Here is a 57,671-nt window from a genome sequence, read left to right as displayed (position 1 = left end):
TTTGCTTCACGATCGTATTCCACAAATCTGTAGTGTGCTGACTGTTGAAATATTTTTCTTTCTCAGTAAAAAATTCTTGTATCTTATCATTTATATAATTCAAAGCTTCTTGTTTATTCAAAAACTTTGCCAAGTCTTCTTTATCAAGCGTTATTCCATACCTTGTATGGAATTCTTTGGCTATATCTTCAACATAATCTTCGTAATAGCCACTTTGGATTATACCTTCTACTACGCTCTCATTTACTTCGCTATACACTTCAAATATATCATTAATTTCGTTGCCTAAGATATTGTTTCTCTGCTTAAAAATAACTTTACGTTGGTTATTGATTACGTCATCAAACTTAAGTAGAGATTTCCGCACGTCATAGTTTCTAGCTTCAACTTTCTTTTGCGCTTTCTCGAGTGCCTTATTGATCCATGGATGATGAATAGCTTCGTTATTCTTTAACCCTACTTTTTGTAAAAAGCTTCTCATTCTATCAGAGCCAAATATTCTCATTAGGTCATCTTCGAGCGATAAAAAGAACTTAGAAAGTCCAGGATCCCCCTGACGACCAGAACGGCCGCGTAATTGATCATCTATTCTCCTGCTTTCATGTCTTTCGGTTCCAACCACACATAAACCACCAGCTTTTATAGCAATTTCCTTATCTTTTTTTACTCTTTCAACTATTTCTTGGTATTTTTTTTCTCTTTCATCAGCATTTTTTATCTTCTTTAGCTCCACCTTTGCAATCATTTCAGCATTTCCACCAAGCTGAATATCAGTTCCACGTCCTGCCATGTTAGTTGCTATAGTGATACTACCTGGCACTCCAGCTTGCGCTATTATGTACGCCTCTTGTTCATGATAACGAGCATTTAATACTGAATGCTTAAGAGAATGGCTTTGCAAAAGCGCAGAAAGCTTCTCAGAGTTTTCGATGCTCACCGTGCCAACAAGGACCGGTTGAAGGCGTTTGTAGCATTCTTCTATAAACTTCAACACAGCATTAAATTTTTCCTTTTCTGTACCGTAAATTTCATCATCAATATCAACTCTTTTTACAGGTACATTGGTTGGAATTTTTACTACATTTAATCTGTATATATCACGAAACTCTTCTGCCTCTGTTGCTGCTGTTCCCGTCATTCCGGAAAGTTTATTGTACATACGAAAGTAATTCTGAAATGTGACCGATGCTAAAGTTTGGTTTTCATGCTGAATTTCAAGATTCTCCTTCGCTTCAAGTGCCTGATGAAGACCATCGGAATATCTTCTGCCCTCCATCATACGCCCAGTAAATTCATCAATAATCACTACCTTGCCATCCTTTACTATATAATCTTTATCAGCAGTAAACAGCTTATATGCACGTAATGCTTGGTCTATATAATGAGTCATTATCATGCTGTCAGTATCATAGAGCGAGGAATTTTCAGGAATGAGATTGTATGACCTTAGTAGTTCCTCCACTCGTGAAATACCATCTTCAGTCAAGAATACCGTTCTACCTTTTTCATCTACTTCATAATCGGAGTCAACTAATTTGGTTACTATTTTATTGATATGCTTATATATCTGATTGTTTTCCTCAACCGGGCCAGAAATAATAAGCGGAGTGCGAGCTTCATCAATGAGTATTGAGTCCACTTCATCAACTATTCCGTAGTGAAAGCCTCTCTGAACCATGTCTTCTTGAGAAAATTTCATATTGTCTCGCAGGTAATCAAAGGCAAGCTCGTTATTTGTGGAATACACGATATCTGCACTGTAAGCCTCTTTCCTCTCTTCGTCTGTCAAGTTATTCGTAATAAACGCAACAGAAACCCCAAGAGAATTATATAATTTGCTCATCCACTCTGTGTCTCGTTTTGCAAGATAGTCGTTAACAGTTACGACATGTACGCCTTTCCCTTCTAAGGAATTTAGATATGCTGCTAAAGTTGCAACGAGTGTCTTTCCCTCTCCTGTTTTCATTTCTGATATCATGCCATTGTGGAGCACCATTCCACCAATCAGTTGAACATCAAAGTGCCTCATGTTAAGAAATCTTCGAGAGGCTTCACGCACAACTGCAAATGCAGGTACGAGAAGATCATTTAACGTTTTCCCATTTTTCAATTCTCGATTGAATTCTTCAGTTTTACCAGCAAGCTCCTCATCAGATAAGCTCTGCATTTCTGTTTCTAATGCATTTATTTGCTGAACAATTTTCCTAAAGGATTTTATTATCTTCTTGTTTGTTGATCCAAATATCTTTCTTATAAAAAAGAATGACAACGTAAAAATGAAAAATATAAGAATGGCTGTCAAAATTAGCGGAGAATCTAGCATAAACTTAAGTAAAGTCTTATTTAATATGAGATTATATTACTAAATGCAGCCTACAGCAATTACATATTAGATTTGGGGAGTCTTTGGAAAGTCTTTTTTAAATCAAGAATTAAGAGTTTGCCAGGCAATTCCTACCCTCGAAGGCCTTTCTATCAACACATAAAGACTCTATTGCATTATTTTAGGTGTTTGGTAATCTTTAATTCTAGATCAAACAAATTTATAGCAGCCTGTATGAGGTAACTAGTTATGCACGGTAATATCTACCAGCTAAAGGTATTGATGCTATTTTTGCATCGAGGAGTGCTCTATCAGCACTCTTTTCGCTTAGGTACAGAAATAGAAGAGGCCAGAAAATTCGATGATTTAGTATTTGAATGTACCCAAGGTAGTAAGAAAGTATACCGTTTTTTGCAGGCTAAACACACACAAGATGAAGATAACAAGAAAATTGGAGTAGGGAACTTACTTACAAAAGATAAAAGTGGTGAGTTTGGATTAGCAAAGTATTTTGTTTCTTACCTAAAGATCAAAAATAATCAAGATTTTGCAGATGGTAACCTGAAAGATTTTATTATCTGTACTAATATCGATTTTGATCTGGATCAAAGCACAGCACGAAACACAGTGAAGAAGTTGAGGGTAGAAACTTTAGGACCAAACGAGGAAATAGAAATTTTAGTTGAAGTAATCGACACTAGTGATGTCTTTTTTAAAGATGGTGGCACTAGATATAAGTTCTCTTATATTCACAATAACATGATTTCAGTAGTGCAACCAGCATTTGAAAGTGCTGTAGAAGAAGCGATGGAAGAATTAGAAGAGGAGATAAAAAAACTCCAAAACAAGCCAGATCAGAACTCAAAAAGGAAATTGGAAAGAAATCAGACGTGGCAACGTGAATTTGGACGAATGATGAATGAAGGTAGGTTGGAAGACAATATAAAAGAATTTTTTGATAAGTTAGTATTTGCAGTAAATCAGCCCAATGAAATAAAACTAGCGGATATTATCAAAAGTGAGCTAGGCGAGCAATTTAATGATATTGATAGACAGAATGTTTACGCTCGCTTCCAAGAAAAAATGCTAGATTGGTTGAAAGAAAAAGGGAGACGTTTTCTTACACATGAAGACGGAAGAGAATTCTTTCGCAAGATGAAAGAAGAAATCTTAGAGGTTGTCGGGAAACTAGTAAATTCAAGCATATTCCCTCTTTAACATAACCCTACTCATAGCTAGGTATATGAAATTCTCAGTGGATGTTGTGAGTAAATCATACTCCTTCGATAGCCTTCTATTCCTATTAACCCAAGCAAAAGTCCTTTCTACAACCCATCTTCTTGGCTGTACTTTAAACCCTTGTTCTCTTGTTGGTAGTAGCTCAGGTGGCGTATCTTTGTGCACCCAAAATCTACATGGAGGCCTTTTAACAATTTCAATATCTATGTCATATTCTTCCTTTATGTGATTCTTTAAATTTCTTCCTTGGTATCCCATGTCAGCCCACATTTTTTTAACTTTAGTATATTTTGTTCTCATATTGTTTAATGCTATTTTAATACCATCTCTATCATTTTCGTTAGCAGCGCCTACGTAACAACCTAGTATAAAACCCTGAGTGTCTGTAATTATATGCCTTTTTCTACCCTTTACTTTTTTACTTCCATCATAGCCTTTGATCCCCCCTTTTCTGTAGCCTTTACAGATTGACTATCTACTATACAGGCACTCGGCTGCTCATTCCTTCCTATTTTTCTTCTACTATATTTTGTAATTTCATAATTCATTTTCTCAAAAATTCCCTGCTTCTTCCATTGCCTGAACTGCTCATACACAGTCTTCCATAGCGGAAAATCATTTGGTAAATACCGCCATTGACACCCTGTACGCAATACATAGAAAATTGCTTCTAATATTTCTTTTTTGCTATACTTTTGCGGCCTTCCTCCTTTCTTGTATGATACTCTGAAGTGTTTTTCTATTCTTGCCCATTCCCTTTCGCTTAGATCTGTTGGATACTTTTTTCTCATCTTTACCCCGTACTAAAATTTCAGATATTATAGCCTTTTACTTGTTTCCGGACAACCTCTAAACTATCGAGGTTATTTATTATGATTACATCTTATCAAAATTTCATTGGCATTGATATCGGAAAATTTAAAAATGTTGCTGCAGCTTATAACCAAAGGAGCGCTATCAAGTTTGACAATGATGCTACTGGTTGGCAACAGTTGTTTCAAAAATTTTCAGATATCCTACCTAATTCTCTAGTAACTTTAGAAAACACTGGAAAATATGAGCTTGGCTTAGCACATTTTCTTGTTGATAAGAATGTTGCTGTACATCGAGCTAATACTCGTAAAGTAAAAAGTTTTATCATATCACATGGAACTTTAGCAAAGACAGATCAATCAGATGCAAGAGCCCTTGCTCAATATGGTTTTGAACGCTATAGTGCTCTATCTCTATTTGTGCCTATGTCAAAAGAACAAACCGCCTTAGTTGCACTCTGTCAACGTCGTGATGACATTACGCAAATGAGAACTCAAGAGAAATGTAGGCTTGCAGCACCTGAAAACGACTATATAAAGGAAAGTTGCCAAAAAACAATAGACTTTTTTACCAGTCAGATAAATGAGTTCAACGATGCCATACAAAGAATTATTGATAAAAATCCAGAGTTACAAAAGCGTCAAAAAATCTTGAGAACAGTGCCAGGAATAGGTCTCAAGTTATCACAAGTTTTTGTGTGTCTAATGCCAGAACTTGGCCACCTAAACAAAAAAGAAGTTGCAAGTCTTGCTGGAGTTGCTCCACATCCAAAAGAAAGCGGTAAAACTATTGGTTACCGAAGGATAACAGGTGGTAGAAGCAATGTTCGTGCAAAGCTTTTCACAGCTGCTATGGCTGCTGCAAGATCTAAATCTGCACTTGGTGCTTTTTATTCTGATCTTATTGGTAGAGGTAAAAAGAAGATGGTAGCTATAACAGCTCTAATGCGAAAAATCATAGTAATTGCCAATGCAAGACTTAAAGAAGCAATTAATATGAAATAAAAAAAAATCTGCATAGAAAATAGGTTAACGGATATGTGCGTCTACACACATTTAAAGCACATATTCGTTAACCATAAAATCTAAGCAGTGGTTGCTGTTTGATATAAATTTCTTTCTGTATAAACTAGGATCTTTGTTACCAAAATACATTTTTCAATTGAATAAAAATACAAAATTATCAACAAATGAGACTAAATTCAAAAAATTTTAAAAAACATAGTTGATGGCAAGAAGGAGCAGCGCTTCGGAATGATATGAGGTCAGGATTTACGTTCTGCGGAATCACATTTGAGGAATATAGAGGGCAAGCAACTGATCCTGAAGGAAACGTAAGAAGATTTATTGAGAAAGATACAGGGCACTGTTTTCCAGTAGGAACAGCAAGCACATTTACGACATACTTTGCACCAGCAGACTTTAATGAAACAGTAAATACTCTTGGACAGCCACTATATGCAAAACAAGAGCCAAGAAGATTTGATAGAGGGACTGATTTACATACTCAGTCAAATCCTCTGCCAATGTGCCATCGTCCAGGAATATTAGTAAAAGTCGCTATAGCATAACATACTGGTAGAGTAACCACAAGTTGGTGAGGTACAAGAGGAATCTACTAGTATATACCTTATTAGCATACTTATGAAAGAATGCAAGAGAATATTAAGCGACTATTGGAAGATTGTTTTGAGCATTTAGGAGTGGAAGCCACATATTGTAATAAAAATAAGGAGGCTATTCGAAAAATAAAAGCGCTAATTAAACGTCCTGACACTACGTACTCTTTAGGTGCAGATGGAGCATTAACTCAGCAAATTGCCTCAATAGAGATACGCAGTGAGGACGTTACTTCCTTTAGCATAGGTGATTATATCAAGATTGAAAAAAGGTTCTACAAGATTTTTGAACCACCATTGAAAGATTCTTCAGGTAAAATATGGAAAATTGAGGCAATAGAAAGTGTTTAATATTAAAACTGGTAACAATATTAATGAAATAATCTCCAATATTGACGGAAAAGAGCAGAAAGTAAAACTGGCAGCTATAAAAGCGCTGAACAAAACAGCACTATGGTTAAAAGCAAAAGCAGCTAAGGAAATTAGTGAGGAAAAGAAGATAAAATTAACGGTAATGAGAAAAAGGTTGCGAATCTTTAATTCAAACTTGTGAGGTTTATCCAACGATAAGAAGGGAAATAGTAGCGCCAGCGGTGTTTGTAGAGCTTGTGAGTTTAGAGCCAGGAAAAGATCCGGGTACTGAGGAATTAGCGCTAAGAGGAAGATTTGAAGCGAGAATTGTAGTTGATGGAACAGTCGAGGATTCCTCGTTAGTTGTAAGGTCATTAGCAGCAGAAGTAGCAAGAGTAGTAAATAAAAATACTTGGAACGTAAAAAATATTTCTTCTGCTGAATTTCTCTCTGCAGAGCCTGATGGATTTAGACCCGAATTAGATGCATATTTGGTGTGGATGGTTGATTGGAGTCATCAGCTTCATTTAGGTAAATCAGTATGGGAAGAGGGGAAAATTAAACCACATACAATAAACGTAGGAAATATAAATGTTGGATCATAGTTTTGCGATTTCAGAGCTAAATAGAAAAGTAGCGAATATCATTCGTATAGGAGTTGTAAAAGAAGTAGATTATGAAAAAGCAAAAGTAAGAGTAAAAATAGGTGAACTTTTAACAGATTTTCTTCCATGGATAACTTCTAGAGCAGGAGAGGAAAGAAGCTGGCTACCACCAAGCATAAATGAACAGGTAGTAATATTGTCACCATTGGGAGAGTTATCATTAGGAGTAGTACTAGCTGGAATATATCAACAGAAGTATGCTGCATCAGAGAATAAAAAGGAAATAAATAGTGTAAAATTTCAGGATGGGACAAAGTTTACATATGATAAAGGGAAGCATCATTTAGAGATTGAAGTAGTGGACAAAATAACACTGAAGGCTGGGGAATCGAGTATAGAAATGACAAAAGATAGTATTAAATTAAAAGCAAGAAGAGTAGATTTAAATTGATATATATGAGTAAAGCAGTTGTTTGCATAGGAGATCATTGTACAGGTATGCCGATTCATGTCTGTGTGAGCGGGAGTGAAGATGTATTTGTTAATGGTAGACCTGCTTGTCGTAAGGGTGATATCTTGAGTATTGGGGAAACACTAACGCAAGGATCAAACAACGTATTTGTAAATGGTATTGGTGTAGCGAGAACAGGTGATGTGGCATCCTGTAGTTTTCAAATAGTAAGTAAAAATCAAAGTGTGTTTTCAAAATAAAAAAATTAAAGTAGTCGAAAAATGAGAGGAATGGATGCTAAAACAGGAAAGGAATTAGAAGGCTTAGAGCACTTAAAGCAATCAATTATTGATATATTAACTACTCCTATTAATAGCAGAATAATGCGGAGAAATTATGGGTCGAGGTTGTTCGAATTAGTTGACAAGCCAATCAATCGCGATTTTACGCTAGAAATTTACGCAGCAACAGCAGAAGCTTTGGAAAAATGGGAAAAGAGATTTAAGTTAGAAAAAGTAAAAATAACAGAAGTGAAAGAAGGAAAAGTAACGCTTGACCTAGAAGGATTGTACTTACCAATGGGGGAAAAGATTCGCTTTGACGTGGTTGTGGTATAAAGGTGGAGCAGCCAAATATTATCGAACCACTGAACTTCGAAGAAATCTTTTCACGAATGAAAGAAGAGCTAGTGAGTCGAGACGCAGGTTTTACAGCATTAGTAGAAAGTGACCCAGCGATGAAGATTCTGGAGGTAGCAGCATGGCGAGAACTTTTGCTGAGAGAAAGAATAAATGAAGCAGTAAAAAGTAATTTAGTGAAGTTTGCAATGGGAGAAGATCTTGATAATTTAGCTGAATTTTACGGAGTTGAAAGAGAAAAAGAAGAAAAAGATGAAAATTTTAGGAAAAGGATTAAAGCAAAGATAGTTGGCTGGTCAACAGGAGGAAATTATCGGTATTATGCATTATCAGCAGATACAAGAGTAAAAGATGCATTAGTAGAATCACCTGTACCAGGAAAAGTACAAGTTTCAATCTTATCAACACAATTATCCACAACTGGCATACCCGAAGAAGAATTACTAGAAATTGTCAGAAATCAGCTAAAAAGGGAGGATGTGAGGATTTTAACAGATACAATAGAAGTGGTAAGTTGCAATATTATTGAAATAGATATCCACAGTAAAATTAGCATTAAAAGACCAGATATTATTGAAACAGTGAAGAAGAAATTTATCGAAAAGTTTGAAGCAAGCAAAAGACTGGGATGGAGTGTTACAAGATCATGGATAATAGCAAATTTATTTGTAGATGGTGTAGAAAACGTAGAATTAATAGAACCAAAAGAGGATGTTGTGGTACTGGGGAATGAATGTGCAAATTTGAGAAATTTAAAATGTTACTGCCACCAAATGCAACAAAACAGGAAAAAGGGCTAGTAGAAGCAATCGATTATAAAGTTGATCCAAGCAGGATAAGAGGATTTAAGCTTAATCCTAAAGATGAAATACTATCGTGGATAATAGAAGAATATGGGTTAGGAGAGATACTGCATTGGGCAAAAGACAAAAGAAAAGCCGTAGAGGAAGGAATAAAATTTCAGCGTTTAAGAGGAACATCAGCGTCACTGAAAATAGCATTAAAATGGGCAAATATAGAAGATATTACAATTATTGAAGAGCCACCCGGTAAACACTTTTTTGAGTTGCAAGTAGGGATAAAAGAGGTACCAAATGATTTCTTTGTTGATGCAGTAGTAGAACTAGCAAAGCTATCATTACCTGCAAGATCGAGACTAATGAGGATTTTTAACGATCACTACAATATTAGCAGGTTCATTTTAGATGAAAGCTTTTTTGGCAGTTTGTTATCGGATTATTCAGGGTTAAAAATAGAAAAAGATGGACCAGTGTTATCATTTGGAAGAGTAAATTTTTTCAGGTCTAGTGGTCCAGTTATTAGGATAATAGAAAACTATCTACGCGATCATTATGAGCAAGCATTTAGTAATGACATATATCGATTAGATGTAGCAATACTTGGAGAAACCGAGCCTCACACAAAGAATTATAACGGTCTTTATGAAAGAAGTCATCAGTGGAATAATTTAAAAACGTTATATCCGCTACCACAGAGCTTATTACCTGAGATTAAGTTTGCTAAAGCGCAGATAGTATTATCAGATAGCTGGAACTTAGGGGAAATATAGCTCTTTTTACAATAATCCGAACAGACCGTAATATGCTACTGGCCTGCTATAGCCATAAACACATATCTTATCGCATTCGGACTATTATAAGAAAGGCTATAAACGCATGTTTTCCGGTTACGAGCGTAGAAGAGGAAGGGGATAAATTTTTACTAGGAAGTAGCAAACTATCTGAACAACTGTGGAATTTAAAGTACAAGCCAATTTTAGAAAGGTTTAGCGTTACTCACCATTACAAGGTAGAAGACTTTACCAACCAAAAAGTTATAAGATTTGGTGTGGCAGAACACTATGTTCATTTTGAAAACAATTTAGATTTAAAGCAAAAGGACGCAATACACGAGTTAGAAAGTTAAATTTTGGTATTTTACCCAGGAGTATAGCTCTTTCCACAGAAGTCCGGATATGATAAGATTAAGGATAGATGGCGATAAGGAGGTTGGATGCCGGCAGCATATAGTTATGATTTAAGAAAAAAAGCAATGGAAGCACTAGACGAAGGGGAAAGCAGAGAAGCAGTGGCAGCAAGATTTAAAATTGGACGAACTACTTTGTGGGAGTGGCAGCAAAGAAAAAAAGAAACAGGCGACTTTCAGTCAAAAAAACTCGGTAATGGAGGTTACAATCAGAAAATTATCGACTGGAATAAGTTTATCGAATTTGCTAAAAAACACGGTAGAAAAACTCTGTCGGAAATGGCTAAACTTTGGGGCAACGTTAGTATCCAAACGATCCACCGAGCTCTCAGAAAAATTGGATTTACGCGCAAAAAAAGACATATGGATACAAGGAAAGGAACGAAGAAAAACGTGCTGAATTCTTAAAAATTATAGCAACAAAAGAACCAGAAAACTTAGTGTATATAGATGAGTCTGGGATTGATAACACGGAGGACTATCCATATGGGTATTGCCAGAAAGGACAGCGATTTTATGCCCTAAAATCTGGAAAAAAAACTCAACGAATCAGCATGGTTGCAGCCTTAAGTAGAAGAAAGATAGTTGCTCCATTAACATTTGAAGGCCACTGTAATATGGATATTTTTAATGGATGGTTTGAGCAATTTTTGGCACCGATCTTAGAACCTGGACAAACTGTCATTCTTGATAATGCTACTTTTCATAAGTCTGATAAGCTTATCAAGCTCGCTAAAGGAGTCGGTGCAGAAATTTTGTATCTGCCGCCTTATTCTCCAGATTTTAACAAAATTGAGCATCATTGGTTTGCTATAAAAAACAGAGCCAGGAAAAACATTCCTCTATTCGAATCCTTTCGTCGTGCTGTTGATTCTGCCTTCCTATGACCTATTCGGACTATTATGAGAAATGCTATACTAACGTGGCACGAACATCGTCATTTGAACAGAAGTTGGAAAAATAGCCAAGTAATATCTATAATAAGTTAAGCACTTATATTTAGATCCTCATATATTATGTTAATAATAGGTTAGAGTGTATGAAATAAAAAGAAAAAGACTTGCTTTCTTATGCTAAAACGGACATGACTTGAATAGCGGCAGGTAAATATAAGAAATTTGTCTGGCACTAGAAAAGCTAATTTTGTGAGGTATGCAATGGGGTTCAACGAAGAAAAGAGAGAATCTTTTAGTAAGTTTTTTAAAGAAGTATCAAGTAACGGATTTAAAAATATTAATAAAAGAAATGAAGAAGGAGAGACGATATTACACCAAGCAGTGGAAATCTCTGATTACAAAACAGTAAGGTTATTAATAAAAAAAGGAGCAGAGGTAAATGCAAGAGATAAAAAGGGTTATACACCACTGCACTGCGCAGTATTTGCGAGAAGTTTAGAAAATGTAAAAGTACTGCTAAGGGAAGGAGCAGAAGTAAATGCTACTCAATATGTCAGTGGATGTACGCCATTGCACTCTGCATGCAAAATAGGAGGAGCAGGAGTTGAAATAATAAAAGAGCTAGTAAAGGCAGGAGCTGAAGTTAATCAACTGAATAAGTACGGTGCAACACCAATGTACTACATATGGGAAAGTGAAAAGTATCGTCTATGTGATAGCAAAGAGAGTGAAAAGGCGAGTAAATTTCTGGGAAAGCAAGGTGGAATAACAAAAAGTAGAAAGCTGACGTGCTATGGAATAGAGAGTTTAGTGGAAGAAATAGCATGTATGTTAGATAGAAGCTATTTACCGGAGTTAAAAATAATAGAAATAGAAGAAATAAGAAAGAGAGATAAGGAGCTAATAAAGGAAGAGTGTAAAAATTTAGCAAGCAAGATAATGAGCCAAGTGAACGAAATGATAGATGAGGTGGTGAGAAAGAAGGCTTAAAAGAGGGGTTTAAATTTAAAGAAAAGGTGAGGTAGATTATGGTAAAGCTTGATAAGAAAGAGAAGTCAGCAAAAGAATTATTAGAGAACTCATATAAAAATATTTATGAAAGAGACGAAAAAGGAAGAACAGCTCTGCATTATGCAGTAGACGCAAAAACAGTGAGGTTATTAGTCGAAAAAGGAGCGAATGTGAATGCAGCAGATGTAGAAGGATACACAGCACTGCACCTAGCGATAACGGAGAAACGTCTAGAAACCGTTAGAGAATTGATAAAATCAGGAGGGAATGTAAATGCGGAAGAATATAGAAATAAATGCACTCCATTGCACCTTGCATGTATGGTGGGGAAAGTGGAAATAGTGGAGGAGCTAGTAAAAGCAGGGGCTGAAATAGAACAAGCAGATAAATTTGGGATGACAGCGATGGATTATGCGAAAAACAGCAAAGAGATCACTGAAATATTGAAGAAAGAAACAGACAGAATTGAAAAGTTATTTATGAAAGGCTAAAAATATGGAGGAAGAAACAGAAAAGAAAGTAATGAATTTAGAGAGAAAACCTTTGGATGAGCTGAGAAAAATATGGAAGAAGGTATATGGGGAAGAAGCACCACAACATTCGAGGAAATATCTGATACCAAGATTAGCTTATAGAATGCAGGAGGAAGAATATGGAGAGATGTCAAGAAAAGGAGCAAAAAGACTGGAGTATCTAGCAGATCGGCTAGAGAAGGGAAAAAGAATAAGTAGCGATAAATTACCAGTAGAAGGGACAGAGCTAATATTAGAGAGAGGTGAAGAGACGCATGCAGTGATGGTAACAGATAAGGGTTTAATCTACAGAGAAGAGTTTTATACGTCATTGTCGGCAGTAGCAGGGAAAATAATGGGAATGAGTTATAATGGACCATTTTTGTTCGGTATGAGAGAAAAGAGAGAAAATTAAAAAGGAAGAAGATGCTAAAAGAAGTAAGATGTGCGATATATACAAGAAAATCAAATGAAGACGGGTTAGAGCAGAAGTTTAACAGTTTAGATGCACAACGAGTAGCATGTGAAAAATATATAAAAAGCAGAGAAGGTTGGGTAGCATTGGCAAAAAAGTATGATGATGGTGGCTTTTCAGGAAAAAATTTAGAAAGACCAGCAATAAAGGAATTATTTGAAGATGTAAAAGTAGGAGAAGTAGATTGTGTAGTAGTATATACACTGGACAGGTTATCAAGGGAAACAAAAGACAGCATCGAAGTAACATCATTTTTTAGAAGGCACCGAGTAAATTTTGTAGCAGTAACACAGATATTTGACAATAATACGCCAATGGGAAAGTTCGTGCAAACGGTATTGTCAGGAGCAGCACAACTAGAAAGAGAAATGATAGTAGAGAGAGTAAAAAATAAAATAGCAACATCAAAAGAACAAGGATTATGGATGGGTGGAACTTTACCGCTAGGGTATGATGTAAAAGATAAAGAATTAATAATAAATGAGAAAGAAGCAAAAACAGTAAAGCATATATTTGAAAGATATTTGGAGCTGAAGTCAATGGCAGAACTGGCAAGGGAGCTAAATAGAGAAGGTTACAGAACAAAATCAGATATCTTTAAAAAGGCCACGGTGAGAAGAATAATAACAAATCCAATATATATGGGAAAAATACGGCATTATGAGAAAGAGTATGAGGGAAAGCATGAAGCAATAATAAAAGAGGAAAAATGGCAAAAAGCACAAGAATTGATAAGGAATCAACCATATAGGAAAGCAAAATATGAGGAAGCGCTGCTTAGGGGAATAATTAAGTGCAAGAGCTGTGATGTAAATATGACTCTGACATACTCAAAAAAGGAGAATAAAAGATATCGATACTACATATGTAATAACCACTTAAGGGGGAAGAATTGTGAAGCAGTAAATCGAACAGTAGTAGCAGGAGAAGTGGAAAAAGAAGTGATGAGGAAAGCGGAGCAGATATATGAAAAATGGGAAGAAAAAGCGGAAGAATGGAAAAATTTAAGTTTTGGAAAGCAGAAAGAAGTAGTGAAAAAGTTAATAAAAGGAGTAATGGTAAAAGAAGATGAAATAGAAGTGAGTTCGGAGGATAATATAGAATTTGTGCCAATGAACTTAAAAAAGAAAGGAAACAAATGTGTGGTAATAGAGCCAGAAGGTAAAACAAATAATGCGCTACTGAAAGCATTAGTGAGAGCTCACCTATGGAAACGTCAGCTAGAGGAAGGAAAATATGCAAGTGTGAAGGAACTGAGTGCCAAAATTAATATAGGTACAAGACGTATACAACAAATTTTAAGGTTAAATTATTTAGCACCAAAGATCAAAGAAGACATAGTAAATGGGAGGCAGCCAAAGGGTTTGAAGTTAGTTGAATTGAGGGAAATACCAATGCTGTGGAGTGAGCAGATGAAGAAATTTTGCAAATTAGCGATTTAAAAATCACACGATTAATACTTTACTAATACAAATTAGCTACATAAGAGATACAAAGAAAAAAATAATATGAGAAAACTAATTACCGGAAAAACTAATGAAGCAGATATAACCTATGAGTTGCCATTTGATCAAGATCAGTTAACAAGCAAAGATAAAAAGGAGCTTTTTAAGCTATTAAAAAGGATACAAGAGGGTAAAAGTATCAGTGAAAAAATTAGTAAATCCTTTCATGATACACGAAAGATTTCGTGGATACTAATAGTTGATATATATGAACGTAGAAGAGACGTATTCACACTATTACATTATGCTAGATTTTGCAAGAATAAGCAAGCTGAGAATGATCTTTTAGAAGAAGCTAAAAAACATGGGCTTTTTAAGGAGTTTAATCGTACGAAAATAGTCTCGGACTACTTAGGAAGTCATGGAGAATTAATACGTACATATAGTACTGTTAAAGATGGTGTAGTAAGGGTAGAAGGTTTTGAGCCTTGGGATGATAAGGAAGTGATGAATCCAAATATGACAAGTGACAAAGAAGAAAAAAACTCGTTAATAGAAACTATTATGGAAGGATCAGTGGCTTATAATATTTCAGAAGATATTGAAGAAGTTTCGGATAAGAATAAAGAAAATTTTTATGGAGAACAACAAGAAGAAACCGCAGAAACTGGCACTCAGCCGTGCAAGAAGATTAATAATGGTGAAGATTATGAAAGGAATGAAGAAAATCAAGGGAATTTCGCTAACTCAGGAAGAACGGTGGTAAAAGAGCTGAATGCTTTAAGAATCTTTTCTTCTAACCCTTGTGTTAACGATAAATCTTTCAAAATTGCAGATGAAGAATCATCAACAAAAGCAATGCAACGGAGAGCGATTCTGACTGGTGCCGTTGGGGTGGTGCTACTGGTAAGTGGTATTGTATCACATATTATGAAAATGCCTACTATAGGAACAGTTGGAGTGATTGCTGGATTGGCATGCATAAGCTTTGCGTTGTACAGTACCCTAGAACCGAGTACAAAGCTAGAGAAGGTAGAAGAGCTCTTCCGATCCAACGCAAGAGAACATTCCTAAAAAACACAGATATTAAAATAATTTCCTAAGAAATACTTCTAATTTACTAACCAAGTACTAAACCTGCTGCTATTTTCCTCAAGGCAATCCATCAACTTAATAGGTATATTGTTTACACTACTCATCTTCGTAGTCAGGATATTGTGGAGGAGCCTCTCCTTGCTTTTTAGTAACTTTTGGATATCTTGTTCCAGCTTCTGCTTCAATAATGCCACAACATTCTACTAAAAATTCCCAATTATCGCCATAATCAAAAAGAAAAATCATTTTTTTATCTGGCTCAAAAACCTTGTAGATATAAGAATTTTTGACGCTTTTTTCATTAGGCATAAACTATAATCAGTATTATAAAATAAAGTGTATACTTCATTACTTTCATAAATATCGTTTATGTTACTATAAAAACCAAATGAATGATCTAACTCAAAACTAAAGGCCTTTATGATAGTTTCTGCAAATTTATAAAGACTGCTTTCAATTCCATCTCACGGTAGATTTTTTTGTCTAGAGAAACTTTAAATGAGTATACTTTCTTTTTCTTATCCACTTAATTTACCTTTAACTTACATTAAGTTAACCAATCGCAAAAAAATAACGTAAGTCAAATATAACCTTACCCACATATCTTACCCTATTCGGACTATTAGGAGAAATGCTATACTTTAGAAAAAGCTTAACTGAACTTTCATTCGTTCTTACAGCACATACTTACTTTTCAATGACCAATTATATGGCTATTGCCACAAATAGGCGTTCTTAGGCCTTGAAGATGACTGTTTACTTTCAGCGAATCGTCTAAATCATGCTCTATTTTTTGTGTTGCCATCTCAAATTTAAATCCCAATTTTTCACAGAATTTTTGAAAATATTCTCTAATAATAGAGAGCAAGTTTCTATCTCCCTCTTTATAATTTTTTAATTCCTTGGGAACAGTGAGTGATAATTTACCGTCTTTATAGGTTACACCATCTTTTCCATCTTGAGACTCAAGTGTAAATTCCAGTGAGGTGGATAGACCACATATTTTTTCCCCTGGATTATCAAATTTGGTCACAGGTATTTCCATATCAGACTTTACTCTTATGTTATTATGGCCAGTGTAATCAATATTCATTACTTTGTCAGGGTCTTGCGTTGTTAATCGATAATTGCTAAGTGCAGAGTGATATTCAATAAATATACCTGCCAAGTATCCTGCTTGATTACAATTAGTAACTAGTTCTTCTAAGATAGGGTCACTCGGAACTTCTGCTTCAGCATATTTAAACATTTCCTTAAAAACTTCTTTTACAAATGGTCGGTAGTTCTTATTCTCATCTCCTACTTTGAGTAATAGATGCATATGCTCTCTTCCAGCATTGTAAAATCTCTCAAAATCTCTACCGTACGAATTGGTTTTCTGATAATCAGGAATTTCAGGATTTTCACAATGACTTTCCCACAATTCACTTAACGCGTTATGTGCAAGTTCCTTTTCAAGATCCTTTAGGAGTGAATCAACAAAAGCCCTACCATGATCTGTATCTATTTCTCTTTGTTTTTTTCTTGCGGTTTCAGTACTATATATATCATAACCATTAAAAAGGTTGCTTTTGCAATATTTAGCTCCTTCCATTAACGCAGAGGTTAAAACTGTATCTATAATCTTTCCATTAATAACAAAGTTCATTCTTGGAAGATCAAAATACATTGTTTCACCAGAGTTTGCTGATTTATTGCTCTCGCCAGCCTTTAATTTACTAAAGCCAAATTCTTTAATTTTAACCTTCAATGTAACTATTGGATTTGCTTCTGTCATAGTCCGTACTTATTAAAGCCCCTAAGCTTGATTATAACATAAGAACCATTAATAGATTATTAACAACACCTAAACGCAACAAAGGCCTTACACCATCTGTACAACAAATACGCAAAGACAATAGAACTTTATTATATTCTATCTATAATGATTCAAAATAGCAAGCCTCAAACTAGAAGCCTGCTACCACTTACTGGTTACTTTACATCAATCTTCTTGATGTGTTTCTCTGACTTAGGTATGGTTACATGTAATACTCCATCTGAAAAACTAGCAGATACTTTATCTCGCTCCACATTTACTGGAAGCTGAATAGACCTATAGAAAGAGCCATAGTACCTTTCTCGATGATAAAACTGCTTATCTTTTGACTCGTTATCACATGTCTTTTCACCCTTCACTATTAAGCTATCGCCAGATATACTAATATCTATGCTTTCTTTGGAAATACCTGGTAACTCTAATGAGAGGCAATAGCTTTCCTTTGTTTCATAAAGGTCACAAGCTGGTAATAGACTGTTGCTTCTTCTGGAAAGCTCTGGATTCCATCCTGTAAAGAAGCTATCAAATATGTCATCAACGGCTCTTTGTAACCCTCTTACACTAAAGTTATCACGGTTATTGTTTTTATTTGAATGAACTATATTGTTCATGTTGTACCTCCTTTCACTAATATGTGCATTATGTAATCATTCCACTTGTTAGTTTCAATACCTTATACCAAATATCATAAATAAGTAGGCAAATAACTCACAGAACAAATAGTTTTGATCGAACTTTCCGTAATATTACGAATGAATGCACATATAGTATCCTCCAATAAACTAATACCAATTCCTAAAAATAAATAGACAAATAAAGAAAAATTTCTAAAATAGAACAATTTAAGAATTAGTGAGGAGTTATGGCAGGAAAAAGTAAAGCAATAGGAGAAGAATGATATAATAAGTGTAACCTGGAATTAAAGAAGCACGGAATAAGAGGAGAGATAGGAAGAAGATTACAGGCAATAATATCTGGAAAAGAATATGGAATAACAAAAGTTGCTCAAATATACCGAATTACTAGAACTACATTGATGAAGTGGATTACAAGATTTAAGGAAGGAGGAGTCGATGCGTTTAAAATACAACCAGGACGTGGAGTAAAGCCGAAGTTGAGCTACAAGCAGCAAGAAGAAATTAAAAATGTCATAGCAGAAGAAGGAGCCAACCTAACGGCTAAGAAATTAAAAATCATAATTGAGAAAATGTTTTCTATTGAGGTAAGTAAGTCTACAGCACATGGACTGATGCAAAAGTTAGGTTTTTCGTATATTACTCCAAGGCCTGTGCACAATAAACAGGACAAAAATAAACAAGAAAAGTTTAAAAAAAAATCTTAATGAAACTATTGTCACGTATCCCGAAAAAGAGCTATTTTTCTTCGATGAATCGCGGTTTGGCACACATTCAAAGATTGGACACGGGTGGTTTAAAAAAGGCATTAGGACACAGGTTAAGGTGAAATTAGGTAGGCAAAACTTTTATCTCTATAGTGCAGTTAATCCTAGAAATGGAGAGACTTCTAGTTTATTCGCACCAAACGTCAATACTGATTGTATGAATATATTCCTTGAGCAGATGTCACAATATTTAGGAACAAGGGAGGCATTTCTTATTGTGGATTGTGCAGGATGGCATAGATCCAAAGGTTTAAAAATACCACAAAATATTACCTTAATCTACTTACCTCCATATTCACCAGAGTTAAATCCAGTAGAGCGTTTATGGCAATATTTGAAAGACAATCTCATTAAAAATAGAATATATGACTCTGTTAGTTTATTGGAGGATACTATATGTGCATTCATTCGTAATATTACGGAAAGTTCGATCAAAACTATTTGTTCTGTGAGTTATTTGCCTACTTATTTATGATATTTGGTATTATACCTAAATTTTGGATGAGTGATAAAAAAGCTAGAGGAAGAATGGACTATGGATTTGTCGAATTGGACTTTGAATACTTGATATCTTCTTTCCAGATAGATTGAAAACGAAGTTGTATAAAAAATGCTGCTTTGAATGGTTATTTTTGAAATATTTGAGCCTGATTTTTAAATTCCCCTTTCATTTACTAACTGATTGCAATAAGCTTCTTTCATAAAGCTAGATGGAACATATGATTTTTCTATTGTACAATCTGACTGTTTCATAGTTTTAGCTAACTCTTCAGAAACGTCACTGTTTATTTCAAAATAACCATCTTCTATGCCTATAGAAACATTTTTTCCTCCTAAAAGACAGCTCCCCCCTAAACTTGATTTATCCTCCAACTTACTAAAACGTGCTATGCTTTCTTCGTTGGCGAGCTTTACTTCTATTTTATTATTATCTCTATCACTAGGAGATAAATAAACACTGACCTTCCCAAAGTAAGTAGTAAAAGACATTTCAATTCTACCCTCCGAAATGTCGGTGTAATTCCTAACTCCTTCTTCATTTTCAACTCTAACTATACTTTCTCCAACTTGAAGCATACCAATTTCCAGACCTAAATTTTTAGCTTTTTTATTGTTGAATATTCTTGCAACTTCGACAACACTATCTTTTGGATATTTTATACAAAAGTGTCCATTGTCCATCTCTAACTCAAAATCATGATCATCAGTTTTTACACTTACGTCTACGATACTTTTGTACACCAAGTCCTTAAGTTCTAAAAGTATTTTTTCTCGTTGATCTAGAGCGTATCTATCTGAGCAAATTATGTTCACGAAATCGCCATGTTCTTCATCGCTAAATCTATTTAAAGACGCACCTCTTGATACTATTTGCAATATCTTTTTCTCATCTAAAAATCCATAAATTCGGGTAGTATCGTAAGAAAAATATAGCTTTTGCAATGTATCAATTATGCGATCCACTAAAGATATATTAGCTTTATACGGAAGAGTGAACATTACTCTTTGTTTCAGCGCCTCGCTTACAATTTTATCAAGTCTTTTATTGCACTCTTCATAATCCTCTTCATTACCATAGTTACCCAAAGCATCCAATTCATCATGAATATTATCTATTTTTTGCCAAATACTTTCATATTTTTCTCTTTCTCTTTCTCTTAATTTTACTTTTGCTAAGGAAAAAGAATCTTTTTTACGTATTATGTTTGCATTGTAGACTAGTTGACCGTAGGTCCTACCAACAATTTCATCATAATCAAAGCAATAGCTAACATTATAGTCACTTTCACTAGTTGATTCCTGATCATTGCTACTTTCATCGTCATCTTTATTCCATACTTCAATATCGTAATCAGTGTTTTCAAGGTTTTTGTCTTCACTTGTTCGATAATCTTGATTGTTTTCTACTTTTTCGTACAGCCAGGTTGATTTTTGATCATCGCTACTTTCATCGTCATCTTCATTCCATACTCCAATGTCGTAGTTAGTATTTTTAGGTTTTTTATCTTCACCTGTTTGATAATCTTCTGCTTCTCTATATAGCCATATTGATTCCTGGTCATCATTATCATTGATACGCCTCATTTCCACTTTTGTTGTAGACTGAGGTCTTACTATTTCTTTTCTTACGTTTTCTTTGTTTAATTCATCTTCAAGAGACACTTCATTACTAATATAGAAGTTTTTCTGTTTTAAACTCTCATTTTCATTCTGCAATGAACTAAATTCTGCAAACAGTTCTTCACGCTCTGATAAATAAACATAGAGCTGGCCTATTACATCATTAAGTTCCTTATCTTTTTCTAATATCTGGTTTTCATAATTACTCTTCAAATCCTCTATACTGTCTACCAGCACTACACTTTCTTTTCTTAGTCTACTTGAGTTAGATTCAACCAAATTTAACCTTTGCTGTAACTCTTCATTTTTTTTGTCTATCATCTGTATTTCACTCTTCATATCTTCTAATTTGCTGTCCAAGTTCCCTATTATGTCATTTTTATTCTTCACGTCCAATAATACTTTTTCTATTTCTTGTTTTAGCTGTTCAATTTCTTGGCCATTTTTAGTTAATTCTCTTGTTTTTCTTTGTAATTGAGCTTCAAGATCTTTAATTTTCTTTTCTAGGATCTGATTTTTCTTGCTGAGCTCACTCACTTCTTGATCATACTCTTCCGCTATACCTTTATAGCATTCCAAGAGCTTTTCATTTTTCTTGAGATCAAAGTTTTCTTGTTGCAGCCTTTCTATTTCACCATCTGAATTATCTATTACTTGGTTACCCTCACTACCAATCTCAAATATCTCTTCAGAAGTAATCGTAAAATCTTTAAATACGCAAGGCAAAGTAGTGTCTTCAAGGTTATTACTATCAAATGAGTTATATTGTACTACCTGCCTTGAACTAGGCATACTTATACCTTTCTATTAACAAAGGCACACAATGCATTATATTTACTATATACGCAACTGATTTAAACATAATTTATTTACTAATTCATATTGTGAATTTTTATAAAATAGGTTTATATGCAAAATATTATAATAACGTTAAAGCACGTAGCTAATACCATTATTAGTACAGTATAAAGGGCCTTTTTGCCTATAATTGAAGAGTTTAAGCAAATTCATAATATACCTCATTTATCTTCTAATAACGAAAATTTGTATCGAAACAGATAAGACCATAAGTATGAAATTCAAAGAGGAATGAATCAGTTAAATCAAGAATAGATGTTGTGTTATAGTAGTGATTATGCTAATTATTGGGTCGTTTGGTTAAAAGGTAATTGTGAAAAGGGGTAAGAATTTGACTGAAGATAAAAAATTAGCATCTGATATTCTAAAAGAGGTTGCAGGTACTGGTACTGCTGATAGTGATAAAGTGACATTGTTTGACATTAAAACAGCTTTACAAGAACGTGGTTTTGGTATTTTAATGATCATCTTCTCCTTGCCGCTATCGGTGCCTATACCGGTTCCACCTGGTTATACAACTATTCTTTCTATACCTTTAATCTTGTTTTCATTACAACTTCTGCTTGGGTTTCATTCTCCCTGGATGCCACGTTGGTTGGAAAGGAAATCCTTTAAACGTTCAACATTAGCCCTTGTGGTTAAAAAAACTTTACCTGCATTAAAAAAAATAGAAAAGTTCATGAAACCGAGAATGTCTTTTATCTTCTGTGGGCCAGGTGAAAAGATTTTGGCATTTATAATGCTGGTTTGCGTATTGGTGATAGCCAATCCGCTTCCGTTGACTCACTTCATTCCAGCAATCGGTACGACTCTTATTTCACTTGGTATTATGAATAAAGACGGGCTTGTCTCGATACTTGGAGTGTTGGTATCCTTGTGTGGAATATTATTTGCTCTTATTGTAATAGTAAAAGGTCCACAGCTTATAATTAGTGCGTTTTCTTTTCTCAAGAGTTTTGCATACGGTTAATCTTGAGCTATTAGCAAATTAGATATTCTATAGAAATACCATGGCAACCAGTGTGGAAGCAAATTCTTTTGTTTACTGTTTGTGTCTCAAAAGCATAAAAAAGTACGTACTGTTGTGAGAACAATTTAAACAAAAGCGGCGTTTTAAAAGTAAAAGCTTGGAATTTTTACAACAAAGTTAGGCAAAACAGTTCATATGTAGATTTAGCGAAAGTAAGCCAATATAGGTGATTTCAGCGTATAATAAAATCACCATATAAAAAAGTTCGTATGTATCGTTTGGAAGTCCAATCCATCCCAAAACAAACTCTTCTCACGACCCTTGGTTTTGAATGCTGGAAATGGTTGTGTTATTTGAGTTAGTGGTAATTAATGTTAAAGAGTGAAAATTAGTTTATTTGGAAATAAAAGGAAAATTCATTGCAATTCTATATTTAAAATAGAATAAAGCTCTTTTTGCATCATGTATTAATAAAAAAATATATTTTTTTGCGTATCCTTTCGTTTTAATTAATATGAAGTGATATGACACCTAATGTAGAGTTTAAAGATAATCACGGCACATCAATATCAAATTTGGAAAATGTTAAAATTATAACCTTGAGTGATGAGAAAGGGTGCGCCGTGGTACGCATTAAGAAATACTTAGCGGAGCTAAGCGGGGTTCAGAATAAATGGCCTCGAGGTGAACAACTAACTTTAACCCGAAAGGGAAGGAGGACAAGAGCATGTATGTAAAGCGAGAGTTATCTGAAGATGTGTAAGGTAACGGCTTGCAACACCTGATCAATATGGTTAAAGCTAAACTGCTTGAATTCTAATCTTCAGGGGTGGGATTTCACATCCATGGGTATCACATTCAAAACCCCATGTCTACAGTAAGCACAAATTAAACTTTCGTTTGTGTGACATTCTGGCTGTAGAACGATAAGTAGTGAACTTATTTAAGAGGATGAATAGAAAACCTAAGTTGATCTAGAACAGTTCTTAGTGACGGAACATGGGATGACCTAAGGAACGCGAGTTCTATGGTTACGGAGTCATCGTAGTAGTCGTGAAAGTAACGAATCACCGGGGAGTGTGGGAAAGCCACATACAGGGCAAAGGGTGACAGATAATTGAATGTTGAAATTGGGAGGTACGCAAGATGCGGAAAGCTGAAACAATACTTAACATTATACGTGAACGTGGAAAAAGAAATTTGCCGGTTAAAAACGTATATCGCCTACTCTATCAGCGTGATCTTTACCTTCGGGCGTATGGCAAACTTTGTCGTAATAAAGGTGCTATGACAGAAGGTGTGACAGTTGAAACAGTTGATGGTATGTCTTTGGAAAAGATCGATAAAATCATAGAGGGTTTACGCTATGAGCGATATCGGTGGACACCAGTAAAACGTATCTATGTTTTAAAGAAGAGTGGTAAACGCAGGCCGTTAGGGTTGCCAACATGGTCAAATAAGTTACTTCAAGAAGTAATTCGATTAATATTGGAAGCCTACTATGAGCCTAAATTTAGTGAATGTTCACATGGATTTCGACCAAAGCGTGGATGCCACACTGCATTAAGAGCAGTAATGCAAAAAGGCAGAGGTACAAAATGGTTTAATTACCCCGCCAACAATGTTGCAAAAAACGTAAAATTAGAGAAAAGCATTTCTCGAAAACTTCTATGTCCAAAAACAAGAGTGCCATTTATTTATAGTGCCAACAATCAATTAACCATCAGTTTCAATGAATGATATGAACATATTATTTCAAGGAAAGTTCATGGGAAATAAGAGATTAGCTATACGGATTAGCTATAGCTATGAAACTAACCGGTTGGCAGAAAAGTATTTGTTAGATGCTTATGAAAAAGCCATGTCAAAGCAAGTAAGCCAAAAAAATTTAAAACATAAAAATGGGATTCAAGGAGGATCGAATGGTAATAGTGAGTTTATATGCAAGAGTTTCTTCGGGGAAACAAGCACAAGAAAATACAATAGCAAGTCAAGTTGCAGCTTTAGAGAAGCAAATTAGTACGGATGGATACAAATTATTAAGTGAGTATAAATTTATTGATAATGGCTACAGTGGATCTAATTTAGTCCGTCCTGATCTAGAAAAGTTACGTGATAAAGTAACAGAAGGTAAAATTGATAGAATTTACATTCATTCACCTGATCGCTTATCTAGAAAATATGCATATCAAATGGTATTACTTGAAGAATTTGAGAAAGCAGGAGCAGAAGCGGTTTTCTTAAATTATGAGATTAACGATAATCCAGAATCTCAATTGCTGTTACAAATGCAAGGTATGATAGCAGAATATGAACGAGCGAAAATTATGGAACGAAGTCGTCGCGGAAAGATTTATGCAGCTAATAAAGGTTGTGTAAGCGTAATGGGAGGAGCTCCTTATGGTTATCGTTATATAGATAAATATATGGGAGGAGGACAAGCTTTATTTGAAATAAACGAAGAAGAAGCTAATGTTGTTCGGAAAGTATTTTTGTGGGTAGGAAGAGAAAGGACAAGTATTGGGGAAGTGTGTCGTCGGCTAAGAGGTTGTCGGGAAACTAGTAAATTCAAGCATATTCCCTCTTTAACATAACCCTACTCATAGCTAGGTATATGAAATTCTCAGTGGATGTTGTGAGTAAATCATACTCCTTCGATAGCCTTCTATTCCTATTAACCCAAGCAAAAGTCCTTTCTACAACCCATCTTCTTGGCTGTACTTTAAACCCTTGTTCTCTTGTTGGTAGTAGCTCAGGTGGCGTATCTTTGTGCACCCAAAATCTACATGGAGGCCTTTTAACAATTTCAATATCTATGTCATATTCTTCCTTTATGTGATTCTTTAAATTTCTTCCTTGGTATCCCATGTCAGCCCACATTTTTTTAACTTTAGTATATTTTGTTCTCATATTGTTTAATGCTATTTTAATACCATCTCTATCATTTTCGTTAGCAGCGCCTACGTAACAACCTAGTATAAAACCCTGAGTGTCTGTAATTATATGCCTTTTTCTACCCTTTACTTTTTTACTTCCATCATAGCCTTTGATCCCCCCTTTTCTGTAGCCTTTACAGATTGACTATCTACTATACAGGCACTCGGCTGCTCATTCCTTCCTATTTTTCTTCTACTATATTTTGTAATTTCATAATTCATTTTCTCAAAAATTCCCTGCTTCTTCCATTGCCTGAACTGCTCATACACAGTCTTCCATAGCGGAAAATCATTTGGTAAATACCGCCATTGACACCCTGTACGCAATACATAGAAAATTGCTTCTAATATTTCTTTTTTGCTATACTTTTGCGGCCTTCCTCCTTTCTTGTATGATACTCTGAAGTGTTTTTCTATTCTTGCCCATTCCCTTTCGCTTAGATCTGTTGGATACTTTTTTCTCATCTTTACCCCGTACTAAAATTTCAGATATTATAGCCTTTTACTTGTTTCCGGACAACCTCTAATTGCCAATGCAAGACTTAAAGAAGCAATTAATATGAAATAAAAAAAAATCTGCATAGAAAATAGGTTAACGGATATGTGCGTCTACACACATTTAAAGCACATATTCGTTAACCATAAAATCTAAGCAGTGGTTGCTGTTTGATATAAATTTCTTTCTGTATAAACTAGGATCTTTGTTACCAAAATACATTTTTCAATTGAATAAAAATACAAAATTATCAACAAATGAGACTAAATTCAAAAAATTTTAAAAAACATAGTTGATGGCAAGAAGGAGCAGCACTTCGAAATGATATGAGGTCAGGGTTTACATTTTGTGGCATAACGTTTGAGGAATATAGAGGGCAAGCAACTGACCCTGAAGGAACGGTTAGAAGATTTATTGACAAAGATACAGGGCACTGTTTTCCACTAGGAACAGCGAGCACATTTACAACATATTTTGCACCAGCAGACTTTAATGAGACAGTAAATACTCTTGGACAGCCACTCTATGCAAAACAAGAACCAAGGAGGTTTGATAGAGGAACTGATTTACATACGCAGTCAAATCCTCTGCCAATGTGCCATAGACCTGGCGTATTAGTAAAAGTCGCTATAGCATAACATACTGGTAGAGTAATTACAAGTTGGTGAGGCACAGAACGACTCTACCGGTATGCGCTTTCTTAGCATGTAAAGGTTAGTATATCAAAAAGAAATATGCAAGAGAATATTAAGCGATTATTGGAGGATTGTTTTAAGCATCTAGGAGTGGAAGCCATATATTGTAATCGAAATAAGGAGGGTATTCGTAGAATAAAAGTGCTAATAAAACGTCCTGAGACTACGTACTCTCTAGGTGCAGATGGAGCATTAACTCAGCAAATTGCTTCTATAGAAATACGTGATCAGGACGTTACTTCCTTTAGCATAGGTGATTATATCAAGATTGAAAAAAGGTTCTACAAGATTTTTGAACCACCGTTAAAAGATTCTTCGAGTGAAATATGGAAAATTGAGGCAATAGAAAGTGTTTGATATTAAAATTAGTAACAATATTAATGAAATAGTCTACAATATTGACGAAAAAGAGCAGAAAGTAAAACTGGCAGCTATAAAAGCACTAAATAGAACAGCACTATGGTTAAAAGCGCAAGCAGCTAAGGAAATCAGTGAGGAAAAGAAGATAAAATTAAGTTTGATAAGAAAGAGATTAAGAATTTTTAAGGCGAAAACTAGCAGATTAGAAGTGTTAATTAGAGCAAATCTCTATGACATTAGAGCATCGACAATTGGCAAAATACAAAAAACAAGAAGAGGATCGAAAGTAGGAAAGCATGAGTTTATAGGAGGATTTGCAGCAGTTATGCCAAAAGGAAATAGCGGTATGTTTAAACGTGAAGGAAGAGCAGCATTGCCAATAAAGGAAGTTAAATTGCCATTGGAACCAGAAGCATCAAAAGTAATGAGAGATCTTGTTAATTATGAGGTTGAGAAAGTGTTTACAAAATTTTTTGAACGTGAATTGAGCTATAAAGGATGAATTTGAAAGATTTACATGATAAAATTTGTACCACGCTGAAGAAAGAAATTTCTGCGATACAAACATGCGAAGTATATCCAGCAATAAGGAAAGAATTAGTAGCACCGGCAGTATTTATAGAATTATCAAGTCTAGAGCAAGGAAAAGATCCAGGAACAGAAGAATTAGCTCTGAAAGCAAGATTTGAAGCTAGAATAGTATAGCATTTCTCATAATAGTCCGAATAGGTCATAGGAAGGCAGAATCAACAGCACGACGAAAGGATTCGAATAGAGGAATGTTTTTCCTGGCTCTGTTTTTTATAGCAAACCAATGATGCTCAATTTTGTTAAAATCTGGAGAATAAGGCGGCAGATACAAAATTTCTGCACCGACTCCTTTAGCGAGCTTGATAAGCTTATCAGACTTATGAAAAGTAGCATTATCAAGAATGACAGTTTGTCCAGGTTCTAAGATCGGTGCCAAAAATTGCTCAAACCATCCATTAAAAATATCCATATTACAGTGGCCTTCAAATGTTAATGGAGCAACTATCTTTCTTCTACTTAAGGCTGCAACCATGCTGATTCGTTGAGTTTTTTTTCCAGATTTTAGGGCATAAAATCGCTGTCCTTTCTGGCAATACCCATATGGATAGTCCTCCGTGTTATCAATCCCAGACTCATCTATATACACTAAGTTTTCTGGTTCTTTTGTTGCTATAATTTTTAAGAATTCAGCACGTTTTTCTTCGTTCCTTTCCTTGTATCCATATGTCTTTTTTTGCGCGTAAATCCAATTTTTCTGAGAGCTCGGTGGATCGTTTGGATACTAACGTTGCCCCAAAGTTTAGCCATTTCCGACAGAGTTTTTCTACCGTGTTTTTTAGCAAATTCGATAAACTTATTCCAGTCGATAATTTTCTGATTGTAACCTCCATTACCGAGTTTTTTTGACTGAAAGTCGCCTGTTTCTTTTTTTCTTTGCTGCCACTCCCACAAAGTAGTTCGTCCAATTTTAAATCTTGCTGCCACTGCTTCTCTGCTTTCCCCTTCGTCTAGTGCTTCCATTGCTTTTTTTCTTAAATCATAACTATATGCTGCCGGCATCCAACCTCCTTATCGCCATCTATCCTTAATCTTATCATATCCGGACTTCTGTGGAAAGAGCTATACCTTCTTGAGCAGCCCAGTGTAAAGAATTACAACCATGAATATCTTTGTCTTTAACATTAACGGATCCTCTATTAAAAAGAAGCTTAACCACATCTAATCTACCTTCTTGAATAGCTACATATAAAGGTGTTAATTCGTGCTTATTTTCGGTATCAATATTTCCAATTCTTCTGATTAAGTCTTCAGCTTCACTGATGTTATTTTGTACTATAGCATTAAACATCTGATTTTTTAATACAACCACTTTTTCTTTATTAAGGTCCCCTATAATATCTTCTGAGTTACAAGTAGAAATTATACATTTCGAGTTAGAGAGTATTGTATCATTAAAAGCAAATATCATCTCTCTTGCTGGCTGGTAGGTATTCCAATTCTCTACTTTTATTAGAGTATTATTTTTATGTAATAGAACTAAGCTATCATTAATAACTTCTGCATCAAAACCTAATATAGATTTATCTCTGAAATCGACTAAACCAATATCATTATTATTAATTGGCTGATTATGGTAAATCTGTAATCCTTGTTCATCTGGTTTGTAATATCTGAAAAAATTAGGATTTGTTTCTATATGTTTAAGTTCTAGATTTGCACTATCGATTTTGTAAAATTTATTGTTTATCCGCAATATAATGTATTGATGCTCTGGACTTTTTAAGTAATCAATTAAACCAATAGTGCACATTAAACAGGCAGCCAAAACCTATGGTGTTATGCAAGCGTGATAGTACAAAATTACGTGAAATAACTCATCTTCTAGAGTTGGTGGCGCCTGAACGGTTATGGTTAAAAACACTACTAGCTTCAGGAACTTCCAAGGCAGAACGCGGGTTACCAAAATTACTAGAACCACTAACATTAAGCAAAATAGGTGCTTCTTGTCCTGAAGCAGGAATACGCTCTACACGAGATATAGTAACTTCTTCTCCTTCTTCTCCAAAAAGTTCAGGATCGCACACCCTAAAGCATTCTACCATACATGTAGACAATTCTGCCCTTCTCGCACTCTTGTGTTTTAAAGATTTGATGAGTAAGTTATAAATCTGTTCTCGACTTTGATCAGGTATCTCGATTTGAATAGGTAGATATACTGAATTATTTTCTCTCTCTAATGCCAGCGAGATACTTTCCCTCTTAATTTTCTTATCCATATGAGACCTTAAACAACCATTTACATTTCTATTTTCTAGCAAAGCTGTATTAATAGCTTGAGCATTTTCTAATGCCCAGATGGCACTATCATAATAGTCTCCTTCCTGCACAGTGGAAACATCTTCGATTCTAACATTTTCTCCTAAGACATCCTCAACTGAACGACTTACACCGGCTTCAACGCCCATGTTATAGCAGTCAGCATAGTACGCAAAGTAATTCTCACTTCGGTAAATAATCACTAATGTAACCCAATGATTATTACCTAGATTAACAATTAAAGTTACCTGACGACTTGTATCTGATGTTACATTTTGCTTAAATTCAGTTAATACATTGTTCACACACTTGTAACCTGTTCTATCTCCTTCATGGATTACCTCCATGGAGGTTACTGCAAAACTTTGATTGCTACAATTATGAAGACCATATTGCTTTGCAGCGAGGAGTATGTCCCGATATTGAAGGCAGTAATCATAACACTCATTTAATGTTGCAAATTCTAGTGTAAGGAGATCATCCACATCTCGTATTTGGTTGCCATATCCAAGAATATTGTTTATGTTCTGTAATATGCGCTGCAATGCCTTATCTTGAATTTCAATAGAGCTTACAAAATATCTATAGCTCTTTCCACAGAAGTCCGGATATGATAAGATTAAGGATAGATGGCGATAAGGAGGTTGGATGCCGGCAGCATATAGTTATGATTTAAGAAAAAAAGCAATGGAAGCACTAGACGAAGGGGAAAGCAGAGAAGCAGTGGCAGCAAGATTTAAAATTGGACGAACTACTTTGTGGGAGTGGCAGCAAAGAAAAAAAGAAACAGGCGACTTTCAGTCAAAAAAACTCGGTAATGGAGGTTACAATCAGAAAATTATCGACTGGAATAAGTTTATCGAATTTGCTAAAAAACACGGTAGAAAAACTCTGTCGGAAATGGCTAAACTTTGGGGCAACGTTAGTATCCAAACGATCCACCGAGCTCTCAGAAAAATTGGATTTACGCGCAAAAAAAGACATATGGATACAAGGAAAGGAACGAAGAAAAACGTGCTGAATTCTTAAAAATTATAGCAACAAAAGAACCAGAAAACTTAGTGTATATAGATGAGTCTGGGATTGATAACACGGAGGACTATCCATATGGGTATTGCCAGAAAGGACAGCGATTTTATGCCCTAAAATCTGGAAAAAAAACTCAACGAATCAGCATGGTTGCAGCCTTAAGTAGAAGAAAGATAGTTGCTCCATTAACATTTGAAGGCCACTGTAATATGGATATTTTTAATGGATGGTTTGAGCAATTTTTGGCACCGATCTTAGAACCTGGACAAACTGTCATTCTTGATAATGCTACTTTTCATAAGTCTGATAAGCTTATCAAGCTCGCTAAAGGAGTCGGTGCAGAAATTTTGTATCTGCCGCCTTATTCTCCAGATTTTAACAAAATTGAGCATCATTGGTTTGCTATAAAAAACAGAGCCAGGAAAAACATTCCTCTATTCGAATCCTTTCGTCGTGCTGTTGATTCTGCCTTCCTATGACCTATTCGGACTATTATGAGAAATGCTATACTTTCTAAAAAAGGGAACGACGTAGTTAGAAATTTTGCTATTTCAAATCTATTATTTTCATAGGCAAAGCTTAATAGAAATGCTAAAAGCTCTTTATCTACATTATGGTGTATTCTAAATATAGATTCTAATGATTCCAATCGACACAACATGATAGCCCAAGAAAACAAATCCCTATTCTGATGACTGTCAATAATAAGCGTGGGGTCCTTTCTGCTAAGAAAGCTTACCATTTTTAGATCGTTATTGAAGATAGCGAATTTGATAGGAATAAGACCAAGTTTATTAGGGAATCTGATCAAACCAGGTTGAATGTTTAATAGAAATTCTACTACTTCTAGCCTGGAAAATGAAATAGAATAATGAATTAGAGCCATTCCATACATATCATGTGCCCTTAATAAATCAGGGCGCTTTTTAAGCAAAAGTTTTATAAGATTAAGCTCACTACAAACACCAACTAGATCCAAAAAAGTTCTACCTTGTTCACAACACAAAGTTGGCAAGTGAGGGTAATGCTGCGCTAGAAACTCAAGACATTCATACCCAGAATGTAGGGTACTTAGAAACGCTACAATCCTCGTCTTATTAAGAAAAGCAGCAAAATCAATAGGGAAAATGCCATCTCTATCGGGTGATGTAGCTAAATGCGGATCCTGTCTGGCTAGAAATTTTACTAACTCTAATCTGCCAAGCAAGATAGCATAGTAGATAGGTGTGACCCCTTCACTATCAGGCATACTAATTAGATTAGTATCTTGCTTAAGAGGTTGTCGGGAAACTAGTAAATTCAAGCATATTCCCTCTTTAACATAACCCTACTCATAGCTAGGTATATGAAATTCTCAGTGGATGTTGTGAGTAAATCATACTCCTTCGATAGCCTTCTATTCCTATTAACCCAAGCAAAAGTCCTTTCTACAACCCATCTTCTTGGCTGTACTTTAAACCCTTGTTCTCTTGTTGGTAGTAGCTCAGGTGGCGTATCTTTGTGCACCCAAAATCTACATGGAGGCCTTTTAACAATTTCAATATCTATGTCATATTCTTCCTTTATGTGATTCTTTAAATTTCTTCCTTGGTATCCCATGTCAGCCCACATTTTTTTAACTTTAGTATATTTTGTTCTCATATTGTTTAATGCTATTTTAATACCATCTCTATCATTTTCGTTAGCAGCGCCTACGTAACAACCTAGTATAAAACCCTGAGTGTCTGTAATTATATGCCTTTTTCTACCCTTTACTTTTTTACTTCCATCATAGCCTTTGATCCCCCCTTTTCTGTAGTCTTTACAGATTGACTATCTACTATACAGGCACTCGGCTGCTCATTCCTTCCTATTTTTCTTCTACTATATTTTGTAATTTCATAATTCATTTTCTCAAAAATTCCCTGCTTCTTCCATTGCCTGAACTGCTCATACACAGTCTTCCATAGCGGAAAATCATTTGGTAAATACCGCCATTGACACCCTGTACGCAATACATAGAAAATTGCTTCTAATATTTCTTTTTTGCTATACTTTTGCGGCCTTCCTCCTTTCTTGTATGATACTCTGAAGTGTTTTTCTATTCTTGCCCATTCCCTTTCGCTTAGATCTGTTGGATACTTTTTTCTCATCTTTACCCCGTACTAAAATTTCAGATATTATAGCCTTTTACTTGTTTCCGGACAACCTCTAACCAGAAATTCTATTAATTTTAATTCACCAGATGAAAGGATAGCCATAATAAGAAAAGTCACGCCATCTTTATTAACCCTCTTCATGTGCTGAAGAGAGCTTTTCAAGAGAATTTCTGCTAGCGCAAAATGACCATGCTGAACAATAACACCCAAGGTATTTATACTTAATAGACCATCTCTACTAGAGTGAACTAGCTGCTTAAAAAGAAATTCTCCTATAGATTGCATATCCATTAACATACTATAGCCAAAGGGACTAATACCGTACTTGTCAGTTACATCAATCAACTCAGGATAGTTTTCTGCTAAAAAACTTACTATATCTGATTTACCACTTAAAACGGCATGATGAAGAACATTCGCTCCACCAGAATCATTTGCACTTATATCAGCTCCCTCCTTGATCAGAAATTTTAATACCTCCAATTGACCATGTAGAACAGCAAAAATAGTGGGACTTACACAAGTATCGTCTTTTTTATCCAACAAACTACGATCTTTTTTGATCAGGAAATCTACTACTTCCCTTTTACCACTTGCAATGGCAAAATGAATCAGATTATTATCATGAGAAGTTTCCTTCATACAACGACTAAATTTTTCAAAGAGGAATTCCAGAGTTTTTACTTGACCACCGAGGGCAGCAAGATGAAGAGGAGGAACTTTATATCCCAAATTAAAACCATAACCTTGTGCGAATAGAAACTTCACTATTTCGAGCCGACCATTGAAGGCAGAATAGCAGAGGGCATCATTACCCAAATTATCAGTCAAATTTGGATTAGCTTGACATTTGTGCAGAAGCTCTACCATTTGTAAATTGCCTACTGTACAGGCATAATGAAAAGGGGTTGTACCATCACGATCGGCTAAATTTATCATAGTATTATCCCGTATATGCAGTGATGATACCTTCAAATAACTAAAATTGCAGACAGCTTCATGAACAAAAGTCTGGCCCAAATAACTGTTTACGTAAATCAAATCAAGATTTTTACCGTATACACGTTGTGTATTAGTACTACTCAATCTATGCACGACTTTGACTGAAGACTTTACTTTATCTAGCTTGCCATCATCGACAAAATGCTGAGATTTTTTTTCCTCTCCTTCAATACATCTTTTCTTTTTATTAGCCTCTGTAGGCAAATCACTTCTTCGCTTTCTACTTAAGGAATGTCTAGACACTTTATTATCAGATGAACTCAAGGAGATGTCCATATCTTCTGATATATCAACAACAACATCACCATAACCTCCAGATCCACCACCGTAACCTCCAGATCCACCACCGTAACCTCCAGATCCACCACCGTAACCTCCAGATCCACCACCGTAACCTCCAGATCCACCACCGTGACCTCCAGATCCACCACCGTGACCTCCAGATCCTCCTCTACCATCATCAGGACCTTGCGATTGGCCAATCCCTCTCCTTTGCTTGAACTCAGCTAGTAATTCTGTGAATAAGACTTTAATCTCATTAGTATCATACTTTGTTGCTAATTTCATCCCCGAGATGCTTTCCTTTATTAATTCAACTTCACGTTCAAAATCGATCTGCTGCGAAGCACAGGGATGTAGACTTTGTGATGGAAAGAGATCTATCTTTTTAACATAATAGCTTACACCTTGAGGAAATCCTTCAAAAGCATCTTTTTCAAAGACTAAGGGGCTTCTTAAGCCGTATTCAGGAATACAAGATTGAGAATATGAGAACACTAACGAAGAAGAAACTAAGACGGCTGTTTTTTCGTAAACTTGATTAGCACATATGGTTTGTGAACTGTGTGTAAAAGCTAACGAATGAGAATAGCGCATATCATTAAGTTTACCTAAAAGAACAGCTTTTATCATTTCATCACATGAAAGCTCTGACGGGCCAGTCCTAATAAGGTATTCCTTTGCCCTCCAAGCTGCAGCACACGATAATTTTCCCAGAACTGACTCATTTATCTCATTACCAGTGAATCGAAGAATTTGAAATTGAAAAGCTTGGAAAAGCTCGATTCCACACCGAATTACAAGATCCTCTAATACATCATTACTAACCTTATCAACTAAGTTAACAAATTTAATATTTTTAAGCTTGTCATCACAAATGAAACTTGCAACTAGAGAAGAAATGTACCTAGCAATAGACGCTGATGAAGGTACAGCACCCATAACAGAAGCAGAAGCCCCAAGACCAAAAGCACAAGAGGCAACCCCTACACCTACACCAGCTCCGGATATGAACGACAATACTTCACTCACTAAGGCTTTGGAATCTTTAGATTCAGCTCTTATGGACGTTCGAGAACCTTCTATCGAAGAAAAAAACTCTCGGAAGAAACCTGCAACAAACAAATATCTTTTTCTTTCTAACACTCATCAACCCAACTACATTAAGCTCTAATGATAGCAGAAAAATTTAGAGAGTCAAACAATTTACCCATTTTATTAGGGTGATTCTCAATATAACTTTTTATCATTTTGTCTGTTGCATTTCCACTAGTCCTGACAAAGTAGCCTGCTGCCAATAATCCAGTATCTTTTTCTTAACTCTGGAAAGCTTTGGTGGATTTTTCTGGAACTTTTTTCTCTTATTAACTGCACTAACTTGCTAATACTTAACTCTTCCGCAACTTCTTTAGTTTTCTGCCCTATATCTACAACCAATACTGGATATCAATATTTTGTTATCCACACTATGTGATATGTACATTCATATGCAGAGTGACTGCTTTTTCTATAATATTCCACATTCTTGCAAATTTTTCATCTTAAAATTATATTCTTGAAAGGATGGACTTCAACTCCAGGGTTTTCCTCCCACATTTGGGACAGTAAACTTGCTATTTAATTGTAAACGGCCTTGACTTTTTCCTACATCCTTAAGTAAGCTTATACTAAAATGTTAAAAGAACAAATATCCTAACTATGCCGAGCAACAAATGTTAGCTTTTATGAGAAGAGTTTGTTTTGGACTGTGTTGGACTACCAAATGTTCCGTGCGAACTTTTCTTTATAATAATTCTACTATACCGCAAAACGAGCTATATTGGCTCACTTTCGCTAAATTTACATACGAATTTACTTGCCTAACTTTGTTGCAGGAATTTTAAGTTTTTATTTTCACAATGCCGCTTTTGTTTCAATTATTCTCGCAAAGATGGGATCTTTTTTACAATTTTGACAAGGTAAACAATTTTATCTTTTCTAACGCTGCAGGTCTGAGTATTTTCCACTAATTTTGATTTAAAGTATTAACGGAGTTAATCATTATTATAATTCTAACAATTATGTTGTCTTCTAGAAGAATATTGCTACAATTGGCCGAAGCTTTGGTTTTGTCTTTAATTAGATTGATTTTGTTTGTTGGTTACTAGCTTTTGTGTTAAGTTTTTTCCGAAAGGTTAATTTGTATAGTGTTGAGGTAAAGTTGTTATGTCATTAGAAAATAGCAGTAATAAAATATTTAGAGGAAGTATCTACACTGTTTTAGGATTTAAAAATAGAAAATGTTTTGAAGATACAGTAAGCAAGCCTTTGAGGAAGGAAGTCTGGAACAAATTCGTTGATTGTTTTAAAAGCGAAATGGCTAATCCGGCAAACCTGTTGATTGTAACAAACATTGTTTCTTCGATTGCGCAGAAAGACCCCAATAGTAATTTTTGTAAAGTTAGCGATATAATATCTTATAAACCACAAAATGCTAGCAAGAGAGAAAAAGCAATTCGCGAATCTACTGATATCTTGCAAAGTATGAACCTAGAAATAGTCTTTAACGAACTTGCAGAGATAAAAAAAGAAGCTGAAAGTATTTTAAATAGCCCTCTCAATTTACCGGGTGGAGGTGGTTTGCCTAATAAAGAGCTTTTCGAGCAAACCCGTCAATATATAGATGGACTAGAGAAATTGTTTAAAGCACGGAAAGAAGAGGTAGTTAGAAGTATTGTGTCAGGTCGTGCTGATTTACTCGGTAAAAAATATTGTGAATCACCAGCCAAAAGAGAAGATGCTATGTTGATACTATTGGATGATGAATTGAGGAAATTTTATGATATAACAGTAAAAGAAAAAGGTCTAGACTCAATGGTATCTTACAAAGAATGTAAACGATTATATGAAGAAACGAAACATGAAAGAAGTCAATCTAACGTTACAATTGCAGCACTCGAACCAGTAGAAATAAGCGTGAACAAAGTAGTAGTACAACCCCTTGCGAATGAAAGTAGCAAAGAGTGTGAGAAGAATAGAACTCGAAGAACAGAAACTGGTGCTGGTCATAGACAAGAGCAAGGTTCTCATATACGGGAAATCTTAGGTGAAAAAATAGCAAAACTTGAAGGCAGAAAAACTGTTGCGAAAGAAGAAAAAAGTGGTATGTTAGATAGAACTGTGAGTTTAGTACAGAACTTTATAAGCCATGATTTAATGGATGGTAAAATGGATACAGATGTAAAACAGCAAACCGAAAGCTTGCATGAAAAAACTCATCAGTCGCCTCAAAGCACGGAAGGTCGGTTAGACGTTGTACAAGCTCAATTAGAGCAAGAGAAACCAGAACTGCAAGGTAAACTCAACGAGCGCAAAGAAGAGCTGGATAAGATGGTTGTAGGGGTAGAGGAGCTTAACAAAACAAACACCGGACTAGAAGAGAAGATTAATAATCTCACTGATCAGGTAGATAACTTGAATAGAGAAAAAAGTTCACTTGACAGTCAACTTGAAGAGAAAAAGAAAGAGCTGGATAACGTAAATGAAAAGTTAGCACAAGAACAATTGAAGGCCTCTCAATTGGGTGATCAAGTAACTAAGCTTACTAGAGAAGTTGATGAAACAAAATCTCGACTCAAAAACGATGAGATAGAATTAAAACAAGCAAAACAGGATGCTAGTATGCTAGAAGATAAAGTATCTCAATCAGATAGACAAAATAGTCAATTGCAAGGAAAGCTGGATAATACACAGCAAAGCTTGGACGAAAAAATTGGTGAGTTATCTCGAATTAACGAAGAAAACATCAAACTACAGAGTGAGCTCAAGCTTAAAAAACATGAAAATAATGACTTAAAGACAAAGCTGCAAGAATCCACAACCAAAAGTAAAGGACAAGAGGGGCGAGTTGAAGATCTACAGAAACAACTTCAAAGTAAAAATGAAGAACTGAACGGTAAAAACAAAGAGCTCTCATCAATAAGCGCTCAGAGCAGAAAGCACATAGCCTATGCTTCTGTCTCTTTTGTATTGTCTGGAGCATTTGCTGTTAGTGCAAGTTTAACAATGTCTTATTTAGCAATATGTATTTCACTCGCTGTAGCTGCATTGGTTTCTCTTGTAGCAGGGTGTTACTGTTCTTGTAAGGCGAGTACGGCACTGAGTAATGTTGAAGAAATCGAAAATTGTATTAGTCATACAGCTTCACGAACTCAGGTAACCTAGGTTGGGAAGGGTTAAGTCTTGTGTTAGTAGAGAGGTTCTTCTAGAGAATTGATATCTGTGTTTTTTAGGAATGCTCTCTTACGTTCGACCGGAAAGGCTGTTCTACCCTTTCTAGCTTCGTGCTCGATTCTAGGGTACTATACAACGCAAAACTTGTGTATGCCAATCCAATAATCATTATAACTGCTCCCATAGTATGCATTTTCATAATATGTGATACAACACCACTTAGCAGTAGCACCATCCCAATGACACTAGTCAAAATCTCTCTCTGTTGCATTGTTTCTATTCCCTTTTTAATCTAGAATTAGCGTTACAATTAATCTAGTTTATAGCATTACCTATGGTAATCCAAGTAAGATTTTTTCTCATAATCAAGTCATAGTAAATTGGAACAACTTTTTACATCTCACAAAAGCTCTGACTTTAGATTTAGGATTGAAATTAGTAAGTAGAATGATTACGTAATGCATGTATTAGTGAAAGGAGGTACAACATGAACAATATAGTTCATTCAAATAAAAACAATAACCGTGATAACTTTAGTGTAAGAGGGTTACAAAGAGCCGTTGATGACATATTTGATAGCTTCTTTACAGGATGGAATCCAGAGCTTTCCAGAAGAAGCAACAGTCTATTACCAGCTTGTGACTTTTATGAAACAAAGGAAAGCTATTGCCTCTCATTAGAGTTACCAGGTATTTCCAAAGAAAGCATAGATATTAGTATATCTGGCGATAGCTTAATAGTGAAGGGTGAAAAGACATGTGATAACGAGTCAAAAGATAAGCAGTTTTATCATCGAGAAAGGTACTATGGCTCTTTCTATAGGTCTATTCAGCTTCCAGTAAATGTGGAGCGAGATAAAGTATCTGCTAGTTTTTCAGATGGGGTATTACATGTAACCATACCTAAGTCAGAGAAACACATCAAGAAGATTGATGTAAAGTAACCAGTAAGTGGTAGCAGGCTTCTAGTTTGAGGCTTGCTATTTTGAATCATTATAGATAGAATATAATAAAGTTCTATTGTCTTTGCGTATTTGTTGTACAGATGGTGTAAGGCCTTTGTTGCGTTTAGGTGTTGTTAATAATCTATTAATGGTTCTTATGTTATAATCAAGCTTAGGGGCTTTAATAAGTACGGACTATGACAGAAGCAAATCCAATAGTTACATTGAAGGTTAAAATTAAAGAATTTGGCTTTAGTAAATTAAAGGCTGGCGAGAGCAATAAATCAGCAAACTCTGGTGAAACAATGTATTTTGATCTTCCAAGAATGAACTTTGTTATTAATGGAAAGATTATAGATACAGTTTTAACCTCTGCGTTAATGGAAGGAGCTAAATATTGCAAAAGCAACCTTTTTAATGGTTATGATATATATAGTACTGAAACCGCAAGAAAAAAACAAAGAGAAATAGATACAGATCATGGTAGGGCTTTTGTTGATTCACTCCTAAAGGATCTTGAAAAGGAACTTGCACATAACGCGTTAAGTGAATTGTGGGAAAGTCATTGTGAAAATCCTGAAATTCCTGATTATCAGAAAACCAATTCGTACGGTAGAGATTTTGAGAGATTTTACAATGCTGGAAGAGAGCATATGCATCTATTACTCAAAGTAGGAGATGAGAATAAGAACTACCGACCATTTGTAAAAGAAGTTTTTAAGGAAATGTTTAAATATGCTGAAGCAGAAGTTCCGAGTGACCCTATCTTAGAAGAACTAGTTACTAATTGTAATCAAGCAGGATACTTGGCAGGTATATTTATTGAATATCACTCTGCACTTAGCAATTATCGATTAACAACGCAAGACCCTGACAAAGTAATGAATATTGATTACACTGGCCATAATAACATAAGAGTAAAGTCTGATATGGAAATACCTGTGACCAAATTTGATAATCCAGGGGAAAAAATATGTGGTCTATCCACCTCACTGGAATTTACACTTGAGTCTCAAGATGGAAAAGATGGTGTAACCTATAAAGACGGTAAATTATCACTCACTGTTCCCAAGGAATTAAAAAATTATAAAGAGGGAGATAGAAACTTGCTCTCTATTATTAGAGAATATTTTCAAAAATTCTGTGAAAAATTGGGATTTAAATTTGAGATGGCAACACAAAAAATAGAGCATGATTTAGACGATTCGCTGAAAGTAAACAGTCATCTTCAAGGCCTAAGAACGCCTATTTGTGGCAATAGCCATATAATTGGTCATTGAAAAGTAAGTATGTGCTGTAAGAACGAATGAAAGTTCAGTTAAGCTTTTTCTAAAGTATAGCATTTCTCCTAATAGTCCGAATAGGGTAAGATATGTGGGTAAGGTTATATTTGACTTACGTTATTTTTTTGCGATTGGTTAACTTAATGTAAGTTAAAGGTAAATTAAGTGGATAAGAAAAAGAAAGTATACTCATTTAAAGTTTCTCTAGACAAAAAAATCTACCGTGAGATGGAATTGAAAGCAGTCTTTATAAATTTGCAGAAACTATCATAAAGGCCTTTAGTTTTGAGTTAGATCATTCATTTGGTTTTTATAGCAATATAAATGATATTCGTAAAAGTAATGAAGTATACACTTTATTTTATGATATTGATTCTAGTATGACTGTTATGCCTAATGAAAAAAGCGTTGAAAATTCTTATATCTACAAGGTTTTTGAGCCAGATAAAAAAATGGTTTTTCTTTTTGATTATGGTGATAATTGGAAGTTCTTAGTAGAATGTTGTGGTGTCATTGAAGCAGAAGTTGGAAAAAGATATCCAAAAGTTACTAAAAAGCAAGGAGAAGCTCCTCCACAATATCCTGACTATGACGATGAGGAGTAACCACAGCAGGTAAAAGTTAAGCAACCTCTTTATATTTTGATGACAGTGATGTTAAAATAGGCACAATATCGTTAATCTAGCAGGTGTAGCCAATTAAAAGCAGAAGCGTAGCAGCATCAATAGACTCCTTTCAAAATTGAGAGAAGGAGTGTAAGATCAAATATCTGAAGGTGAAATATAAGGAAATAAAAGAGTTGATGTATGGTCCCAGAGAGTGATGGTATACTATCATCATCATTTAAGGAGTCATTATGGGACAGATATTACATGGGTGCGCCAAAACAACACAGACGATTCGTAGAGCAATACAAAATAGAAAAGAGAGCATAGCAAAACTCTCCAAGCATTATAACCTTAATCCAAAAACTATTATTAAGTGGAGAAAACGTTCATTTACGAAAGATGCTGATATGGGTCCAAAGCATCCAAGATCAACTGTTTTAACGCTAGAAGAGGAAGCTATAATAGTTACATTTCGCAAGTATACACTACTGCCACTAGATGATTGCCTTTACGCTCTGCAGTCTACAATTCCGCATTTGACTCGCTCTAGCTTGCATCGTTGTTTACAAAGACACAACATTAGCAGATTACCAACTGTTGATGGAGAAGTTAAGTCAAAAAAGAAATTCAAACAATATCCTATCGGTTACTTTCATATTGATATTGCTGAAGTTAGAACTGAGGAGGGCAAATTACATTTGTTTGTTGCTATTGATAGGACATCCAAATTTACCTATGTTGAGTTGTGTAACAGTGCTACAAAACCCATAGCTGCTGAGTTCTTACGTAATTTGATTAGAATTTTACCGTATAAAATCCATACTATTTTGACAGATAACGGTATACAATTTACAAACCAGAAGCGTCATAAGTATGCTTTCCAACATATATTTGATAGAGTTTGCGAAGAGAATGTTATTGAACATCGTTTGACAAAAGTTAGCCATCCTTGGACGAATGGGCAAGTCGAGCGTATGAATAAAACTTTAAAGGATGCTACAGTTAAGAAGTATTACTATCAATCGCACCAGCAACTTAAAGAACACCTTTATAACTTTGTTATGGCTTATAATTATGCAAAGAGACTCAAAACTCTTAAGGGTCTTACTCCTTATGAATTTATAGCCTTTCTTATAATAGTCCGAATGCGATAAGATATGTGTTTATGGCTATAGCAGGCCAGTAGCATATTACGGTCTGTTCGGATTATTGTAAAAAGAGCTATTATATGTTATCAGTGGACACAGTCTCCAGAATTATTTATACTAAATCCACACCATCACACTCTGGGACCATACATCTTAGTATAAAAATTGCAAAATAAGAAAAATGTTATGTTATGTTAAATTAACTTGACTTGACTTGACTCATATGATACATTATATATAATAAATTATCTGTTCAAGCTAGGAGGTAGCACGATGGTTGAAAAGTCAAAAAAACCTGTTGTAGTGTCTGTCAGTCAACAAACAAGTGAGCAAGTTTCAGGAGGGGGATTAAGTAGTGGGCTAAAGTGTATAGAAACAGATGAGTTACCAATAGTAGGTAATCAAGATGATTACTATAACTCCATTAAACAGGATTTACTTTGGAGAATTTCAGACTTATTTGGTCCTTCCTGTCTTGATATAATGGAAGAATGGTTTGTTAAATTAGGTGGTTTACAATTAACAAATAGTCAAAAAGAATTAATTAGCGAGTTATACCCTATTATTAGGTATTCTAATTCTCTTGACACTTCAAAACTTAAACAATTTTTAGCAAAAAATGAGAATAACGCAGATCTAAAAGCTGTTCTTAATCTTAAAGTAGGAGCGAAAGAGTTCACACTACTACATATGCTTATAGAAGTGCTAGAAGAAAACATGTACAATGGTCGTACATTGATGGAGGATTTCTTAAAGGCAGGAGCTGATCCTAACATAAGAGACTATCAAGGAAATACACCTCTACATTACGCTGCTGCTCATCTTGGTCTTATAGACCACAGAACTGTAGGTTTACTCATTAAAAATGGAGCTGATCCTAACATTCAGAATCATCAAGGAGAAACATTTCTACATGTAGCTGTACCTCTTGCTAGAGATTATGAAATGGATGATTTTATGAAATATGTGGATAATTTTAAAATAGAGAATAAGAATGGAAAAACTCCTATGCAAATTGCGATTGACAATTGCAATTACTATCTCATAGAGCACTTATTCACTGAAAAGCAAAAGAAATTGAATGAAGAACTAAATAAACTGGTCCTGGGTACATACACTTCTGACGATAAGTACAACTCATATAGATTTGACACTCAAGGTATTGAAAATTTGAAGAAGTTTTTGGATAAACATAAAAACACTGAAGATTTAAAGATTGTTTTGATTAGTAAGAACTATGAATATAATCTCCCAGAGCTTCAAGGTGATATGTGCACTGAATTGAGTAAGTTACTTTCAGTAGCGGCAACTCAATCGCAAGCAGGAGCAGATGAACAAGAGGCTGAGACAACTTCACACCAAACAGTAAATTTACCAAGTAAATGTTTATTTAACGTTTGTTTACCAGATAAATTAAACCAGCTAGATGAGTACTTGACAGAAGTATCAAAAGCTAAAAATATGGCTGAATTACAAAAAGTTGTGAATGAAGCTATCATATCTGGAGTAAGACTGAATTTTGCTAAAGATCAAAAGAATTATTTCACAGATCATGTAATAGAAAGAATTAACCAGCTAAAAGAAAGTCCAGAAGTCGCTAGCAATATAGTCTGTATATTAGTATCGAAGGGAGCAAGGTTAAGAAAAAGTGACAGTGTTGATAAATTGGAGGTTATAGGATCAGGGTTTGAAGCTCATAAAGCTAATATGATCAAAGCTTATCAAGAGTATCTCAATTTTACTCAGAGATTTCTGAAAATTGCAAAAAATGCAACCAATTCCGAGTTGAATAGCACAAAAATTGATAACTCTACTTTTTACTTAGAATATTCAGAAGATAGCACAATAGATGTTGCGAAGATTACAGATGGAGCAAGGAGTTTAGGACTCACTCAAGGAGAAATAGAATACGGAAGAAATATAATCAAGATCGGTAAAAATGAGGTAGAAATTATAACTCAAGGAGGAATAAGGAATTATACAGATCTTGTAGAAGATAGTAATATAGTGTTAATTTTCTGTACTAGTTTGGGAGAATTAGAAGTTAGGTTATACCCTCATAAGCAAAATAAAGACCAAATAAAGGTGGAAGTAAAAAACCAAGGTCTGCTGGAAAGTTTAAAGCACTGTAAAGAAGAACTAGGAAGGAATTGCTTGCTAGGAGGGCTATCAGTCAATAATGCAATAGAACAAGGATATTTTTTCAGATCTGGAAAACTTTGTCAACCTTCTGAAACACTTAGCGTTAACTCTTCATTAGGTGATATATCATTGTCTTCTCCTATACAAGAGAGTATACAACAGGTAAGATAGTCAGTTACATAATATTACAATGGAAAACCATGGTAATATTAAGTTAACATTTTAGGTATTTTTCCGAGTAAGTTATCTTATTTAAAGGTTTACCTGATGCTTATTTGTTTTTAAGCATGACATTTTTATGTTGTATTCAAATGAGAATGAACAATGATAGGCTGTGCTGGATCTTGCAATTTTTCGAGTTTCGTATCCGGTTTCAGAGTACTGTATAACGCAAAATTTATGCAAGCCAATCCAACAATCCCGCCAACTACCGCTATTATATGCATTTTTAGGATATACGATACAATGCTGCCTACCAATAAAACTATTCCAGCACTACCAGCCAGGATTGCTCGTTTTTGCTGTATTGCTTTTGTTGATGGATTGTCTTCTTTGCCTCCAGCATCACTATTAAAACATTTTCGAAAAGGAAAGCTATCAGAAATATTGCGTTCTTGCACAGCATTTTCTATTGAGAAGTTTTGAGCTTTTTTGCTGTTTTCAAATGTCAGGTGAAAATTTTCGTTATCTTCATTGTCTAATAATACTGGATCTAATGGCATTAGTCTTTGTGTTGACATCGCTTTTCTTCAGCATGTTCTATCATTGTTGGATTGAAATTATCTATATCTTCGCCATTTAATAATGACCAGTCTACTGATATTAGTCTTCTTGTTGACACCATTTTTTCTTTAGAAAAAAGAACCTCGGTTTCAGCTTTTTCCTTCTTTTCAAATGTCAGGTGAAAATTTTCGTTGTAAATTATTTTTGCTGTCAGAAGTTTCTGTGTATTATAATTACGCTTCTTCAATTTTTCACTAATACTTTTACCCTCTTCTATCTTTTTTAATAGCTTAAAAAGTTTTTCTGTATCTTGCTTTGTTAACTGGCTATCATCATTTGCCAATTCATAGGTTATATTTTTCCTGTTTTCGATATTTTTGAACTGTGGCATTATATTTCTTCCTCTACAATGGTTACTTGTATATACTTTTTTCATTAATAACTTATTAATTTCTCAATCAAGCACTACCCATAAAATTTCTCCAACTGCTCACTCCACAGCATCGGTATTTCCCTCAAGTCAGCTAACTTCAATCCTCTTGGTTGCCTTCCATTTACTACGTCTTCCTTAATCTTTGGTGCTAAATAATTCAGCCTTAAAATTTGTTGTATTCGTCTTGTACCTATATTAATTTTGGCACTTAACTCCTTCACACTTCCATATTTTCCCTCTTCTAGTTGCCGTTTCCACAGATGAGCTCTTACCACTGCTTTCAGTAACGCATTGTTTGTTTTTGCTTCTGGCTCTATTACTGTGCATTTCTTTCCTTTCTTTTTTATTGGTATAAATTCCACCTTATCCTCTGAACTCACCTCTATTCCATCCTCTCTCACCATTACTCCTTTTATTAACTTTTTCACTACTTCTTTCTGCTTTCCAAAACTTAAATCTTTCCGCTCTTCTCCCCATTTTTCATATAGCTGCTCCGCTTTCTCTATTACTTCTTTTTCCACTTCTCCAGCTACTATTGTTCGATTCACTGATTCACAATTTTTTCCCCTTAATGATTATTGCATACGTAGTATCGATACCTTTTATTTTCCTTTTTTGCATACGTCAGCGTCATATTTACATCACAGCTCTTGCACTTAATTATTCCCCTAAGCAAAGCTTCCTCATATTTTGCTTTTTTATATGGTTGATTCCTTATCAATTCCTGCGCTTTTTGCCATTTTTCTTCTTCTATTATCGCCTCATGCTTTCCCTCATACTCTTTCTCATAATGCCGTATTTTTCCCATATATATTGGATTTGTTATTATTCTTCTCACTGTCGCTTTTTTAAAGATATCTGATTTTGTTCTGTAACCTTGACTATTTAGCTCCCTTGCCAATTCTGCCATTGATTTTAGCTCCAAATATTTTCTAAGAAACTCCTAAGAACCTTCTTCATCTATCGGCTCCTCTTTCATTAGTATATAACCAAATTCCTTTGCTTTTTTAGTCAAATTTTTGACTACTCTCTCTTTGTAGAGTGTTTCATAATAGTTCATTCCTTTTTCTACATATTCTTGTCCATATTTTAGCATATTATAAAAAATACATGCTAATTTCCTTGCTGTAGCAGTGATCGCTTTTGGTATCCCTAGTCGCTTCTTTAACCTCCTGCAGTATGCACCAAGTGCAGTGTTGCTTCTTGATACACAATGAGCAGCAAGTCGCAAGGCAGTTGCAGCACGATTAACAACTTTACGAGTTCTTGTTCCAATAATTTTCCCTCCTGTAATTTTATTAGCAGGACTTAATCCGAGCCAGGAAGAAAAATGCTTTTCTGTCCTCCATTTATTGTGATTTATACCTGTTTCTGAAATGACAGCCTGTATACTTAATACATCAAGTCCTGGAACTCTAGTAAAATCCATCCCCGTTATTCGATATAAATCTTCATCTACGGCAAAATCTGGACTATTCTTCTGTTTTCTCTTTCGTGTCTTATTCAATGCCCTGTTCTCATTCGACTTTGTTTCAAATGTTTTATAGTAATTTTCTATACTTTTATCACATCCCGTTATTTGCTCTTGAAAAAAAGTATATGCTGCATATTCTTGTTTTAGCACAAACAAGTGTTCCTCTCTATAATCACCAGCTAACGCTTTTGCTATAGTAGACTGATCATTTTTTATTCGTGCATCCCTGAATTTAGCCAATTTCTCAGGATCTCTTTCGCCTTCAATTATAGCTTCAATGATTTTCATACCAGTTATCCCAGTAATATGACTAATAACCTTGTGTAATTGAATATTCATTTGAATTAGCGCTTTTTGCATACGTTGAGTATGTTTAGCTGCATTTTCAATTAGATTAGCACGTTGTCTAACGTAACTACGCAGTACACACATTTGATTATCCGGTCTAAATGATCCTTGAAGCAGTCCATAGCTGTGCAATTGTTGCAGCCATTGACAATCTTGAACATCAGACTTTCTACCAGGCACATTTTTGACATGTCGCGCATTTACTAATTTTACTTCAAATTTATGTGATTCTAATATTTGAAATAAGGGAATCCAATATACTCCAGTTGACTCCATGGCTACAGTTCTAACCTGACACTTTTTTAACCACTTTGCTAAGTTGTGTAGATCTACTGTAAAGCACCCAAATTTTTGGATACGTTGTTCATCTCTTCCTTCAGGTACACATACATAATGTACAGTCGAGCCAATATCAATCCCTGCTGCATCAAGGTTTATTGTTTTTAATTTACTTTTTGCTTCTGCCATATAAAATCCCTCCTATATTATTATGATAAGAAGCACTTCAGCTTGGGACGGTTAGGTTATACAATCTTCTAAACGAGGTAGCCCAAAAAGAACTCCATCAATGGTTTTACCATTTCCCCCAAAACCATGCTTTCAAACGGGCATTTATAGCACCATTGATTGTTTCGGTTATAGCTGCAGAAGCGCTTCTTCATAACACTATACCCAAAGAACATAAAGTAAAGAGGGAGTTTCTTTTTGGTTTTACAGATTTTATCTGTTCTGGGCTTTCAACGATGTTGCTTAAAACCCGAATTAAAAACGAGATGGAACGGGGAAAACTGCTTGAGGCAAAAGCAAAAGCTGAAATTGGTGAACTTATCTCAGTAGAAGAAGTAAAGACTGAAGCATTTAACGTTGCAAGAGTGGTAAGAAATAATCTTTTAAATATCCCAGACAGAGTATCAGCATTACTGGCATCGATGAACGACACAGAAAAGATCCATAGAACGTTAACAGAAGAGATTACCAATGCACTTGAAGAATTATCGAAAAATACATTTTAATGACTACTGTTAATTTATATTCAAACAATTTAAAATTATTAAAGAAAATTAGTAGACGCCTTATAATAATAGGCTCAATAGCTATAAGCATCTCTATTTCTACAGCATATGCTGGAATAATTGCAGTCATTATTCTAAGTTGTTTTGCTAACAGATGTCCACTGTAAACAACCAAGTTCTACTTTTACCGATATGGAAGTAGAAAATGTAGCAAAATTTTGGCAGGTAATGGTGTGATCTATAGCAGTAGCTTCTATGCAGGACTGAGGCCAGATCTACCACTTAAAGTATCAGAGTGGGCAGATAAGAATCGTCAGCTTTCAACGATAGCATCATCAGAACCAGGAAAATGGAGGACAGAGAGAACACCCTACCTTAGAGAAGTAATGGATTCACTATCTTCGTCTTCGCCGGCTGAAAAAGTGGTATTCATGAAAGGAGCGCAGATAGGAGGAACAGAGGCAGGAAACAACTGGATAGGCTACATTATCGACCAAACACCAGGTCCAATGTTGGTAGTGCAGCCAACTGTAGAGATGGGAAAACGTTGGTCAAAGGGAAGATTTGCACCATTAATTGAAGATACGCCATGTTTAAGGAGTAAAATAAAAGACCCAAGGTCGAGAGATTCAGGCAACACTGTACAAAGTAAGGAATTTCCGGGAGGAACGGTAGTAGTAACAGGTGCCAATAGTCCAGTGGGTCTGCGCTCTATGCCGGTAAAATATCTTTTTTTAGATGAAGTAGATGCATATCCAGGAGATTCAGGAGGAGAAGGAGATCCAGTTTTACTCAGCATAGCCCGAACTAATACATTTACGCGGCGAAAAATCTTTTTAGTTTCAACACCGACGATTCATGGAATAAGCAGAATAGAGAAGGAATTTGAGAGTTCAGACAAACGATACTTTTTTGTACCTTGTCCACATTGTGATCACTATCAGGTGCTGAAATGGCCACAGATAAAGTGGAAAGATAAAGAACCCTCAACAGCCCACTACGTTTGCATAGAGTGTAGGGGAGAAATAAAAAATCATCAGAAAACAGAGATGCTAGCTAGAGGTGAATGGAGAGCAACTAGGGAGGAAGGAAAAAAAGAGGCAAAAAAAGGGTTTCATTTATCGAGCTTGTATAGCCCAGTTGGTTGGTATAGCTGGAAACAAGCAGTAGAAGATTACCTGCATGCAAAGGAAAATGAACAATTACTGAAAGTTTGGATAAATACAACACTCGGAGAAACCTGGGTAGACAAAGGAGAAGTACCAGACTGGAAGCAACTATTTGAGCGTCGAGAAAATTTTCCGATAGGCATGGTGCCAAAAGGTGGAAAAATAGTGTTAACGGCAGGGGTTGATGTACAAAAAGACCGCTTAGAAGCAGAAGTAGTAGCATGGGGTATGGGTCGCGAGAGTTGGTCAATAGACTACCAGGTATTAGAAGGTGATACTGGAAGTGGAGAAGTATGGGAAAAACTTTCAGAGCTCTTGAATCATCATTTTATCGGTGAAAATGGTCTTGAATATATGATAAGCATGATGGCGGTTGATGCTGGGTATGCAACGCAGGAGGTATACAATTGGGTAAGAAGTCATCAAGGCTCTGGAAGAGTAATGGCAGTAAAAGGGGCAAACAAAGCGCTAGTGCCGCTTAACAGCCCAAGTAGAGTTGATGTAACAGTTGGAGGACAAAAGCTAAAGAGAGGAATGAAGCTGTGGCCAGTTGGGGTATCGATATTGAAGTCCGAGCTTTTCCAATTACTTAATGTTTTAACAGAAGGGGCGCCGGGGTATTGTCATTTTCCAGAGTATCCACCTGAATATTTTAAGCAGCTAACCGCAGAGCAACTAATTACCAAAGTAGTAAAAGGATATACCAAACAAGAGTGGCAAAAGATAAGAGACCGAAATGAAGTACTAGATTGCAGAGTTTACGCAAGAGCTGCATCTATTGCCCTGGGGATTGATCGTTGGCCAGAGAGTAAATGGGAGAGTTTAGTAGGTGAAAAAACTAAAAAGTCAAAAAGAGTGAGAAGAAGTCAATGGTTGAATGAGAAAAGTTGATGTATAGCCAAGAATATTTAGATCAAGTAGAAGAAGCGATAAAGAAGCTACAGAGCGGGGAAAGAGTAGTATCGATTGCATATGGTGACCATGTGGTTAGGTATGGAGAAGTTCAGATAAAAGATCTATTGGACTTAAGACAACGAATCAAAGCTGAGCTGAAAGTTGCAGGTATAAAGCCGAAGCGCAGGATTGTGATTTCAACAGATAAAGGGGTTAAATAAAATGGCTGAAAATCAACTAAATGTTAACGTGAGCTTTGAAGGTGAATTAGCGAAATATCTCAAAGATATAGCAGAACAAGACTGCAGAAGAAGTTTTAGTAAGTCTAGTAAGGGAAGCATTAGAGGAAGATATAGAACTGTCAAAAATTGCTAATGAACGTGATATTGATGGCGCAGAGTTGATTAGGGCTGAAGATGTGGACTGGGATAAAATATTATCTGCAGGAACCTTTTGCACAAAATGTCAACAGCCTATTGACCAAAATTCTCCAACAACTCATTGAAATTTCAAATAGTGCAGCAACCTGTTGCACAAATAACAAAATAAGAGCCCCAAATGATAAAAAATGTAATTGTAGATCTCTCCCACTGGAACCAAAGTGTAAATTTTAAGTTAGCGAAAGAAGATGAAATATTAGGAATCATTCATAAAGCAACGCAAGGGCTAGAGTATGTGGATCCTAAATATGCAGAAAGAAGGAAAGCTGCCGAAGAAAAAGGACTGCTTTGGGGTGCATATCATTTTGGCATAGGAGCAAACGGAAAGGACCAAGCTGAGCATTTTCTGGAAGTAGTCGGAGAGAGTTCTAAAGTGTTGCTAGCCCTAGATATCGAAGACAACGGAGGAAACAATATAACGCCAAAACAAGCAGAGGATTTCGTTAACAGGGTTTATAGAGTCACAGGTCGTTTGCCACTGATTTATGGAAGTCCTTACTTTATAAATGATTTCGCTACGCCGATTTTAACAAAATGTCCACTGTGGGTGGCAAGATGGAGACGTAGACCTAAGTTACCAAGAGGATGGAAAGAGTGGGCTTTATGGCAATATACCGACGGAAAAAGTGGGGAAGAGCCGCATTTAGTGAAAGGGATTGGACCGTGTGATAGAAATAAATTCAACGGCACATTAGAAGATTTGAAAAGATTTTGGATATCGTGATGTTATTGAAATCATTTAAGAGGTTGTCCGGAAACTAGTAAATTCAAGCATATTCCCTCTTTAACATAACCCTACTCATAGCTAGGTATATGAAATTCTCAGTGGATGTTGTGAGTAAATCATACTCCTTCGATAGCCTTCTATTCCTATTAACCCAAGCAAAAGTCCTTTCTACAACCCATCTTCTTGGCTGTACTTTAAACCCTTGTTCTCTTGTTGGTAGTAGCTCAGGTGGCGTATCTTTGTGCACCCAAAATCTACATGGAGGCCTTTTAACAATTTCAATATCTATGTCATATTCTTCCTTTATGTGATTCTTTAAATTTCTTCCTTGGTATCCCATGTCAGCCCACATTTTTTTAACTTTAGTATATTTTGTTCTCATATTGTTTAATGCTATTTTAATACCATCTCTATCATTTTCGTTAGCAGCGCCTACGTAACAACCTAGTATAAAACCCTGAGTGTCTGTAATTATATGCCTTTTTCTACCCTTTACTTTTTTACTTCCATCATAGCCTTTGATCCCCCCTTTTCTGTAGTCTTTACAGATTGACTATCTACTATACAGGCACTCGGCTGCTCATTCCTTCCTATTTTTCTTCTACTATATTTTGTAATTTCATAATTCATTTTCTCAAAAATTCCCTGCTTCTTCCATTGCCTGAACTGCTCATACACAGTCTTCCATAGCGGAAAATCATTTGGTAAATACCGCCATTGACACCCTGTACGCAATACATAGAAAATTGCTTCTAATATTTCTTTTTTGCTATACTTTTGCGGCCTTCCTCCTTTCTTGTATGATACTCTGAAGTGTTTTTCTATTCTTGCCCATTCCCTTTCGCTTAGATCTGTTGGATACTTTTTTCTCATCTTTACCCCGTACTAAAATTTCAGATATTATAGCCTTTTACTTGTTTCCGGACAACCTCTAAACAATTATTCCGCAAACCACCAAAGCCTAAAGGTTCAGCATGGGATGCATCAGGTTCAGGAAGAAGATTATTGCACTTTCAACCAGAAGTAGGAAGTATAAATAGCTTACTTTCCCAGAGCCTTGAACATCTGCGTAGTCGTTCACGTGACATGGTAAGAAAGAATTCCTATGCAGCAAACATCATCGATACGATAGTGAGTAATTGCGTTGGGACAGGAATAAAGCCGCAGTCAAAGGCGAAAGATGCAGAGTTTCGGAAAAAAGTGCAAGAGTTATGGCTGAGATGGACAGATGAAGCAGACAGCAGCGGAGCAAGTGATTTTTATGGGTTACAAGCTCTAGTATGCAGAAGTATGATAGAAGGAGGGGAATGTTTTGTAAGACTCCGAACAAGAAAACGAGAAGATGGTCTTTGTGTGCCGTTGCAACTGCAAGTACTTGAATCAGAGCATTTAGACAATAAGAGCAATCAAACCCTTGCCAACGGTAATGTAATTAGAAACGGCATTGAATTTAACCGATTGGGGCAAAGAGAGGCGTATTACCTATTTAGAGAACATCCAGGTGAAGGCTCGTTTGGCGAATCAGTGAGAGTACCAGCAAATGATGTTTTACATATCTACAGACCACTAAGACCTGGGCAGATTCGAGGAGTACCATGGTTGTCCAGTGTACTGTTAAAGCTCTATGAACTTGATCAATATGACGATGCAGAATTAGTACGAAAAAAGACTGCTGCAATGTTTGCTGGGTTTATTACGAGACTCGATCCAGAAGCAAATATTTTAGGAGAAGGTGAAGTAAATGAGCATGGAGTAGCATTATCGGGTTTAGAACCTGGGACTATGCAACTTTTAGATCCAGGGGAAGATATCAAGTTCTCGGAGCCATCAGACGTTGGGGGAAGTTATGAAGCATTCATGAAACAGCAGCTTAGGGCAATAGCAGTAGGCACAGGGATAACTTACGAGCAGCTAACAGGAGATCTAAGTGGTGTCAATTATTCATCAATAAGAGCTGGGTTAATAGAGTTTCGTAGGAAGTGCGCGATGTTACAGCATAACGTGGTAGTATTTCAGCTTTGCCGGCCATTATGGAATAGGTGGCTAGAATTAGCACTACTCTCTGGAGAACTGGACATAGGTGAAAAAAAAGGGGAAAAGAAGAGGTAAAATGGATACCGCAAGGGTGTGCTTACGTAGATCCACTCAAAGACCAGCAAGCACAGCAAATGGCAGTAAGAAATGGATTTAAGAGTCGATCGGAAGTGGTTTCAGAACTAGGTTATGATGTAGAAGAAATAGACCAAGAAATTGCTGAGGATCAAAGACGTGCGAGTGAATTGGGCTTAAGTTTTGATTCTGATGTACAAAGTAGTTTTGCGGAAATGACATGAAACAACAAGCAATGTGGCTGAATAGACCGGTAATGATGGAGCAAAGAAGTTTTGATCTATTGTCATTATATGCAAAAAAGCAGCCGATCTTCAAAAACATAAAACACGCAATAAGAAATAATAGAAAGGGAATAGCAGTCATACCGATACATGGAATCTTGACGAAGAATTCAGAAGCTTTTGATGATATTTTAGGGATGACATCATACGAGAAGATACGTGAAGAGATAGAAGAAGCTTTAATAGATGAAGAAGTAGAAACAATAATTTTGGACATAGACAGCCCCGGAGGAGAAGTAAACGGTTTATTCGACCTTGCTGACTTTATTTACGGAGCAAGGACAAAAAAGAGGATTGTGGCGATAGCAAATGATGATGCTTACTCTGCTGCGTACGCTATAGCTTCTAGCGCTGAAAAGGTGTATGTAAGCAGAACATCGGGAGTTGGAAGCATAGGAGTAATAGCAAGTCACATTGATCAAAGTGGATTTGATGAAAAGCAAGGGATAAAATATACAACTGTTTTTGCTGGAAGTCGAAAGAACGATTTAAATCCGCATGAGCCGATAACATCTGAGAGTTTGGAAAGCTTACAAGAGGAAGTAGATCGCCTATATGAGATGTTTGTCCAGCTCATAGCACAAAACAGAAATTTGTCCACGGAAACAATCAAATCAACGGAAGCAGGGCTATATTTTGGGGAAAAAGCAATAGAGATTGGACTTGCTGATGGAATTACGACATTTTCAGAATTTTTTGACAATTATAGGAGTAATATGACTAAAACTGAGATAAAAGAACAAGCAATAGATATTGATGAGCAAGGAAGATGTTTAGGGTACGAGAGCTGCCGTAAAGAAGTATTAGAGGTGATAAGATTATGTAATTTATCAAAGATGCCAGAGAAAATAGGAGAATTTATCGAACAGGATGTCAATGCAAAACAAGCGCAAGAGATATTAATGTCGATACTAGCAGAGAGAACGAAGAAGACAGAGATTTTGAGTACAATACCACAAAGTACACCGGAAGACTTGATGATGCAGGTAGCGAAAAGTCGAGCAAAATCGGGCATTTGATGGTAGCCTACTCTTAACCGCGGTATATAATGCTAACATACGCCGCGGTAAAATAAAGTTGATCATCTTATAACCGCGGTATATAATGCTAACATACGCCGCGGTAAATTGTATGAGTGAACCAATAATTGGTAGAGAAAAATAAACAGCGATTCTAGAAAATAAGCTTCTTTCCCAATCAGCCGAGTTTATCGCAGTGTATGGTCGACGTCGTGTAGGAAAAACATACTTAATAAAACAATTTTTTAGCAAGCGAGATGTAGTGCTATTTGAGCAGAAAGGCCTTAACAAAGGTAAATTAAAGGCGCAGCTTGAGATCTTCGTAGAATCATTGTCTAGAGCTTTTTACAATGGCATAAGAATGGCTGTACCTAAAAACTGGATGGATGCGTTACATCAATTAACTCTTTCGATTGATATATACAGAGATAAACAAGTTGTGATATTTTTTGATGAGTTGCCATGGCTTGCTGCAAGAAAATCTGGATTCTTAGTAGCACTAGAACACTTTTGGAATGTATATTGAACATACCGGAAAAAACTTATATTGGTTGTTTGTGGTTCAGCAGCTTCTTGGATGTTAGAAAATTTAATATATAATAAAGGAGGATTACATAATCGTATTACTGCAAGAATAGGATTACAGCCTTTTAACTTACGTGAAACTAAAAAGTATTTAAGATATTTAGGAGTCAATCTTAACCATCAGCAGATATTACAGATCTATATGGCAATGGGAGGAATACCACATTACCTAAAAGAAATAAGTAAAGGATTGTCAGCGACACAAGATATTAATGAGATCTGCTTTCAGAAGGAAGGTTTGTTATTTGATGAATTTGATATGCTATTCCACTCTTTGTATGAAGAACCAGAGACATATATAAATATTATTCGCACGATTGCAAAAAAGCCAAAAGGAATCAGCAGAAAAGAACTGATAAAAGCAACAAAAATCACTGAAGGAGGGTACTTAACCACAAAACTAAGGAGTTTAGAAGAAGCTGGATTTATAGGAGATTTTTTACCACTGAATAAAGCAACAAGAGGAGCATATTACAGGGTAATGGACGAATATGTGTTATTTTATCTAACGTGGATTGAACCATTCAGGGAAGTAATGAAAAAGGCAATAACAAGTGATGTTCATTATTGGGAGTTAGCAATAAAAAAACCAGCTTGGCTAACATGGACAGGACAAGCATTTGAAGCAGTGTGTTTTAAACATGCCAATACGATTAGAAGAAAATTAAATATAGAGCATATGGGGTTTATATGTGGAGATTGGCAATATCACTCAGGGAAAAACAGTAAAGAAAGTGGTGCTCAGATAGACTTGGTATTTGATCGAGAGGATGGATGTACGACACTTTGTGAAATAAAATACAGTGATAAGCCTTATACGATAACAAAAGAATATATAGAACAATTAAGAAAAAAAGAGGCAATTTATAAAGAAAAAACTAGGTCAAAGAAACAAATATTTTGGGTACTTATTGCTGCAAACGGAGCAACTGAAAATCAGTACTTGAAAGATATAATCAATAATGTGATCACGTTAGAAGACTTATTTTAATTTAATATCGAAATTTCAGAAAAACTTACACAGCTTTTTTTGAGTAACAAATATAGGAGGGAAAAAATGACAAGTATAACAGAAGGAAATAATTTAGGCGATCTTCTGAAATATGAAGTGTCTAATCTATATTCAAGAGACCAAATAACAGTAGCAAAGGGGCAAAACCTAAAGCTAGGTACGGTTGTTGGTTATGATACTAAAGACGGTCTAATTAAGTCCTTAAATCCAACAGCTACAGACGGCACGCAAACAGCAATAGGTGTAATAACAAGTGATGTAAATGCAACGGAAACCACCAAAGCAGTAATCATTACTCGTATAGCAATACTAGCTGATCATGCAGTGGTGTGGCCAGGAAATATCACTGAGGAGCAAAAAGCTGCAGCAATAAAGCAACTTGAAGCACGGGGTATCATCATCCGCAAAGGTGTCTAAACTTCAACTCAACTTAAATTAATAGGGAAAACAAGGGGAAAAACATGCAAAATCCATTTACAAATCCGGCATTTAGTATGACAGCATTAACAAATGCAATGAACATATTGCCGATAAATTATGGTCGAACAGAGAATTTAAATTTATTTCCAAGTAGGTCAGTAAGATTTCGTCATATTACGATAGAAGAACACCAAGGAGTTTTAACTTTATTACCAACGCAAGTTCCAGGAGCACCAGCAACAGTAGGAAAACGAGGAAAAAGGAAAATAAGAACT

Annotated in this window: 49 protein-coding genes and 14 pseudogenes (2 of these 63 running past the window's edge); 45 read left to right on the top strand and 18 right to left on the bottom strand. The window is 35.5% G+C overall.

The genetic code is table 11. The features are described from left to right. A protein-coding gene (secA, locus tag AAGD90_RS04440; protein WP_244663065.1) for a preprotein translocase subunit SecA crosses the window boundary here: on the bottom strand, positions 1–2,323 show its 5' portion. Its footprint begins 338 nt before the window's first position; the window shows 2,323 of its 2,661 coding nt (coding positions 1–2,323); its start codon is at positions 2,321–2,323; its stop codon lies off the left edge, out of view. A gap of 249 nt (positions 2,324–2,572) precedes the next feature. On the opposite strand from secA, the gene AAGD90_RS04435 reads away from it, so the two are divergent. Next, a complete protein-coding gene (locus tag AAGD90_RS04435) occupies positions 2,573–3,541 on the top strand; it encodes a hypothetical protein (RefSeq protein WP_341821724.1) in 969 nt (322 codons plus the stop codon). On the opposite strand, the gene AAGD90_RS04430 is transcribed toward AAGD90_RS04435, so the two are convergent. Then, positions 3,521–4,353, bottom strand: a protein-coding gene (locus AAGD90_RS04430) for an IS5-like element ISWpi1 family transposase (protein WP_341821712.1) whose coding sequence is annotated in 2 segments (ribosomal slippage) — positions 3,521–3,984 and positions 3,984–4,353 — 834 coding nt in all. Because the reading frame shifts where the segments join, the coding sequence is not laid out codon by codon here. The genes AAGD90_RS04435 and AAGD90_RS04430 overlap by 21 nt on opposite strands. Positions 4,354–4,434: 81 nt before the next feature. Here AAGD90_RS04430 and AAGD90_RS04425 point away from each other — a divergent pair. The 17 genes and pseudogenes from AAGD90_RS04425 (at position 4,435) to AAGD90_RS04345 (ending at position 15,437) form a co-directional block, all read left to right on the top strand. Further along, a complete protein-coding gene (locus tag AAGD90_RS04425; protein WP_265022222.1) occupies positions 4,435–5,379 on the top strand; it encodes an IS110 family transposase in 945 nt (314 codons plus the stop codon). Positions 5,380–5,603: 224 nt separating this feature from the next. Beyond that, positions 5,604–5,945: pseudogene (locus AAGD90_RS04420) on the top strand (major capsid protein); the annotation flags it as partial. 81 nt (positions 5,946–6,026) lie between these two features. Next, a complete protein-coding gene (locus AAGD90_RS04415; RefSeq protein ID WP_316658879.1) occupies positions 6,027–6,344 on the top strand; it encodes a hypothetical protein in 318 nt (105 codons plus the stop codon). Next, positions 6,337–6,537, top strand: a pseudogene (locus tag AAGD90_RS04410) (phage tail protein); the annotation flags it as partial. The gene AAGD90_RS04415 and the pseudogene AAGD90_RS04410, both read left to right, overlap by 8 nt. Beyond that, positions 6,533–6,949, top strand: a complete 417-nt coding sequence (locus AAGD90_RS04405) for a hypothetical protein (protein ID WP_341822185.1) — start codon at positions 6,533–6,535, stop codon at positions 6,947–6,949. The pseudogene AAGD90_RS04410 and the gene AAGD90_RS04405, both read left to right, overlap by 5 nt. Next, entirely contained in the window at positions 6,936–7,400 is a 465-nt protein-coding gene (locus AAGD90_RS04400; protein ID WP_341821723.1) for a phage baseplate assembly protein V, read from the top strand. Before AAGD90_RS04405 ends, AAGD90_RS04400 begins: the two co-directional genes overlap by 14 nt. A 5-nt stretch (positions 7,401–7,405) precedes the next feature. Beyond that, positions 7,406–7,660, top strand: coding sequence for a PAAR domain-containing protein (locus AAGD90_RS04395; protein ID WP_065095513.1), 255 nt, complete (start codon positions 7,406–7,408; stop codon positions 7,658–7,660). A gap of 21 nt (positions 7,661–7,681) precedes the next feature. Further along, positions 7,682–8,017, top strand: coding sequence for a GPW/gp25 family protein (locus AAGD90_RS04390; protein ID WP_182282601.1), 336 nt, complete (start codon positions 7,682–7,684; stop codon positions 8,015–8,017). Positions 8,018–8,019: 2 nt separating this feature from the next. After that, complete coding sequence (locus AAGD90_RS04385) at positions 8,020–8,838, top strand: baseplate J/gp47 family protein (protein WP_341821722.1); 819 nt, start codon at positions 8,020–8,022, stop codon at positions 8,836–8,838. Next, positions 8,796–9,602 (top strand): annotated as a pseudogene (locus tag AAGD90_RS04380) (phage tail protein); the annotation flags it as partial. The gene AAGD90_RS04385 and the pseudogene AAGD90_RS04380, both read left to right, overlap by 43 nt. Before the next feature lie 104 nt (positions 9,603–9,706). Continuing rightward, positions 9,707–9,964: pseudogene (locus tag AAGD90_RS04375) on the top strand (phage tail protein); the annotation flags it as partial. A gap of 87 nt (positions 9,965–10,051) precedes the next feature. Continuing rightward, positions 10,052–10,911, top strand: a protein-coding gene (locus AAGD90_RS04370) for an IS630 family transposase (protein ID WP_156518142.1) whose coding sequence is annotated in 2 segments (ribosomal slippage) — positions 10,052–10,376 and positions 10,376–10,911 — 861 coding nt in all. Because the reading frame shifts where the segments join, the coding sequence is not laid out codon by codon here. Between the two features lie 270 nt (positions 10,912–11,181). Beyond that, positions 11,182–11,910, top strand: coding sequence for an ankyrin repeat domain-containing protein (locus tag AAGD90_RS04365; protein ID WP_182282599.1), 729 nt, complete (start codon positions 11,182–11,184; stop codon positions 11,908–11,910). A gap of 38 nt (positions 11,911–11,948) precedes the next feature. Beyond that, on the top strand, positions 11,949–12,422 hold the full coding sequence (locus AAGD90_RS04360) for an ankyrin repeat domain-containing protein (RefSeq protein WP_182282598.1): 474 nt from the start codon (positions 11,949–11,951) through the stop codon (positions 12,420–12,422). A 4-nt stretch (positions 12,423–12,426) separates the two neighbouring features. After that, entirely contained in the window at positions 12,427–12,858 is a 432-nt protein-coding gene (locus AAGD90_RS04355) for a DUF2924 domain-containing protein (protein WP_316658865.1), read from the top strand. Positions 12,859–12,869: 11 nt separating this feature from the next. Beyond that, on the top strand, positions 12,870–14,360 hold the full coding sequence (locus tag AAGD90_RS04350) for a recombinase family protein (RefSeq protein ID WP_341821721.1): 1,491 nt from the start codon (positions 12,870–12,872) through the stop codon (positions 14,358–14,360). A 66-nt stretch (positions 14,361–14,426) separates the two neighbouring features. Then, a complete protein-coding gene (locus tag AAGD90_RS04345; protein ID WP_341821720.1) occupies positions 14,427–15,437 on the top strand; it encodes a hypothetical protein in 1,011 nt (336 codons plus the stop codon). A 117-nt stretch (positions 15,438–15,554) separates the two neighbouring features. On the opposite strand, the gene AAGD90_RS04340 is transcribed toward AAGD90_RS04345, so the two are convergent. From AAGD90_RS04340 to AAGD90_RS04330, 3 genes are all read right to left on the bottom strand, one after another. Beyond that, a complete protein-coding gene (locus AAGD90_RS04340; protein ID WP_141456728.1) occupies positions 15,555–15,767 on the bottom strand; it encodes a plasmid pRiA4b ORF-3 family protein in 213 nt (70 codons plus the stop codon). Positions 15,768–16,152: 385 nt separating this feature from the next. After that, the gene (locus AAGD90_RS04335; RefSeq protein ID WP_341821706.1) at positions 16,153–17,235 is read right to left on the bottom strand and encodes a hypothetical protein; all 1,083 of its coding nucleotides are present in this window, start codon (positions 17,233–17,235) and stop codon (positions 16,153–16,155) included. A gap of 197 nt (positions 17,236–17,432) precedes the next feature. Next, entirely contained in the window at positions 17,433–17,888 is a 456-nt protein-coding gene (locus AAGD90_RS04330) for an Hsp20/alpha crystallin family protein (protein WP_341821719.1), read from the bottom strand. A 302-nt stretch (positions 17,889–18,190) separates the two neighbouring features. Here AAGD90_RS04330 and AAGD90_RS04325 point away from each other — a divergent pair. Then, a protein-coding gene (locus AAGD90_RS04325) for an IS630 family transposase (protein ID WP_264704656.1) occupies positions 18,191–19,154 on the top strand; the annotation gives its coding sequence in 2 pieces (ribosomal slippage) (positions 18,191–18,604 and positions 18,606–19,154; 963 coding nt in all). A gap of 179 nt (positions 19,155–19,333) precedes the next feature. Here AAGD90_RS04325 and AAGD90_RS04320 read toward each other — a convergent pair. After that, positions 19,334–21,592 (bottom strand): hypothetical protein, encoded by a 2,259-nt coding sequence (locus tag AAGD90_RS04320; protein ID WP_341821717.1) that lies wholly within the window; start codon positions 21,590–21,592, stop codon positions 19,334–19,336. 379 nt (positions 21,593–21,971) lie between these two features. Here AAGD90_RS04320 and AAGD90_RS04315 point away from each other — a divergent pair, with 379 nt between their 5' ends. From AAGD90_RS04315 to AAGD90_RS04300, 4 genes and pseudogenes are all read left to right on the top strand, one after another. After that, positions 21,972–22,628, top strand: a complete 657-nt coding sequence (locus AAGD90_RS04315; protein WP_341821716.1) for an exopolysaccharide biosynthesis protein — start codon at positions 21,972–21,974, stop codon at positions 22,626–22,628. Positions 22,629–23,152: 524 nt separating this feature from the next. Next, positions 23,153–23,365 carry a hypothetical protein gene (locus AAGD90_RS04310; protein WP_341821715.1) on the top strand — a complete coding sequence of 71 codons (213 nt, stop codon included), beginning with the start codon at positions 23,153–23,155 and terminating at the stop codon, positions 23,363–23,365. Between the two features lie 409 nt (positions 23,366–23,774). Then, positions 23,775–24,233: pseudogene (locus AAGD90_RS04305) on the top strand (maturase); the annotation flags it as partial. A 317-nt stretch (positions 24,234–24,550) separates the two neighbouring features. Further along, on the top strand, positions 24,551–25,222 hold the full coding sequence (locus AAGD90_RS04300; protein ID WP_341821713.1) for a recombinase family protein: 672 nt from the start codon (positions 24,551–24,553) through the stop codon (positions 25,220–25,222). Here the strand turns inward: AAGD90_RS04300 and AAGD90_RS04295 are convergent. Beyond that, a protein-coding gene (locus AAGD90_RS04295; protein WP_341821712.1) for an IS5-like element ISWpi1 family transposase occupies positions 25,197–26,029 on the bottom strand; the annotation gives its coding sequence in 2 pieces (ribosomal slippage) (positions 25,197–25,660 and positions 25,660–26,029; 834 coding nt in all). The two genes, AAGD90_RS04300 and AAGD90_RS04295, sit on opposite strands and share 26 nt — an antisense overlap. Before the next feature lie 327 nt (positions 26,030–26,356). Between AAGD90_RS04295 and AAGD90_RS04290 the strand changes: the two are divergent. The 4 genes and pseudogenes from AAGD90_RS04290 to AAGD90_RS04275 all read left to right on the top strand — a co-directional run. Next, positions 26,357–26,698, top strand: a pseudogene (locus AAGD90_RS04290) (major capsid protein); the annotation flags it as partial. 96 nt (positions 26,699–26,794) lie between these two features. Next, positions 26,795–27,112 carry a hypothetical protein gene (locus AAGD90_RS04285; RefSeq protein WP_341819738.1) on the top strand — a complete coding sequence of 106 codons (318 nt, stop codon included), beginning with the start codon at positions 26,795–26,797 and terminating at the stop codon, positions 27,110–27,112. Between the two features lie 19 nt (positions 27,113–27,131). Then, on the top strand, positions 27,132–27,617 hold the full coding sequence (locus AAGD90_RS04280; RefSeq protein WP_410529994.1) for a phage tail protein: 486 nt from the start codon (positions 27,132–27,134) through the stop codon (positions 27,615–27,617). Continuing rightward, positions 27,614–27,817 (top strand): annotated as a pseudogene (locus AAGD90_RS04275) (hypothetical protein); the annotation flags it as partial. The gene AAGD90_RS04280 and the pseudogene AAGD90_RS04275, both read left to right, overlap by 4 nt. Before the next feature lie 28 nt (positions 27,818–27,845). Here the strand turns inward: AAGD90_RS04275 and AAGD90_RS04270 are convergent. The 3 genes from AAGD90_RS04270 to AAGD90_RS04260 all read right to left on the bottom strand — a co-directional run bounded on the left by AAGD90_RS04270 (position 27,846) and on the right by AAGD90_RS04260 (position 30,507). Continuing rightward, positions 27,846–28,705 (bottom strand): IS630 family transposase gene (locus AAGD90_RS04270; RefSeq protein ID WP_156518142.1). Its coding sequence is split into 2 segments (ribosomal slippage): positions 27,846–28,381 and positions 28,381–28,705, totalling 861 coding nucleotides; the frame shifts between segments, so codons are not numbered across the junction. Positions 28,706–28,739: 34 nt separating this feature from the next. Next, a complete protein-coding gene (locus AAGD90_RS04265) occupies positions 28,740–29,456 on the bottom strand; it encodes an ankyrin repeat domain-containing protein (protein WP_341821711.1) in 717 nt (238 codons plus the stop codon). A 64-nt stretch (positions 29,457–29,520) separates the two neighbouring features. Continuing rightward, complete coding sequence (locus AAGD90_RS04260) at positions 29,521–30,507, bottom strand: hypothetical protein (protein ID WP_341821710.1); 987 nt, start codon at positions 30,505–30,507, stop codon at positions 29,521–29,523. A gap of 103 nt (positions 30,508–30,610) precedes the next feature. Between AAGD90_RS04260 and AAGD90_RS04255 the strand changes: the two genes are divergently transcribed. Further along, positions 30,611–31,470, top strand: a protein-coding gene (locus AAGD90_RS04255; protein ID WP_156518142.1) for an IS630 family transposase whose coding sequence is annotated in 2 segments (ribosomal slippage) — positions 30,611–30,935 and positions 30,935–31,470 — 861 coding nt in all. Because the reading frame shifts where the segments join, the coding sequence is not laid out codon by codon here. Between the two features lie 820 nt (positions 31,471–32,290). Here AAGD90_RS04255 and AAGD90_RS04250 read toward each other — a convergent pair. The 3 genes and pseudogenes from AAGD90_RS04250 to AAGD90_RS04240 form a co-directional block, all read right to left on the bottom strand. After that, positions 32,291–33,123 (bottom strand): annotated as a pseudogene (locus AAGD90_RS04250) (IS5 family transposase). Between the two features lie 27 nt (positions 33,124–33,150). Continuing rightward, positions 33,151–35,442 (bottom strand): ankyrin repeat domain-containing protein, encoded by a 2,292-nt coding sequence (locus tag AAGD90_RS04245; RefSeq protein ID WP_341821709.1) that lies wholly within the window; start codon positions 35,440–35,442, stop codon positions 33,151–33,153. A 131-nt stretch (positions 35,443–35,573) separates the two neighbouring features. After that, positions 35,574–35,931 (bottom strand): annotated as a pseudogene (locus tag AAGD90_RS04240) (transposase). A gap of 684 nt (positions 35,932–36,615) precedes the next feature. Here AAGD90_RS04240 and AAGD90_RS04235 point away from each other — a divergent pair. The 6 genes and pseudogenes from AAGD90_RS04235 to AAGD90_RS04210 all read left to right on the top strand — a co-directional run bounded on the left by AAGD90_RS04235 (position 36,616) and on the right by AAGD90_RS04210 (position 44,917). Beyond that, positions 36,616–38,613 (top strand): hypothetical protein, encoded by a 1,998-nt coding sequence (locus AAGD90_RS04235; protein WP_341821708.1) that lies wholly within the window; start codon positions 36,616–36,618, stop codon positions 38,611–38,613. A 496-nt stretch (positions 38,614–39,109) separates the two neighbouring features. Then, complete coding sequence (locus AAGD90_RS04230; RefSeq protein WP_341821707.1) at positions 39,110–39,565, top strand: Hsp20/alpha crystallin family protein; 456 nt, start codon at positions 39,110–39,112, stop codon at positions 39,563–39,565. A 197-nt stretch (positions 39,566–39,762) separates the two neighbouring features. Further along, positions 39,763–40,845, top strand: coding sequence for a hypothetical protein (locus AAGD90_RS04225; protein ID WP_341821706.1), 1,083 nt, complete (start codon positions 39,763–39,765; stop codon positions 40,843–40,845). 236 nt (positions 40,846–41,081) lie between these two features. Further along, on the top strand, positions 41,082–41,453 hold the full coding sequence (locus AAGD90_RS04220) for an IS1096 element passenger TnpR family protein (RefSeq protein WP_341822183.1): 372 nt from the start codon (positions 41,082–41,084) through the stop codon (positions 41,451–41,453). Between the two features lie 251 nt (positions 41,454–41,704). Then, a pseudogene (locus AAGD90_RS04215) lies at positions 41,705–42,580 on the top strand (IS481 family transposase); the annotation flags it as partial. Positions 42,581–42,877: 297 nt separating this feature from the next. Then, on the top strand, positions 42,878–44,917 hold the full coding sequence (locus AAGD90_RS04210) for an ankyrin repeat domain-containing protein (protein WP_341821705.1): 2,040 nt from the start codon (positions 42,878–42,880) through the stop codon (positions 44,915–44,917). A 125-nt stretch (positions 44,918–45,042) separates the two neighbouring features. Here the strand turns inward: AAGD90_RS04210 and AAGD90_RS04205 are convergent, their stop codons facing one another. The 4 genes and pseudogenes from AAGD90_RS04205 to AAGD90_RS04190 form a co-directional block, all read right to left on the bottom strand. Beyond that, complete coding sequence (locus AAGD90_RS04205) at positions 45,043–45,468, bottom strand: hypothetical protein (RefSeq protein ID WP_341821704.1); 426 nt, start codon at positions 45,466–45,468, stop codon at positions 45,043–45,045. Next, positions 45,468–45,905 carry a hypothetical protein gene (locus AAGD90_RS04200; protein ID WP_341821702.1) on the bottom strand — a complete coding sequence of 146 codons (438 nt, stop codon included), beginning with the start codon at positions 45,903–45,905 and terminating at the stop codon, positions 45,468–45,470. The genes AAGD90_RS04205 and AAGD90_RS04200 overlap by 1 nt, the downstream gene beginning before the upstream one ends. A 29-nt stretch (positions 45,906–45,934) precedes the next feature. Beyond that, positions 45,935–46,833: pseudogene (locus tag AAGD90_RS04195) on the bottom strand (recombinase family protein); the annotation flags it as partial. A gap of 12 nt (positions 46,834–46,845) precedes the next feature. Further along, positions 46,846–48,192 carry an IS110 family transposase gene (locus AAGD90_RS04190; RefSeq protein ID WP_341821667.1) on the bottom strand — a complete coding sequence of 449 codons (1,347 nt, stop codon included), beginning with the start codon at positions 48,190–48,192 and terminating at the stop codon, positions 46,846–46,848. A gap of 200 nt (positions 48,193–48,392) precedes the next feature. Between AAGD90_RS04190 and AAGD90_RS04185 the strand changes: the two genes are divergently transcribed. The 5 genes from AAGD90_RS04185 to AAGD90_RS04165 all read left to right on the top strand — a co-directional run bounded on the left by AAGD90_RS04185 (position 48,393) and on the right by AAGD90_RS04165 (position 51,964). Further along, on the top strand, positions 48,393–48,737 hold the full coding sequence (locus tag AAGD90_RS04185; RefSeq protein ID WP_410529993.1) for a hypothetical protein: 345 nt from the start codon (positions 48,393–48,395) through the stop codon (positions 48,735–48,737). Between the two features lie 233 nt (positions 48,738–48,970). Further along, the gene (locus AAGD90_RS04180) at positions 48,971–50,797 is read left to right on the top strand and encodes a phage terminase large subunit family protein (protein ID WP_341822182.1); all 1,827 of its coding nucleotides are present in this window, start codon (positions 48,971–48,973) and stop codon (positions 50,795–50,797) included. Then, the gene (locus AAGD90_RS04175) at positions 50,797–51,021 is read left to right on the top strand and encodes a gpW family protein (RefSeq protein ID WP_264706169.1); all 225 of its coding nucleotides are present in this window, start codon (positions 50,797–50,799) and stop codon (positions 51,019–51,021) included. Before AAGD90_RS04180 ends, AAGD90_RS04175 begins: the two co-directional genes overlap by 1 nt. 1 nt (position 51,022) lies before the next feature. Further along, positions 51,023–51,175, top strand: a complete 153-nt coding sequence (locus AAGD90_RS04170) for a hypothetical protein (protein ID WP_244663091.1) — start codon at positions 51,023–51,025, stop codon at positions 51,173–51,175. A gap of 183 nt (positions 51,176–51,358) precedes the next feature. Continuing rightward, positions 51,359–51,964, top strand: coding sequence for a glycoside hydrolase family 25 protein (locus tag AAGD90_RS04165; protein ID WP_341821700.1), 606 nt, complete (start codon positions 51,359–51,361; stop codon positions 51,962–51,964). 43 nt (positions 51,965–52,007) lie between these two features. On the opposite strand, the pseudogene AAGD90_RS04160 reads toward AAGD90_RS04165, so the two are convergent. After that, positions 52,008–52,840: pseudogene (locus AAGD90_RS04160) on the bottom strand (IS5 family transposase). 60 nt (positions 52,841–52,900) lie between these two features. On the opposite strand from AAGD90_RS04160, the pseudogene AAGD90_RS04155 reads away from it, so the two are divergent. From AAGD90_RS04155 to AAGD90_RS04130, 6 genes and pseudogenes are all read left to right on the top strand, one after another. Further along, positions 52,901–54,300: pseudogene (locus AAGD90_RS04155) on the top strand (phage portal protein); the annotation flags it as partial. Further along, positions 54,297–55,379: a S49 family peptidase gene (locus AAGD90_RS04150; protein ID WP_341821699.1), complete on the top strand. Its 1,083-nt coding sequence runs from the start codon at positions 54,297–54,299 to the stop codon at positions 55,377–55,379. The pseudogene AAGD90_RS04155 and the gene AAGD90_RS04150, both read left to right, overlap by 4 nt. Before the next feature lie 196 nt (positions 55,380–55,575). Continuing rightward, positions 55,576–55,905: a hypothetical protein gene (locus AAGD90_RS04145; protein WP_341821698.1), complete on the top strand. Its 330-nt coding sequence runs from the start codon at positions 55,576–55,578 to the stop codon at positions 55,903–55,905. A gap of 51 nt (positions 55,906–55,956) precedes the next feature. After that, a complete protein-coding gene (locus AAGD90_RS04140; RefSeq protein ID WP_341821697.1) occupies positions 55,957–56,955 on the top strand; it encodes a hypothetical protein in 999 nt (332 codons plus the stop codon). Between the two features lie 66 nt (positions 56,956–57,021). Then, the gene (locus tag AAGD90_RS04135) at positions 57,022–57,393 is read left to right on the top strand and encodes a head decoration protein (protein WP_341821696.1); all 372 of its coding nucleotides are present in this window, start codon (positions 57,022–57,024) and stop codon (positions 57,391–57,393) included. Between the two features lie 44 nt (positions 57,394–57,437). Next, a pseudogene (locus tag AAGD90_RS04130) lies at positions 57,438–57,671 on the top strand (major capsid protein); its annotated part runs 429 nt beyond the window's last position; the annotation flags it as partial.

Origin of the sequence: Wolbachia endosymbiont (group A) of Ischnus inquisitorius, assembly GCF_964026985.1 — a bacterium.
GTDB classification, from domain to species: domain Bacteria; phylum Pseudomonadota; class Alphaproteobacteria; order Rickettsiales; family Anaplasmataceae; genus Wolbachia; species Wolbachia pipientis.
The sequence above is the reverse complement of the archived record's forward strand: the minus strand, read 5'-3'. Positions and strand labels throughout refer to the sequence as shown.

What these genes read in the sequence shown, in the direction of transcription:
- AAGD90_RS04435 (WP_341821724.1), top strand. Translation starts at nt 2,573, where the DNA reads ATGCACGGTAATATCTACCAGCTAAAGGTATTGATGCTATTTTTGCAT.
- AAGD90_RS04425 (WP_265022222.1), top strand. Translation starts at nt 4,435, where the DNA reads ATGATTACATCTTATCAAAATTTCATTGGCATTGATATCGGAAAATTT.
- AAGD90_RS04415 (WP_316658879.1), top strand. Translation starts at nt 6,027, where the DNA reads ATGCAAGAGAATATTAAGCGACTATTGGAAGATTGTTTTGAGCATTTA.
- AAGD90_RS04400 (WP_341821723.1), top strand. Translation starts at nt 6,936, where the DNA reads ATGTTGGATCATAGTTTTGCGATTTCAGAGCTAAATAGAAAAGTAGCG.
- AAGD90_RS04395 (WP_065095513.1), top strand. Translation starts at nt 7,406, where the DNA reads ATGAGTAAAGCAGTTGTTTGCATAGGAGATCATTGTACAGGTATGCCG.
- AAGD90_RS04390 (WP_182282601.1), top strand. Translation starts at nt 7,682, where the DNA reads ATGAGAGGAATGGATGCTAAAACAGGAAAGGAATTAGAAGGCTTAGAG.
- AAGD90_RS04365 (WP_182282599.1), top strand. Translation starts at nt 11,182, where the DNA reads ATGGGGTTCAACGAAGAAAAGAGAGAATCTTTTAGTAAGTTTTTTAAA.
- AAGD90_RS04360 (WP_182282598.1), top strand. Translation starts at nt 11,949, where the DNA reads ATGGTAAAGCTTGATAAGAAAGAGAAGTCAGCAAAAGAATTATTAGAG.
- AAGD90_RS04355 (WP_316658865.1), top strand. Translation starts at nt 12,427, where the DNA reads ATGGAGGAAGAAACAGAAAAGAAAGTAATGAATTTAGAGAGAAAACCT.
- AAGD90_RS04350 (WP_341821721.1), top strand. Translation starts at nt 12,870, where the DNA reads ATGCTAAAAGAAGTAAGATGTGCGATATATACAAGAAAATCAAATGAA.
- AAGD90_RS04345 (WP_341821720.1), top strand. Translation starts at nt 14,427, where the DNA reads ATGAGAAAACTAATTACCGGAAAAACTAATGAAGCAGATATAACCTAT.
- AAGD90_RS04340 (WP_141456728.1), bottom strand. Translation starts at nt 15,767, where the DNA reads ATGCCTAATGAAAAAAGCGTCAAAAATTCTTATATCTACAAGGTTTTT.
- AAGD90_RS04335 (WP_341821706.1), bottom strand. Translation starts at nt 17,235, where the DNA reads ATGACAGAAGCAAATCCAATAGTTACATTGAAGGTTAAAATTAAAGAA.
- AAGD90_RS04330 (WP_341821719.1), bottom strand. Translation starts at nt 17,888, where the DNA reads ATGAACAATATAGTTCATTCAAATAAAAACAATAACCGTGATAACTTT.
- AAGD90_RS04320 (WP_341821717.1), bottom strand. Translation starts at nt 21,592, where the DNA reads ATGCCTAGTTCAAGGCAGGTAGTACAATATAACTCATTTGATAGTAAT.
- AAGD90_RS04310 (WP_341821715.1), top strand. Translation starts at nt 23,153, where the DNA reads ATGACACCTAATGTAGAGTTTAAAGATAATCACGGCACATCAATATCA.
- AAGD90_RS04300 (WP_341821713.1), top strand. Translation starts at nt 24,551, where the DNA reads ATGGTAATAGTGAGTTTATATGCAAGAGTTTCTTCGGGGAAACAAGCA.
- AAGD90_RS04285 (WP_341819738.1), top strand. Translation starts at nt 26,795, where the DNA reads ATGCAAGAGAATATTAAGCGATTATTGGAGGATTGTTTTAAGCATCTA.
- AAGD90_RS04265 (WP_341821711.1), bottom strand. Translation starts at nt 29,456, where the DNA reads ATGTGCACTATTGGTTTAATTGATTACTTAAAAAGTCCAGAGCATCAA.
- AAGD90_RS04235 (WP_341821708.1), top strand. Translation starts at nt 36,616, where the DNA reads ATGTCATTAGAAAATAGCAGTAATAAAATATTTAGAGGAAGTATCTAC.
- AAGD90_RS04230 (WP_341821707.1), top strand. Translation starts at nt 39,110, where the DNA reads ATGAACAATATAGTTCATTCAAATAAAAACAATAACCGTGATAACTTT.
- AAGD90_RS04225 (WP_341821706.1), top strand. Translation starts at nt 39,763, where the DNA reads ATGACAGAAGCAAATCCAATAGTTACATTGAAGGTTAAAATTAAAGAA.
- AAGD90_RS04210 (WP_341821705.1), top strand. Translation starts at nt 42,878, where the DNA reads ATGGTTGAAAAGTCAAAAAAACCTGTTGTAGTGTCTGTCAGTCAACAA.
- AAGD90_RS04205 (WP_341821704.1), bottom strand. Translation starts at nt 45,468, where the DNA reads ATGCCATTAGATCCAGTATTATTAGACAATGAAGATAACGAAAATTTT.
- AAGD90_RS04200 (WP_341821702.1), bottom strand. Translation starts at nt 45,905, where the DNA reads ATGAAAAAAGTATATACAAGTAACCATTGTAGAGGAAGAAATATAATG.
- AAGD90_RS04190 (WP_341821667.1), bottom strand. Translation starts at nt 48,192, where the DNA reads ATGGCAGAAGCAAAAAGTAAATTAAAAACAATAAACCTTGATGCAGCA.
- AAGD90_RS04175 (WP_264706169.1), top strand. Translation starts at nt 50,797, where the DNA reads ATGTATAGCCAAGAATATTTAGATCAAGTAGAAGAAGCGATAAAGAAG.
- AAGD90_RS04170 (WP_244663091.1), top strand. Translation starts at nt 51,023, where the DNA reads ATGGCTGAAAATCAACTAAATGTTAACGTGAGCTTTGAAGGTGAATTA.
- AAGD90_RS04165 (WP_341821700.1), top strand. Translation starts at nt 51,359, where the DNA reads ATGATAAAAAATGTAATTGTAGATCTCTCCCACTGGAACCAAAGTGTA.
- AAGD90_RS04150 (WP_341821699.1), top strand. Translation starts at nt 54,297, where the DNA reads ATGAAACAACAAGCAATGTGGCTGAATAGACCGGTAATGATGGAGCAA.
- AAGD90_RS04140 (WP_341821697.1), top strand. Translation starts at nt 55,957, where the DNA reads ATGTTAGAAAATTTAATATATAATAAAGGAGGATTACATAATCGTATT.
- AAGD90_RS04135 (WP_341821696.1), top strand. Translation starts at nt 57,022, where the DNA reads ATGACAAGTATAACAGAAGGAAATAATTTAGGCGATCTTCTGAAATAT.